Source organism: Bacillus sp. EB106-02-03-XG38, assembly GCF_058792175.1.
In genome coordinates this window covers 59836-115761 of record NZ_JBYTED010000009.1, presented here as the reverse complement: position 1 = coordinate 115761, position 55926 = coordinate 59836, and the positions used below count along the sequence as shown (strand labels likewise).

General features: G+C 36.7%; 67 protein-coding genes, 2 pseudogenes, 1 riboswitch and 1 other annotated feature (1 of these 71 only partly in view). Of the genes and pseudogenes, 53 read left to right on the top strand and 16 right to left on the bottom strand.

What is annotated here, in order from left to right; all coding sequences use genetic code 11:
* A protein-coding gene (locus AC3WTI_RS26785) for a YitT family protein (protein ID WP_087959376.1) crosses the window boundary here: on the bottom strand, positions 1 to 498 show its 5' portion. It extends 396 nt beyond the left edge of the window; only the first 498 of its 894 coding nucleotides appear in the window; the start codon lies at positions 496 to 498; its stop codon lies off the left edge, out of view.
* 277 nt (positions 499 to 775) lie between these two features.
* Here AC3WTI_RS26785 and AC3WTI_RS26780 point away from each other — a divergent pair, with 277 nt between their 5' ends.
* From AC3WTI_RS26780 to AC3WTI_RS26750, 7 genes are all read left to right on the top strand, one after another.
* Positions 776 to 1060 carry a hypothetical protein gene (locus AC3WTI_RS26780; protein WP_087959377.1) on the top strand — a complete coding sequence of 95 codons (285 nt, stop codon included), beginning with the start codon at positions 776 to 778 and terminating at the stop codon, positions 1058 to 1060.
* A 28-nt stretch (positions 1061 to 1088) separates the two neighbouring features.
* Positions 1089 to 1871 (top strand): membrane protein insertase YidC, encoded by a 783-nt coding sequence (gene yidC, locus AC3WTI_RS26775; RefSeq protein ID WP_087959378.1) that lies wholly within the window; start codon positions 1089 to 1091, stop codon positions 1869 to 1871.
* A gap of 128 nt (positions 1872 to 1999) precedes the next feature.
* Positions 2000 to 2947, top strand: coding sequence for a hypothetical protein (locus AC3WTI_RS26770; protein WP_097841496.1), 948 nt, complete (start codon positions 2000 to 2002; stop codon positions 2945 to 2947).
* Between the two features lie 331 nt (positions 2948 to 3278).
* Positions 3279 to 3515: a binding site (T-box leader), on the top strand.
* A gap of 65 nt (positions 3516 to 3580) precedes the next feature.
* The gene (locus tag AC3WTI_RS26765; protein WP_087959380.1) at positions 3581 to 4894 is read left to right on the top strand and encodes an APC family permease; all 1314 of its coding nucleotides are present in this window, start codon (positions 3581 to 3583) and stop codon (positions 4892 to 4894) included.
* A gap of 109 nt (positions 4895 to 5003) precedes the next feature.
* On the top strand, positions 5004 to 6188 hold the full coding sequence (locus AC3WTI_RS26760; protein ID WP_142286729.1) for an MFS transporter: 1185 nt from the start codon (positions 5004 to 5006) through the stop codon (positions 6186 to 6188).
* 76 nt (positions 6189 to 6264) lie between these two features.
* Positions 6265 to 6435, top strand: coding sequence for a hypothetical protein (locus AC3WTI_RS26755; protein ID WP_087959382.1), 171 nt, complete (start codon positions 6265 to 6267; stop codon positions 6433 to 6435).
* A gap of 268 nt (positions 6436 to 6703) precedes the next feature.
* Positions 6704 to 8860 carry a SpaA isopeptide-forming pilin-related protein gene (locus AC3WTI_RS26750; protein ID WP_144488525.1) on the top strand — a complete coding sequence of 719 codons (2157 nt, stop codon included), beginning with the start codon at positions 6704 to 6706 and terminating at the stop codon, positions 8858 to 8860.
* Positions 8861 to 8890: 30 nt separating this feature from the next.
* Here AC3WTI_RS26750 and AC3WTI_RS26745 read toward each other — a convergent pair whose 3' ends face one another.
* Positions 8891 to 9649, bottom strand: coding sequence for a TrmB family transcriptional regulator (locus AC3WTI_RS26745; RefSeq protein WP_087959384.1), 759 nt, complete (start codon positions 9647 to 9649; stop codon positions 8891 to 8893).
* Positions 9650 to 9837: 188 nt separating this feature from the next.
* Between AC3WTI_RS26745 and AC3WTI_RS26740 the strand changes: the two are divergent.
* From AC3WTI_RS26740 to AC3WTI_RS26725, 4 genes and pseudogenes are all read left to right on the top strand, one after another.
* A pseudogene (locus AC3WTI_RS26740) lies at positions 9838 to 10842 on the top strand (cache domain-containing protein); the annotation flags it as partial.
* A complete protein-coding gene (locus tag AC3WTI_RS26735) occupies positions 10831 to 11838 on the top strand; it encodes a methyl-accepting chemotaxis protein (protein WP_370452655.1) in 1008 nt (335 codons plus the stop codon). The pseudogene AC3WTI_RS26740 and the gene AC3WTI_RS26735, both read left to right, overlap by 12 nt.
* 77 nt (positions 11839 to 11915) lie before the next feature.
* Entirely contained in the window at positions 11916 to 12218 is a 303-nt protein-coding gene (locus tag AC3WTI_RS26730; RefSeq protein ID WP_097841499.1) for an MTH1187 family thiamine-binding protein, read from the top strand.
* Positions 12219 to 12266: 48 nt separating this feature from the next.
* A complete protein-coding gene (locus AC3WTI_RS26725; protein WP_087959386.1) occupies positions 12267 to 12512 on the top strand; it encodes a YusU family protein in 246 nt (81 codons plus the stop codon).
* Positions 12513 to 12665: 153 nt separating this feature from the next.
* Here AC3WTI_RS26725 and AC3WTI_RS26720 read toward each other — a convergent pair whose 3' ends face one another.
* Positions 12666 to 13037, bottom strand: a complete 372-nt coding sequence (locus AC3WTI_RS26720; protein ID WP_097841500.1) for a DUF1433 domain-containing protein — start codon at positions 13035 to 13037, stop codon at positions 12666 to 12668.
* A 136-nt stretch (positions 13038 to 13173) separates the two neighbouring features.
* On the opposite strand from AC3WTI_RS26720, the gene AC3WTI_RS26715 reads away from it, so the two are divergent.
* The gene (locus AC3WTI_RS26715) at positions 13174 to 13473 is read left to right on the top strand and encodes a hypothetical protein (RefSeq protein ID WP_087959387.1); all 300 of its coding nucleotides are present in this window, start codon (positions 13174 to 13176) and stop codon (positions 13471 to 13473) included.
* 440 nt (positions 13474 to 13913) lie between these two features.
* Positions 13914 to 14831 carry a proline dehydrogenase family protein gene (locus AC3WTI_RS26710; protein ID WP_048528283.1) on the top strand — a complete coding sequence of 306 codons (918 nt, stop codon included), beginning with the start codon at positions 13914 to 13916 and terminating at the stop codon, positions 14829 to 14831.
* Positions 14832 to 14853: 22 nt separating this feature from the next.
* Here AC3WTI_RS26710 and AC3WTI_RS26705 read toward each other — a convergent pair whose 3' ends face one another.
* Positions 14854 to 15693, bottom strand: coding sequence for a D-alanyl-D-alanine carboxypeptidase family protein (locus AC3WTI_RS26705; RefSeq protein ID WP_097841501.1), 840 nt, complete (start codon positions 15691 to 15693; stop codon positions 14854 to 14856).
* Between the two features lie 87 nt (positions 15694 to 15780).
* Positions 15781 to 15927: a YuzL family protein gene (locus tag AC3WTI_RS26700; protein WP_001096344.1), complete on the bottom strand. Its 147-nt coding sequence runs from the start codon at positions 15925 to 15927 to the stop codon at positions 15781 to 15783.
* A gap of 237 nt (positions 15928 to 16164) precedes the next feature.
* On the opposite strand from AC3WTI_RS26700, the gene AC3WTI_RS26695 reads away from it, so the two are divergent.
* From AC3WTI_RS26695 to AC3WTI_RS26665, 7 genes and pseudogenes are all read left to right on the top strand, one after another.
* A complete protein-coding gene (locus AC3WTI_RS26695) occupies positions 16165 to 18546 on the top strand; it encodes a 3-hydroxyacyl-CoA dehydrogenase/enoyl-CoA hydratase family protein (RefSeq protein WP_097841502.1) in 2382 nt (793 codons plus the stop codon).
* Positions 18547 to 18567: 21 nt separating this feature from the next.
* Positions 18568 to 19740, top strand: a complete 1173-nt coding sequence (locus AC3WTI_RS26690) for an acetyl-CoA C-acetyltransferase (RefSeq protein ID WP_001206342.1) — start codon at positions 18568 to 18570, stop codon at positions 19738 to 19740.
* Complete coding sequence (locus tag AC3WTI_RS26685) at positions 19727 to 19945, top strand: hypothetical protein (RefSeq protein WP_087959390.1); 219 nt, start codon at positions 19727 to 19729, stop codon at positions 19943 to 19945. The genes AC3WTI_RS26690 and AC3WTI_RS26685 overlap by 14 nt, the downstream gene beginning before the upstream one ends.
* Positions 19946 to 19959: 14 nt before the next feature.
* Entirely contained in the window at positions 19960 to 21744 is a 1785-nt protein-coding gene (locus tag AC3WTI_RS26680) for an acyl-CoA dehydrogenase FadE (protein WP_087959391.1), read from the top strand.
* Positions 21745 to 21883: 139 nt separating this feature from the next.
* Positions 21884 to 22606 (top strand): MBL fold metallo-hydrolase, encoded by a 723-nt coding sequence (locus tag AC3WTI_RS26675; protein WP_087959392.1) that lies wholly within the window; start codon positions 21884 to 21886, stop codon positions 22604 to 22606.
* A gap of 3 nt (positions 22607 to 22609) precedes the next feature.
* A complete protein-coding gene (locus tag AC3WTI_RS26670) occupies positions 22610 to 23158 on the top strand; it encodes a TetR/AcrR family transcriptional regulator (protein ID WP_087959393.1) in 549 nt (182 codons plus the stop codon).
* A 32-nt stretch (positions 23159 to 23190) separates the two neighbouring features.
* Positions 23191 to 23325 (top strand): annotated as a pseudogene (locus AC3WTI_RS26665) (DUF2178 domain-containing protein); the annotation flags it as partial.
* A gap of 49 nt (positions 23326 to 23374) precedes the next feature.
* On the opposite strand, the gene AC3WTI_RS26660 reads toward AC3WTI_RS26665, so the two are convergent.
* Positions 23375 to 23503: a hypothetical protein gene (locus AC3WTI_RS26660; protein WP_000848032.1), complete on the bottom strand. Its 129-nt coding sequence runs from the start codon at positions 23501 to 23503 to the stop codon at positions 23375 to 23377.
* 458 nt (positions 23504 to 23961) lie between these two features.
* Between AC3WTI_RS26660 and AC3WTI_RS26655 the strand changes: the two genes are divergently transcribed.
* From AC3WTI_RS26655 to AC3WTI_RS26640, 4 genes are all read left to right on the top strand, one after another.
* Positions 23962 to 24147: a hypothetical protein gene (locus AC3WTI_RS26655; protein ID WP_001180555.1), complete on the top strand. Its 186-nt coding sequence runs from the start codon at positions 23962 to 23964 to the stop codon at positions 24145 to 24147.
* Positions 24148 to 24160: 13 nt separating this feature from the next.
* Positions 24161 to 24409 carry a spore coat protein gene (locus AC3WTI_RS26650; RefSeq protein ID WP_001002987.1) on the top strand — a complete coding sequence of 83 codons (249 nt, stop codon included), beginning with the start codon at positions 24161 to 24163 and terminating at the stop codon, positions 24407 to 24409.
* A gap of 245 nt (positions 24410 to 24654) precedes the next feature.
* The gene (locus AC3WTI_RS26645) at positions 24655 to 25605 is read left to right on the top strand and encodes an L-lactate dehydrogenase (RefSeq protein WP_097841503.1); all 951 of its coding nucleotides are present in this window, start codon (positions 24655 to 24657) and stop codon (positions 25603 to 25605) included.
* A 22-nt stretch (positions 25606 to 25627) separates the two neighbouring features.
* Positions 25628 to 26641, top strand: coding sequence for a PTS sugar transporter subunit IIC (locus AC3WTI_RS26640; RefSeq protein ID WP_000666176.1), 1014 nt, complete (start codon positions 25628 to 25630; stop codon positions 26639 to 26641).
* Positions 26642 to 26696: 55 nt separating this feature from the next.
* Here the strand turns inward: AC3WTI_RS26640 and AC3WTI_RS26635 are convergent, their stop codons facing one another.
* The gene (locus AC3WTI_RS26635; protein WP_087959396.1) at positions 26697 to 27344 is read right to left on the bottom strand and encodes a phosphatase PAP2 family protein; all 648 of its coding nucleotides are present in this window, start codon (positions 27342 to 27344) and stop codon (positions 26697 to 26699) included.
* A 143-nt stretch (positions 27345 to 27487) separates the two neighbouring features.
* Between AC3WTI_RS26635 and AC3WTI_RS26630 the strand changes: the two genes are divergently transcribed.
* From AC3WTI_RS26630 to sufB, 16 genes are all read left to right on the top strand, one after another.
* The gene (locus AC3WTI_RS26630; RefSeq protein ID WP_087959397.1) at positions 27488 to 28015 is read left to right on the top strand and encodes a hypothetical protein; all 528 of its coding nucleotides are present in this window, start codon (positions 27488 to 27490) and stop codon (positions 28013 to 28015) included.
* 240 nt (positions 28016 to 28255) lie between these two features.
* A complete protein-coding gene (locus AC3WTI_RS26625; RefSeq protein ID WP_141439224.1) occupies positions 28256 to 28495 on the top strand; it encodes a DUF3937 family protein in 240 nt (79 codons plus the stop codon).
* 611 nt (positions 28496 to 29106) lie between these two features.
* Positions 29107 to 29472 carry an arsenate reductase family protein gene (locus tag AC3WTI_RS26620; protein ID WP_000218967.1) on the top strand — a complete coding sequence of 122 codons (366 nt, stop codon included), beginning with the start codon at positions 29107 to 29109 and terminating at the stop codon, positions 29470 to 29472.
* A gap of 41 nt (positions 29473 to 29513) precedes the next feature.
* Entirely contained in the window at positions 29514 to 29897 is a 384-nt protein-coding gene (gene gcvH / locus AC3WTI_RS26615; protein WP_000026896.1) for a glycine cleavage system protein GcvH, read from the top strand.
* A 256-nt stretch (positions 29898 to 30153) separates the two neighbouring features.
* Complete coding sequence (locus AC3WTI_RS26610) at positions 30154 to 30498, top strand: toprim domain-containing protein (protein ID WP_000640869.1); 345 nt, start codon at positions 30154 to 30156, stop codon at positions 30496 to 30498.
* 3 nt (positions 30499 to 30501) lie between these two features.
* Entirely contained in the window at positions 30502 to 30810 is a 309-nt protein-coding gene (locus AC3WTI_RS26605; RefSeq protein WP_002008881.1) for a thioredoxin family protein, read from the top strand.
* Positions 30811 to 30964: 154 nt separating this feature from the next.
* On the top strand, positions 30965 to 31309 hold the full coding sequence (locus tag AC3WTI_RS26600) for a hypothetical protein (RefSeq protein ID WP_000781217.1): 345 nt from the start codon (positions 30965 to 30967) through the stop codon (positions 31307 to 31309).
* A gap of 125 nt (positions 31310 to 31434) precedes the next feature.
* Positions 31435 to 31542: riboswitch (SAM riboswitch) on the top strand.
* 178 nt (positions 31543 to 31720) lie between these two features.
* Positions 31721 to 32746 (top strand): methionine ABC transporter ATP-binding protein, encoded by a 1026-nt coding sequence (locus tag AC3WTI_RS26595; RefSeq protein WP_097841504.1) that lies wholly within the window; start codon positions 31721 to 31723, stop codon positions 32744 to 32746.
* Positions 32739 to 33404 carry a methionine ABC transporter permease gene (locus tag AC3WTI_RS26590; RefSeq protein WP_048528311.1) on the top strand — a complete coding sequence of 222 codons (666 nt, stop codon included), beginning with the start codon at positions 32739 to 32741 and terminating at the stop codon, positions 33402 to 33404. Before AC3WTI_RS26595 ends, AC3WTI_RS26590 begins: the two co-directional genes overlap by 8 nt.
* Positions 33405 to 33427: 23 nt before the next feature.
* The gene (gene metQ, locus AC3WTI_RS26585; protein WP_087959400.1) at positions 33428 to 34240 is read left to right on the top strand and encodes a methionine ABC transporter substrate-binding lipoprotein MetQ; all 813 of its coding nucleotides are present in this window, start codon (positions 33428 to 33430) and stop codon (positions 34238 to 34240) included.
* Between the two features lie 72 nt (positions 34241 to 34312).
* Positions 34313 to 35119: a methionine ABC transporter substrate-binding lipoprotein MetQ gene (gene metQ, locus AC3WTI_RS26580; protein WP_000722406.1), complete on the top strand. Its 807-nt coding sequence runs from the start codon at positions 34313 to 34315 to the stop codon at positions 35117 to 35119.
* 239 nt (positions 35120 to 35358) lie between these two features.
* On the top strand, positions 35359 to 36144 hold the full coding sequence (sufC, locus tag AC3WTI_RS26575; protein WP_000929163.1) for a Fe-S cluster assembly ATPase SufC: 786 nt from the start codon (positions 35359 to 35361) through the stop codon (positions 36142 to 36144).
* Between the two features lie 15 nt (positions 36145 to 36159).
* Entirely contained in the window at positions 36160 to 37452 is a 1293-nt protein-coding gene (gene sufD / locus AC3WTI_RS26570) for a Fe-S cluster assembly protein SufD (RefSeq protein WP_000152177.1), read from the top strand.
* Positions 37452 to 38672: a cysteine desulfurase SufS gene (sufS, locus tag AC3WTI_RS26565; protein ID WP_001020767.1), complete on the top strand. Its 1221-nt coding sequence runs from the start codon at positions 37452 to 37454 to the stop codon at positions 38670 to 38672. The genes sufD and sufS overlap by 1 nt, the downstream gene beginning before the upstream one ends.
* A complete protein-coding gene (gene sufU / locus AC3WTI_RS26560; RefSeq protein WP_000009525.1) occupies positions 38662 to 39093 on the top strand; it encodes a Fe-S cluster assembly sulfur transfer protein SufU in 432 nt (143 codons plus the stop codon). The genes sufS and sufU overlap by 11 nt, the downstream gene beginning before the upstream one ends.
* A gap of 48 nt (positions 39094 to 39141) precedes the next feature.
* Positions 39142 to 40539: a Fe-S cluster assembly protein SufB gene (gene sufB / locus AC3WTI_RS26555; RefSeq protein WP_001118827.1), complete on the top strand. Its 1398-nt coding sequence runs from the start codon at positions 39142 to 39144 to the stop codon at positions 40537 to 40539.
* Positions 40540 to 40883: 344 nt separating this feature from the next.
* On the opposite strand, the gene AC3WTI_RS26550 is transcribed toward sufB, so the two are convergent.
* On the bottom strand, positions 40884 to 41114 hold the full coding sequence (locus AC3WTI_RS26550; protein ID WP_142286731.1) for a hypothetical protein: 231 nt from the start codon (positions 41112 to 41114) through the stop codon (positions 40884 to 40886).
* 205 nt (positions 41115 to 41319) lie between these two features.
* On the opposite strand from AC3WTI_RS26550, the gene AC3WTI_RS26545 reads away from it, so the two are divergent.
* The 3 genes from AC3WTI_RS26545 to yunB all read left to right on the top strand — a co-directional run bounded on the left by AC3WTI_RS26545 (position 41320) and on the right by yunB (position 43889).
* Positions 41320 to 42735 (top strand): bifunctional metallophosphatase/5'-nucleotidase, encoded by a 1416-nt coding sequence (locus AC3WTI_RS26545; RefSeq protein ID WP_301290784.1) that lies wholly within the window; start codon positions 41320 to 41322, stop codon positions 42733 to 42735.
* A 65-nt stretch (positions 42736 to 42800) separates the two neighbouring features.
* Entirely contained in the window at positions 42801 to 43103 is a 303-nt protein-coding gene (locus AC3WTI_RS26540; RefSeq protein ID WP_048528325.1) for a YunC family protein, read from the top strand.
* A gap of 54 nt (positions 43104 to 43157) precedes the next feature.
* Complete coding sequence (gene yunB / locus AC3WTI_RS26535; protein WP_097841506.1) at positions 43158 to 43889, top strand: sporulation protein YunB; 732 nt, start codon at positions 43158 to 43160, stop codon at positions 43887 to 43889.
* Between the two features lie 36 nt (positions 43890 to 43925).
* On the opposite strand, the gene AC3WTI_RS26530 is transcribed toward yunB, so the two are convergent.
* Positions 43926 to 44909: a M23 family metallopeptidase gene (locus tag AC3WTI_RS26530; RefSeq protein WP_087959404.1), complete on the bottom strand. Its 984-nt coding sequence runs from the start codon at positions 44907 to 44909 to the stop codon at positions 43926 to 43928.
* Positions 44910 to 45098: 189 nt separating this feature from the next.
* On the opposite strand from AC3WTI_RS26530, the gene lipA reads away from it, so the two are divergent.
* Complete coding sequence (gene lipA / locus AC3WTI_RS26525; protein WP_000166375.1) at positions 45099 to 45995, top strand: lipoyl synthase; 897 nt, start codon at positions 45099 to 45101, stop codon at positions 45993 to 45995.
* 17 nt (positions 45996 to 46012) lie between these two features.
* On the opposite strand, the gene AC3WTI_RS26520 is transcribed toward lipA, so the two are convergent.
* Positions 46013 to 46495 carry a YbaK/EbsC family protein gene (locus AC3WTI_RS26520; protein ID WP_087959406.1) on the bottom strand — a complete coding sequence of 161 codons (483 nt, stop codon included), beginning with the start codon at positions 46493 to 46495 and terminating at the stop codon, positions 46013 to 46015.
* Positions 46496 to 46569: 74 nt separating this feature from the next.
* The gene (locus AC3WTI_RS26515; protein WP_097841507.1) at positions 46570 to 47124 is read right to left on the bottom strand and encodes a histidine phosphatase family protein; all 555 of its coding nucleotides are present in this window, start codon (positions 47122 to 47124) and stop codon (positions 46570 to 46572) included.
* A gap of 133 nt (positions 47125 to 47257) precedes the next feature.
* Between AC3WTI_RS26515 and AC3WTI_RS26510 the strand changes: the two genes are divergently transcribed.
* Positions 47258 to 47680, top strand: coding sequence for a hypothetical protein (locus tag AC3WTI_RS26510; protein ID WP_097841508.1), 423 nt, complete (start codon positions 47258 to 47260; stop codon positions 47678 to 47680).
* A gap of 44 nt (positions 47681 to 47724) precedes the next feature.
* Here AC3WTI_RS26510 and AC3WTI_RS26505 read toward each other — a convergent pair whose 3' ends face one another.
* The gene (locus tag AC3WTI_RS26505; RefSeq protein ID WP_142286744.1) at positions 47725 to 48540 is read right to left on the bottom strand and encodes a YhfC family intramembrane metalloprotease; all 816 of its coding nucleotides are present in this window, start codon (positions 48538 to 48540) and stop codon (positions 47725 to 47727) included.
* Between the two features lie 99 nt (positions 48541 to 48639).
* Between AC3WTI_RS26505 and AC3WTI_RS26500 the strand changes: the two genes are divergently transcribed.
* Positions 48640 to 49371 carry a MerR family transcriptional regulator gene (locus AC3WTI_RS26500; protein ID WP_087959410.1) on the top strand — a complete coding sequence of 244 codons (732 nt, stop codon included), beginning with the start codon at positions 48640 to 48642 and terminating at the stop codon, positions 49369 to 49371.
* Between the two features lie 37 nt (positions 49372 to 49408).
* On the opposite strand, the gene AC3WTI_RS26495 is transcribed toward AC3WTI_RS26500, so the two are convergent.
* Complete coding sequence (locus AC3WTI_RS26495; protein WP_087959411.1) at positions 49409 to 49987, bottom strand: YhcN/YlaJ family sporulation lipoprotein; 579 nt, start codon at positions 49985 to 49987, stop codon at positions 49409 to 49411.
* A 115-nt stretch (positions 49988 to 50102) separates the two neighbouring features.
* On the opposite strand from AC3WTI_RS26495, the gene AC3WTI_RS26490 reads away from it, so the two are divergent.
* Complete coding sequence (locus AC3WTI_RS26490) at positions 50103 to 50414, top strand: YutD family protein (RefSeq protein ID WP_002008894.1); 312 nt, start codon at positions 50103 to 50105, stop codon at positions 50412 to 50414.
* A 90-nt stretch (positions 50415 to 50504) separates the two neighbouring features.
* Here the strand turns inward: AC3WTI_RS26490 and AC3WTI_RS26485 are convergent, their stop codons facing one another.
* Positions 50505 to 50771, bottom strand: a complete 267-nt coding sequence (locus AC3WTI_RS26485) for a DUF3055 domain-containing protein (RefSeq protein ID WP_000392615.1) — start codon at positions 50769 to 50771, stop codon at positions 50505 to 50507.
* Positions 50772 to 50787: 16 nt separating this feature from the next.
* Positions 50788 to 51759, bottom strand: coding sequence for a class II fructose-bisphosphatase (gene glpX, locus AC3WTI_RS26480; protein WP_000439090.1), 972 nt, complete (start codon positions 51757 to 51759; stop codon positions 50788 to 50790).
* A gap of 147 nt (positions 51760 to 51906) precedes the next feature.
* Between glpX and AC3WTI_RS26475 the strand changes: the two genes are divergently transcribed.
* The 4 genes from AC3WTI_RS26475 to AC3WTI_RS26460 all read left to right on the top strand — a co-directional run bounded on the left by AC3WTI_RS26475 (position 51907) and on the right by AC3WTI_RS26460 (position 54569).
* On the top strand, positions 51907 to 52347 hold the full coding sequence (locus tag AC3WTI_RS26475; RefSeq protein WP_087959412.1) for a DUF86 domain-containing protein: 441 nt from the start codon (positions 51907 to 51909) through the stop codon (positions 52345 to 52347).
* A gap of 70 nt (positions 52348 to 52417) precedes the next feature.
* On the top strand, positions 52418 to 53050 hold the full coding sequence (locus tag AC3WTI_RS26470; protein WP_048528350.1) for a helix-turn-helix transcriptional regulator: 633 nt from the start codon (positions 52418 to 52420) through the stop codon (positions 53048 to 53050).
* Between the two features lie 108 nt (positions 53051 to 53158).
* Positions 53159 to 53923 (top strand): TIGR01457 family HAD-type hydrolase, encoded by a 765-nt coding sequence (locus AC3WTI_RS26465; protein ID WP_000276467.1) that lies wholly within the window; start codon positions 53159 to 53161, stop codon positions 53921 to 53923.
* A 115-nt stretch (positions 53924 to 54038) separates the two neighbouring features.
* Entirely contained in the window at positions 54039 to 54569 is a 531-nt protein-coding gene (locus AC3WTI_RS26460) for a DUF5673 domain-containing protein (RefSeq protein ID WP_087959414.1), read from the top strand.
* A gap of 34 nt (positions 54570 to 54603) precedes the next feature.
* Here the strand turns inward: AC3WTI_RS26460 and AC3WTI_RS26455 are convergent, their stop codons facing one another.
* On the bottom strand, positions 54604 to 55185 hold the full coding sequence (locus AC3WTI_RS26455; protein WP_016135941.1) for an NAD(P)H-dependent oxidoreductase: 582 nt from the start codon (positions 55183 to 55185) through the stop codon (positions 54604 to 54606).
* Positions 55186 to 55531: 346 nt separating this feature from the next.
* On the opposite strand from AC3WTI_RS26455, the gene AC3WTI_RS26450 reads away from it, so the two are divergent.
* A complete protein-coding gene (locus AC3WTI_RS26450; protein ID WP_166669203.1) occupies positions 55532 to 55699 on the top strand; it encodes a hypothetical protein in 168 nt (55 codons plus the stop codon).
* Positions 55700 to 55753: 54 nt separating this feature from the next.
* Complete coding sequence (locus AC3WTI_RS26445) at positions 55754 to 55921, top strand: hypothetical protein (protein WP_166669203.1); 168 nt, start codon at positions 55754 to 55756, stop codon at positions 55919 to 55921.
* Positions 55922 to 55926: the final 5 nt, after the last annotated feature.

The window sequence follows — 55926 nt, the reverse complement described above, 5'->3', positions numbered from 1 at the left end:
AACATCGCGATATTTCGCTACAATTAATCCAACAACATCAAATCCACCTGTTGAAGAAGCAAATCGGAATATGATTCCTGAGGCTGCTCCGCAGATTACACCGCCGAATACAGAGGACAGTAAAATATCGTCTGAAACTTGGTGTACAGGGATAATGTTCATCGCTAACGATGATACAGCTACAAAGTACGCTGTTAAAAAGGTTGTCTTCTTGCCTAAGTAAAAGTGACTTAAAATAAGAAGAGGAATGTTTAGTAAAAAGATAAGTGCACCGATATTGTAGTGCATTAAATAACCGATAATCATCCCTACACCAGCGAATCCACCGCTAATCATGTTATGCGGGATAAAGAACATATTCATAGAAATTGCATACAAAATAGAAGCTATGAAAATAACAACCAACTGTATGATAAATTCTAAGTGAAATGTTTTAGCTGCTGGGAAGGATAAAAAGGCGGTGTCGGGAACGTAATCGGCGTCTCCTAGTTGACCCATAGTATGTTTCATCTCCATATTCATTTTTGATTACAAGAAGAGAATAAAGGTTTTTTCAAAAACTGGCAATAGTTTTATTATAATGCAAAAATTTTATAAATTTCTAATAAATCAAGCCTATTCATTGATGTGTGTGAATATACTAAAGAAAGCGAATACAATGTTTCTTAATTATTGTTTTCTTGAGAAAATATGCAAAATACTTTTTTTGACGATAAAAGGAAATAGAGAATGTTTACCGAATGTGCTAAAATGACCTTATTAAGGATGTGAAGCGATGGAATTTTTATTGCAGGATGCAATTCTATATATATCGTTTGTAACGACAGCACTTTGTTTATTAGAAGTTTTCTTCCTTGCTAACGTTTCTCGCTTTGTGCGTCAGCAAGCATCGAGCGGTAGACAAAGAGCTTTTGCATTAGTTGATACGTGTGAAGATAGTGTGGGGAATGTATCGCTATTTTCGATTTTTTATAAATATGGAATGATTCGTTCTGTACGCAGACAAGAATCAAGTGAAGAGAATGACGAGGTCGGTCCGTATACACCAATGTTTCGCTAAATAATTACGAAACATTGGAGGAATGAACATGTTAAAATCATACCGAGCTGTGCTCGTTAGTTTATCATTATTACTTGTTTTTGTTTTATCTGGTTGCAGTAATGCGGCCCCAATTGATGCACATAGTACGGGAATTTGGGATCACTATTTCGTATATCCAATCTCGTATATGATTCAATTTGTTGCTCATCATATACCGGGAGCTAGCTTCGGGATTGCTATCATTATTATTACGCTCGTTATTCGTTCAGCAATGATTCCATTAGCTGTTTCGCAATATCGTAGCCAAGCGAAAATGAAAAAAATGCAACCTGAATTACAGAAGCTAAAGAAAAAACACGGTGATGTAAGTAAAGATCTAGAAAAACAAAAGCAGTATCAAAAAGAAATGTCAGAACTAATGAAGTCAGGCGGTTGGAATCCACTTGCTGGTTGCTGGCCATTATTAATACAAATGCCGATTTTCTCTGCTTTGTATTATGCGATTAGCCGAACAGAAGAGATTCGCACATCTTCATTTTTATGGGTGAACTTAGGACATGCAGATCCTTATCATATATTACCGATTATCGCAGCGTTAACGACATTTATTCAGATGAAAGTTTTCCAATCTAACGTTACACCTGGAGAACAAGTACAGATGATGAAAATGCAACAAATTATGATGCCAGCAATGATTCTATTTATGGGATTTGCGGCGCCATCAGGACTTGTGTTGTACTGGATAACAGGTAATTTATTTACAATGACACAAACAATTGTATTAAGAAGAATAATGGAACGTGAAGAATTACAATTACAAAAAGCATAGAGAAACACCGCTCATCACGAGCGGTGTTTCTTGTTAAGTCGTTAAGGAAATGTTAAGAAACCGACATTACTATAGGCATTGTATACGAAAGTGTACAGGCTTTAGAAATATGAAGGAGGAAATTTCCTATGAAGAAGAAAACAGTTGGGTATTTAGCGATTGCAGGTGCTTTATCATTCGGAATCATTGGAGGAGTCGGTATTCCGGCATTCGCGGCAACGAATACTCCAGCACCTGAGCAAGCGACAAAAACGGCGAAAAAAGATTTAGATGATGCTACAAAACAAAAAGTAAAAACGATTATGGACGATACAAAGAAACAGTTGACGGAGCTAGGTGTAAAGCTTCCAGAGAAGGAAAAACGTAAAGACATGTTTGCTAATTTAGATGAAGCAACAAAAGAAAAAGCGAAGTCGATTTTAGAGCAGGAGAAATCCGGAAAATTAACACGTGAACAAGCGCAAGAGGAATTAACAAAGTTAGGGGTGAAAATGCCAGAGAAGGGTAAGCATGGAGACATGTTTGCAGGGTTAGACGAAGTAACAAAAGAAAAAGCGAAATCAATTGTAGAGCAAGAGAAATCCGGGAAACTCACACGTGAACAAGCAAAAGAGGAATTAACAAAGTTAGGCGTGAAAATGCCGGAGGGTAAGCGTAAAGATATGCTCGCTGACTTAGATGAAGCAACGAAAGAAAAAGTGAAGCCAATTTTAGAGCAAGAGAAATCCGGCAAACTCACACATGAACAAGCAAAAGAGGAATTAACAAAGTTAGGCGTGAAGTTCCCGGAAAAGGGTAAGCATGGGGATATGTTTGCTAATTTAGATGAAGCGACAAAGGAAAAAGCAAAGTCTATTTTTGAACAAGAAAAGTCCGGAAAGTTAACGCATGAACAAGCAAAAGAAGAATTAACAAAGCTAGGTGTGAAATTTCCAAAGAAAGAGAAACATGAAGACATCTTTACGGGATTAGATGAGGCAACAAAAACAAAAGCAAAAGCGATTTTAGAGAATGAAAAGAAACAATTAGAGGAATTGAATGTGGATCTTCCGCATCACAAGTTTTTAAATAATTAAATGAAGTCGTATCTTTCGTGTGGGCAACCGGAAGGTATGTATGTGAGGGGACTTTTTTTAGAAAGTCTCCTTTTACTTATTGTCGTTTTTTGTTGGTAAATCGATATATTTCGAAAATCGCTGATATAATTTGAGTTGTGGTCGATATATTTGAAAAATCGCTCATATAATTTTTTACCACTACACTGTTCCAAAGATACTAGGGAATTAGAGAAGTGCTGTAACTTCTGTTATAATATAAGAAGAGGAATATTTCATATGTTATATAAAAAAATGTATTGATTTTTTCTAACAATTCAATATAATGAACAATAACTACAAAATTCGACATCAAGAAGTGATGATGAGGATATGATCAATTTTTTACGATTCTCAGAGAGGGAGGCCTTTGGCTGTGAGCTTCCTAATACGGAAAAATGGATTACCACCTCTGAACTGCAGCAGTGAACGGATACCTAGTAATTGCTTGCCGGCAAAAACCGTTATTTAGACTTGAGAAATTGGTGAAGTGTGTTACTTTACGAATTGAAACAAGGGTGGAACCACGAATATAACACTCGTCCCTTTTTTAGGGAGGAGTGTTTTTTTATTTCATTTTTGCATCACACTAGGATTGGAAGGAGGATACGCAGCATGCATCATGATGAGAAGAACAAAATTGGTTTAACGGTAGCACTTTCTATCGTAGTAGGAACGATTATTGGATCTGGTGTGTTTATGAAACCAGGGAGCGTATTAGATTACTCGGGGAGTTCTAATATGGCCATTCTTGCTTGGGTAATTGGTGGTCTGTTGACGCTAGCAAGTGGTTTAACAGTAGCTGAAATTGGAGCGCAAATCCCGAAAAATGGTGGGTTGTATACGTATTTAGAGGAGATTTACGGAAGTTTTTGGGGATATTTATCAGGCTGGATGCAAACAATTGTTTATGGACCAGCTATTATTGGAACATTAGGGTTGTACTTTAGTTCTTTAATGATTAACTTCTTCTATTTAGATAAAGTATGGAATTTACCAATCGCAATTGGAACAGTTGTGTTCCTTGGCGTTGTAAATAGTATGGGAACAAAATACGGAGGTATCGTCCAAACAGTTACGACAATCGGGAAAATGATTCCGATTGTATTAATTGTCGTGCTAGGTTTTTGGAAAGGAAATAGCGATATCTTTAACGTAGTTGTGCCGATATCAGAAAATCAAAGTATCGGGATGGCAATTTTAGCAACGTTATTTGCTTATGATGGCTGGATTTTGCTTGCTTCGATTGGCGGAGAAATGAAGAATCCAACAAAGTTATTACCGAAAGCGATGACAGTTGGGATTTTAATTGTAACAGCTGCTTATGTATTAATTAACTTGGCATTATTAAATGTATTACCAGCAGCAAAAATTGTAGACCTTGGAGAAAATGCAACAGCAACAGCTGCAGGCATGCTACTTGGAGAATATGGCGGGAAAATTATTAGTATCGGTATTATCGTTTCTATTTTCGGTTGTTTAAATGGAAAGATTTTAACGTTCCCACGTATTCCGATGTCGATGGCAGAACGTGGACAACTTCCATTTGCTAAGTTTATTGCAAAGGAAAGCCCAAGATTTAAAACACCAGCAAATGCGATTACTGTTGAAATCATTTTAGGAATTATTTTAATGATTATTAGTGATCCGAATAAGCTATCTGAGATTTCCGTATTCATTATTTATATTTTTTACGTAATGACGTTTATTGGTGTCTTCATTTTAAGAAAACGTAATAAGAATAAAGAGCGTGCATACAGTGTACCGTTATTCCCAATCGTACCAATCGTTGCGATTCTCGGTTCACTCTTTGTAATCGGTAGTGCAATTATCAATGATCCGGTAAGTTGTTTCTTATCAATTGGAATTGTTTTTACTGGGCTTCCGGTATATTGGTATTTAAATAAGAAGAACAAAACTATTGTTTAATAATTAGAAAACAGGCGTATCATACGCCTGTTTTTTTATTGTAAAAAAATTGTACTTGTGTTCAATTTCTATTTTGGTTACTATAGTCGTAGTAACCAAAATAGAAAGCGTGGGGAAAGACTTGAATTTTCGTGTGTATATTTTAGCTATCGCGGCTTTTGTAGTCGGAACGGTTGAGCTAATTATAGGAGGAACGCTCGATCTAGTTGCCAACGATTTAGGAGTATCTATTAGTGCAGCTGGTCAGCTTATAACAATATTTTCAGTAGTATTTGCTTTATCAGGTCCGGTTTTATTAGCGTTAACAGGGAAGTTTGAAAGAAAGAAATTGTATATTGGAGCATTATCAATTTTCTTAATCGGAAATATTATTTCGGCATGTAGTGTGAATTACGGGATGCTAATGTTCTCAAGGGTTGTGTGCGCGGGGAGTGGTTCGCTTATTATTGCACTGTCAGTAACACTTGCTTCTAGCGTAGTAGAACCACATTTTCGTGCGCGTGCAATTGGAATCATTTTTATGGGGATTAGTGGGTCACTTGTACTGGGAGTACCGCTTGGCCTCGTACTAGGAAATGCATATGGATGGCGTGCACCATTTGTACTCATTTCAATCTTAACAGTTATAGCAATTGCTTGTATTTCATTATTCTTAACGAAAGTACCACCGACATCGGTATTATCAATAAGAGAACAAATTGCTACGTTAAAAGATAAAAAAATTGTCAGTGCACAGTTAACATCATTTTTATTTTTAACGGGTCATTTAACACTATATGCATATTTAACACCATTTTTAAAAGATGTGATGCATGTGGAAGCGAATTGGATTAGTGTATTTTACTTCATTTTCGGAATTGCAGCGGTACTTGGAGGCGGCCTTGGGGGCTTGCTTGCTGATAAATGGGGATCGAAGAAAAGTATTATTTCTATCATTATCGTATTTGCATGTGCAATCTTTATGTTGCCAATGATGACATTCTCATTCCCGCTCTTCATTATTATGATGGGACTTTGGAGTATGCTGAGCTGGGCTATTTCGCCAGCACAACAAAATTATTTAATTGAAATTGCACCAGAATCAGCTGGTATTCAGCAAAGTTTAAATAACTCTGCACTTCACTTAGGAATTGCGCTCGGTTCAACAGTAGGCGGAGTTGTTATTGAGAAATCATCTGTTATATATAATGCTTGGGTAGGCGGTGGCTTTATTATATTAGCGCTGCTTTGTGCGATTTTCTCTATTACGAGAGGACGTTCTGCTCAGTTAGCAAAGGAAGAATCTATCGTTTGATAGGTTCTTTTTATTTGTAAAAAATGGAAGGTTTTAGTAGGGGAATGGAGAATTTGTATGTAGCGAGGTGATGTATATGTATACGAATTTTTCGATTATTGGTTTTCTAATTTCAATGCTCCCGTTGTTCCTTATTATTCTTGCACTTAGATGGGTTCGTTTCATCTATCAAAATTCCGAGAAACAAGTGGAGCAAAATGAGAAAATTATTGAGCTGTTGATAGAGATAAAAGAAAAAGATAAGTAACATGTATTCGTTTGAAATTTGTTTCTGGTAAGTAAAAAGGCACTTATAAAGTGCCTTTTTATTATTTTTAAAAATTTTAAATATGTAACATTCATTTGTCAATAGTAGCAGGAGAACAAACAATTGTAATGTTGCTTATTACTTTGAAACTTTCTCAACAATTCGACAAGATACTACAAAAAAACCACCTATTCTCTTTTTTTCACTATAAGTACAATGAAACAGTAAGATTGCTTCATGTAGAAATTTATATATGGTGGTGGAGAGAATGAAACGAAAGATGGTAGGGAAATGGTTTAGTTTTTTAAGTGCTCTTATTATTTTATTAGGAATTGCAATGCCACAAGTAAAGGCAGAAGTAATGAACAGAGAAACATATAAAATGGATTGGAGTTATAGTAATTCGAAACATCGTGAAATAAAGACAGAAATAATTAAAACGGCTTCGGGTAATATTGCGTATTGTTTAACACCTGATTTGCGTTCTCCAAATGGAGATGATTTGCCTGAAATGGGGAAAACATCTGATGCCGTATATCGTGTTTTATTAAATGGATATCCTCAAAAAAGTCCATCTGAATTAGGTGTAGCGACAACGGAAGAAGCGCATTATGCTACACAATTAGCGGTATGGATTGCAGCAAATGAATTAACGGTAGAAGATTTAGTTGCAAAGAATGAACGAGTACATAATCTTATGAAGCGTTTAGTAGAGGATTCAAAAAAAGAAACTGGATCACAAGATGTATTCTTTAAAGTTAATCCTGTAAATCCACAAACTGCTACACAAAAAGGTGATTATTTAGAAACAGGATTTTATGCAGTGCAAACAAATGCGGTTTCTGGCTCTTATACAATTCTTCCTGAAAACGCTCCTAAAGGGCTTCGAATTGTAAATGAAAATGGAGAAGAGAAAAGTACATTATCAATTGATGAAAAATTCAAAATTTTAATCCCGAAAGATACGAGTAGTGGTAATTTTAAAATGAAAGTGAAGTCTACTTTAACAAATTTACAAGCAATAGCTTTTAAAGGATCGGAAAAAGTTCAAAATACAACAGTATTGTTACAAAGAAATAGTGAGAAAATCAGTACAGATTTAGTTGTAAATTGGGAATCAGTAGGCTCTTTAAAGATTATGAAATTAGGAGAAAAAAAGGAATTATTAAAAGGGGCTGTGTTTGAAGTTTCTAATGAAACCTTTAAACAAAATGTTACTACTAATGATAAAGGGATTGCGGAGCTAGGGAATCTTTCAATCGGTATATATAGTGTCAAAGAAATTCAAGCGCCAGCTGGATATGTGTTAGACGGAAGTGTTAAAAAAATTGAAGTGAAAACTGGTGAAACTGCTCTATTGGAGTGGGAAAATGAAAATATAAAAGGTGAATTAGAAATAACGAAAGTAGATATAGCGGATGGGAATACGAAACTGCCAAATGCAGAGTTTACAATCTACAACGAACAAGGGAAAGAAGTAGTAAAAGGGAAAACGGATGAAAAAGGTGTAGCGAAATTTAAACTACCATACGGAAAGTACACGTATAAAGAAACGATAGCGCCGAAGGGCTATGTAATAAATGAAGAGACATTCGCATTTGAAATCAAAGAGGATGGAGAAATTATTAAACATATCGTTCAAGATAAGAAAGTAGAAGGTGAATTAGAAATAACGAAAGTAGATATAGCGGATGGAAATATGAAACTGCCAAATGCAGAGTTTACAATCTACAACGAACAAGGGAAAGAGGTAGTAAAAGGGAAAACGGATGAAAAAGGTGTAGCGAAATTTAAACTACCATACGGAAAGTACACGTATAAAGAAACAATAGCGCCGAAGGGCTATGTAATAAATGAAGAGACATTCGCATTTGAAATCAAAGAGGATGGAGAAATTATTAAACATATCGTTCAAGATAAGAAAGTAGAAGGTGAATTAGAAATAACGAAAGTAGATATAGCGGATGGAAATACGAAACTACCAAATGCAGAGTTTACAATCTACAACGAACAAGGGAAAGAGGTAGTAAAAGGGAAAACGGATGAAAAAGGTGTAGCGAAATTTAAACTACTATACGGAAAGTACACGTATAAAGAAACAATAGCGCCGAAGGGCTATGTAATAAATGAAGAGACATTCGCATTTGAAATCAAAGAGGATGGAGAAATTATTAAACATATTGTGAAAAATAAGAAAGAAGAAAAGACATCACTTCCTTCTAAGCCAAATAAGCCAACACCGAGTGGAGAAGTGAAACCCTCCGCTGATGTGAAGACAATGCAACAACCTAATACTCATAATGAAGTGCGTTTACCAGCTACTGGCGGCGTTGGCAATGAATTTACGGTTTTATTCGTTTTAGGAATTGGTTTTATTATTGCTGGTGCTTATGTGTTAAGGATGAAAAATAGAAAAGAAATGTAGAAAAAAACGCCTTGTAATAGAGGCGTTTTTTTAGTATCTCAATTTCCTCAACAAACTCTTAATTTCCTCATCTTGCATAAAGAGATCCAGATGCTTTTCTGTAATTTTTGCAAGTGCAACGTCGTGATAGAAAAATTCTGTAAAGAACTTTACGAAAGGTTGCGACATTGTTTTCATTGCTTGCCAGGAATCTTGCTCTACTCCAGCAAATAAAATTTCACGGTCGTCAACGATGAGCAACAAGTAGCGTTCTAATGCGTTAGGCTCTTCAGTTGGGATTAGAAAATGCATGTTTTCTAAATCTGTTTCTACTTTTCCAACTATAAGGGACTCGAGTTTGACGCCTTGTTTTGCTTTTTCTTCTAGTGAAGGGAGGTATTCTAACAGAGTATCATTCCAAGCTGAAATGCGAATTGATTCTTTTGCACTTTCGATGAGTTCTTTACTTTGAACTCGAATAGAAGATTGCATTTTTAAGCTCCATACACGGTCATCTGTAAATGATTTTTTCGATATATTTGTTTCTAATTCTTTAATATTTGATTGAAATTCTGTCGTTAATTTTTCAATTGCTAGCTTGAGTGGTAATGCTGTATACAGCTTTTTCTTTTCTGAAACAGAATCCATTACCATTCCTTTATCGATTAGGCGTGCTAGCACTTCATATATTTTTGCTTTTGGAACACCAGAGTGCTTCACAATCGTTGTAGCATCTAGTGGTTCGTTGCTTGATACGACAACTTCATAAGCTTGGCTTTCATATTGTGAGAAACCGAATTTTTGTAACATAGTTACCTCCGAACGAATGAGATTATATATTTTAAGGATAATGAACTATTTGTTTTTACACAAGTGGTAGTAGGTTTTCTAATGCGATTGAGTTGAGAATTAATTTCAATTTTTTAATTTTATCCATTATACTTAATATATTGATTAATGTGATTGTGATACAACGAGAAGGAGATGTTTTGGGGAAGATGTTGAGAAGTTTACGTTTAAAAATTGCGGTAGTATTTTCGGTGCTTATTTCTATGATGTTCGTAATATTAGGTACAGCTATGTATCAATTACAGAAAGAGAAGGAAGTGCGCTCCTTAGACCAGTATTCTCAAAATACGATGGATCTTGTGACAGAGCAGTTAACTGCATTTATGCAGCGAATTGAAGAAGATATGGGTCATTATGGAAGTCATGATGATATTCAAAACATGTTACAAGATGGAGTGACTCCGGAAGAGGAAAGTTTTATTTTAAAAGAATTTTTAAGATTTAAAAATAATCATCCGGATATTTTAGATGTATACATTGGAACGAAAGATAAAAAAACGTTGAGTGCAAATCTCGCTGACGGAGGGAAATTACCGGAAGGGTATGATCCAACAAGTCGTCAGTGGTATAAAGCATCAGAATCTGATACAAAATCTATTATTTGGGGACAACCCCAATATGAAATCGCGACAGGTAAGTTAAGTATTGGAGTTTCAAAAGCTATTGTCGGACAGGATGGTTCTGTATTAGGGGTAGTAGCAATGGATGTATCACTAGGAACAATCCAAAAGCTACTCCATAATATTCAATATAATAATGGCGGAGAAATGTTTATCGTAAATGATAAAAATATTGCTATTGTATATCCAGGGCAAGTAGGAAAAGATGTTTCAAAAGAATCACTTGTAAAAAGTTTAAATAAAGATGAAACAAAATTTGCAGTGACGACATTAGGGGGGAACGATGTAGTAGCCTATAGTCAACTGTTTGATAAGATGAAATGGAAAATTGGGATTGTTTATCCGAAGGACACGATTGATGGACTATTAAATAGTACAAGAAATACAGTCCTTATAATGGCATGTATTAGCTTATTAGTTGGAATTGTAGCCTCATACTTGTTCTCAAGAAGATTAGCAAGACCATTGCAACTATTAACGAATCACGTTCAAAAAGTGGCAGAAGGTGATTTAACGTTGCAAATGAAAGTGACAAGTAAGGATGAAGTTGGAGAGCTGACGAACCATTTTAATCATATGGTTGAGCAAATGAATGAAATGGTAAGCAAAATTAAAAATAGTGTATCAACAGTGCAACAATCAACGAATAATCTACATTATTTAACGAATGAAACTGTAGCCGCTAGTAGAGAAGTGTCAGGTGCAATGGATGATGTGAGTGGAGGGGCGTCTACTCTTGCTAATAGTGTAGATGAAGTTTCAGAGCAGCTCGAGAATATGGCGCAGTCAGTGGAACAAATGAATCACTCCGTTGGTGAAATAAAAGGAGTGGCTGGCAAAGCTGAAGAGGCATCTAAGCAAGGATTAAATACGATGCGTAATTTAGTTCGGACAAGGGGCCAATCATCTTCGATTGTTGTTCATACAGAAGAAGCATCCGGAAAGTTAGAGCAAAGAGTTGGATCGATTCAAAATGTTGTAGAGCTTATAAAAAGTATTTCGGATCAAACGAACTTACTTGCTTTAAATGCTTCAATTGAGGCAGCGCGTGCAGGTGAACAAGGTAAAGGTTTTGCTGTTGTCGCTGAAGAAGTTCGAAAATTAGCGGAACAATCAAAAGATGCAACAGTAGAAATTGCAACGATGATCGGTGATGTACAAGTAGAGGTAAGACGAGTTGTAGAAGTTGTAAGTCAATTGAAAGATATTGCGGATATACAAAATAAAGTTACGACAGAGGCAGAAACAGAATTCCGCACAATTATGTCAGTTGTAAATACGATTAGTACGTCAGTGGAACAAATTGTAGCAGAGGTACATAACATCGGTTACGAGCAAGGAGAAATTACAGCGGTCATGCATACAATTGCTAGTACGAGTCAAGAAAGCGCAGCTGTTTCGGAAGAGGTAAATGCCGCAACCGAATCTCAAGTGAATCATTTAGAAAAGGTAGCTCATACGATGGAAAGTTTGACGGAGCATATGAGGGACTTAGAAAGATTAGTTGAGCAGTTTAAAATAGGGGAATAACAAATTAGTAAAATGATGAGTATTTCGGTAAAATAGACAATGGATATATAAGAAGCAATTATAGGAGGAAGACTACTATGGCAATTGTTGACGTATCGATTATTCCAGTAGGAACAGGTAATCCAAGTGTGAGTGAATATGTAGCAGAAGTACAAAAGGTGCTAGAGAAAAATGCAGATCGCGTGAAATATCAATTAACACCAATGAATACAATTATTGAAGGAGATCTTCCTGTCATTCTAGAAGTAATTCAACAAATGCATGAAGTTCCATATACGAAAGGTGCGCAGCGCGTTGCGACAACAATTCGTATCGATGATCGTCGTGATAAAGTAAGCACAATGGAGAAGAAATTACACTCTGTTCGATCAAAATTATAAAGAAAAGCAGCGATTTTCGCTGCTTTTTTCATATAGGAGGTAGATAAGATGAGTGAAAAGTTTAACGAACAATTTGATGGGTTGTTAGAGAAATACACGGAACTATTACTTGGAGAAAGCAATGAAGAGAGAAAAGAACAGGTGCAGAAGTGGGCATTGTATTCTTACATAGCAAAGACGATGCCGGCTTTAGTGAAGCATTGGAATGAGACGTATCCTGATGCGAAAGAAGAGATGGTACAGTTAATTACAGATATTAAAAAGCTGAATGAAGAGAAGAGAAATGAAGGATAAAAAGAATAAAATGCACAACTTTTTCTCAATACAATATTGAGAAAGGTTGTGCATTTTTTGATCGATTCCTCATTATAAAATTAAATGCATTCTTCAATTTTTAAATCAGCTATTTCGTATGTTCTTGGAAGAATGCTGATTTGAATTCATGCTCTATCTTTTTTCTTCTTTTTCTATTTCGGATACAGATTTTTCAGGATCTTTTATAAGTTTTCCCAGTTCTCCAGAACGTGTAAGCTGTTCCTCAAAATCTTTTGTAGTACTGACGCTAGCTATAAACCATAATTTGTAATCTTGGTTTATATATCCATTTATATGTGGAATGCCCATAGGGGTTATTTCCCTTTTTGTAAATGTAATAGATTTCACATCCTTTACATTATAACGAATGTACTTTTCCACTCGTGCTTCTTGTTTCTTCCAAAACAGCTCTTCTTGTTTTTTCTTCTCTACATATTTCATCGCAATATATCCTCCTGCTATAATACAAATAATGGTTAATGTAATTACCAATTTCTTTTTCATTTGGAATCTCCTTGCATTAAAATATAATTAAAATATATCATGAATGGAATCTCTACGTTCCACATCAGATTTTATTTATCAAAAGGCAAATGAATTTGAACGAGTGGATAATGAAAGGTAAATAGGGGGAATTAATATGAAAAACTATGATGTTATTCAACATTCTTTAGATGTACAAGGGGCAACTAATCAATTAGCTAGGTGTTTATCAGATTTAGAAAATCATAAAGTTAAACTATACTCTATCAAAACATTATTAGCTCATAATTGGAAAGGGAATACAGCAAATGAAATTGAAAGAAGATTAAATGAAATTGAAGATAAATTAATGTATGTACTTAATCAATTTCAAAATATAGAAGGTGATTTAGAAAGATATAAAAGAAGTGTAGACAGTTTTGCCAATCAGTTTATGATGATGGGGCCAAAATACTAATCAATATCCTCTATATGCAAAATATAAAATGAATCTTAATCTACATAGAAGTTTAGTTTTAATGTAAAGGGTATATTTAATTGTAAGAGCTAGTCATTACACTATTTTTAAGGAGATATTCAAAGTCACGATGATTGGTGAATGTGAAGCGTATATTGTTTTTTACATTAATATCCTCATATAATTTACATGGAATATAAAGGATTTTATAAGCATGTCGAATATTTTCGACATGCCTATTTTGTGCCTAGTAAACTCCATTTTTCTAAATGTCGAAAAATATTTCAGGCATATTTATAAGCGAGAATATGGGGTTTTAAATGTTTTTATAGTATTTTATAAATTATCTAAATAATTATTTGTATCCAATAATTTTAAACAATGATATAATTTTGAAGAGGGGTAAAAAACAGATAAATCAAGTCATAGGGGTGAATTACATGGAACAATTAATGCGAAATTCGTTTCTTTTCTTATCTAAAAATAAAGCGCTAACAAAACTGGCTAAAAAGTACGGTTTACGCTTTGGTGCAGGTCGCTTTGTCGCAGGGGAGACGATTGAATTAGCGACAGCAGCTATTAAACAATTGAACAAGCAAGGACTTTGTGTAACAATCGATTATTTAGGGGAATTCGTTGATAATGAAGCGGAAGCAAATGAAATGGCTAACCAATCGATTGAAGCGATCCGTGCTATTGGAAGAGAAGGTCTTGATTCGCAACTTTCTTTAAAAATGACTTCTATGGGATTAGATATCTCTGATGAAATCGTAATGAACAATATGCGCCGTATTTTGGAAGCTGCAAAAGAAAATGGTGTGTTTGTTACTATTGATATGGAAGACTATACACGCTGCGGAAAGACAATTGATATCTTTAAACAGTTAAAATCTGAGTACGATAATATTGGTACAGTTATTCAAGCTTACTTATATCGTACAGAAAAAGATATGGAAGAATTAAATGCTTATAGTCCTAATTTACGTCTTGTAAAAGGAGCTTATAAAGAACCTGAAGAGGTGGCGTTCCCGGATAAGAAAGATGTAGATGATAACTATAAAAAAATTATTAAAATGCACTTATTAAATGGAAATTATACTGCAATTGCTTCACATGACGAAGCAATTATTGAATATACGAAAAAACTTGCCGAAGAACACAACATTCCAAGAGACCAATTTGAATTCCAGATGTTATATGGTATTCGTAATGAGCGTCAACTTGAGCTAGTAAAAGAAGGTTACAAAATGCGTGTTTATGTACCTTATGGAAACGACTGGTATGGCTACTTCATGCGTCGTCTAGCAGAGCGTCCAGCAAACGTTGCGTTCGTATTAAAAGGTATGGTTAAAAAATAACCAAGGAGAAAATACTCCTTGGTTATTTTAATTGCTGAAATGCGTAATGTGCCATTTTCTTCGTATCAGGATATAGTTGCGTGCGAGTAGAAGATAATACAACATTAATGACGCGTTTACCGTCTTTCTCATCCACTGTTACGACCGTATATTTTCCGAGTGCTGACAGACCACTTTTACTTCCAATTGCATATGGATCGTCATATAGTTCTTCTCGTCCATAATTTGCGATGTTTGGAGAGCGTTCTGAAGTATGTAGAGTTGTACGTGTTGAATTCATATATTCTAAAACAACTGGGTACTTTAATGCTTCTTTCGTAATCATAGCAATGTCATATGGTGATACTTTATTTCCAAGTGCATCAGCACCACTTGCGTTTTTAAAAGTCGCATGCTTTGTACCAAGTTCCTTCGCTCTAGCATTCATCATTTTTACAAATTCATTTTTTGATCCTGTGATGTGTTCTGCGATAGATTCAGCTATTGGATCTGCACTAATGATAAGCATCAGTTTTAATGCCTCATCCCGTTTTAACTTTTCCCCAGCACGAAGTTTAATCTTCTTACTTTGACTTTCCGTTTTAATTGCATTCTCTGTAACCGTAATGTCTTCGTCTTCTTTTACATTCTCTAGTAAGAGAAGAGTTGTCATCATTTTGGCTATACTAGCCGGATAAGAGCGTTCATCTTCACGTTTTCCATACAAAATTTCACCTGTGTCTGCATCAATTGTAATGGCGTATTTCCCGGTGATACTAGGTTGATCGGCTCTTACAGCTTGTTGCCTTTGGGCATAAGAGAAGAAAATCATCCCTGTAAATAGTGTAGCAATCATTACAATCATAACTATTGTTCGTTTCATCATTGTTCCCTCATTTGTTACAAATAAATTGGGCAGAAAAAGCAGCCATTACCCATTATGCCACGTTTTCTGCCCAAAAATATACCGTTATTTTTCGCCCATATTATGCTTCTTATATTGTTGGTTATTACCTTGACGGCCCTTTTCCACACCGTGATTATGCGGACCTGCATTTCCAGTTACACTTGCTGCGCTAATTCCAGCTTTTGAAGGGTTCTTCTTAAGTTTTGCCATATATATTCCTCCAGTTTCGTCAGATTATAAAAAGGAAAAGTGTATTTCAGTGAAGAAAATACATACATATAGCATGGGCAAATAAAAGAAATATATTTATTTCAGAAAATTTTATCAATAAATATATTGCGAAAATTCAAACTGTATCATATATTTATTAGTAGAGGCTCACTCATTGATTGCGACTTATGTCGAAAAATTGAATGAGCATTCATTCAAGAATAGGGGGAGAATTGGATGTTCCAAATTAAAAAGGCTGCTGTTCTAGGTTCAGGCGTAATGGGTTCAGGGATTGCGGCACACTTAGCTAATATTGGTATTCCTACATTATTGCTTGATATTGTACCACCTGCGCTAACAAAAGAAGAGGAAGCGAAGGGACTTACATTAGAACATAAAAGTGTGAGAAATCGTTTTAGTACTACGGCTGTGCAAAAACTATTAAAGCAAAAACCAGCTCCTCTGACAGTGAAAGGAAATCTAGCACTGATTGAAGCGGGTAACTTAGAAGATGATCTTGAGCGTCTAGCTGATGTAGATTGGATTATTGAAGTAGTAGTTGAAAATTTAGATATTAAAAAGAAACTATTTGAAAAAGTAGATGCTGTTCGTAAACCGGGTTCTATTGTAAGCTCGAATACGTCAGGCATTTCAGTTGAAAAAATGGCAGAAGGTCGTTCAGACGACTTCCAGAAACACTTCTTAGGCACACACTTTTTTAACCCACCACGATATTTAAAACTTCTAGAGGTAATACCGACGAAAGAAACAGATCCACAAGTATTAAGCTTCATGAAACTATTTGGCGAAGACGTTCTTGGAAAAGGCGTTGTTATCGCAAAAGACACACCAAACTTTATTGGAAACCGCATCGGTACGTACGGTTTATTAGTAACTCTTCAAGAGATGATAAAACGCGGCTATAGCATTGGAGAAGTTGATTCTGTAACAGGCCCGCTTATCGGTCGTCCGAAGAGCGCAACGTTCCGTACATTAGATGTTGTTGGTTTAGATACATTCGTACACGTTGCAAATAACGTATATGAAAACGTACAAGAAGAAGAGCGTGATGTATTTAAAGTACCAGCTTTCATGCATGACATGCTTGATAAAAAATGGCTTGGAAGCAAAACAGGTCAAGGTTTCTTCTTAAAACAAGGAAAAGAAATTTTAGAACTAAATCCTGAAACGATGGAGTACGAAGCTCGCAAAAAATTAAAAGCTGCATCTATCGAGTTAAGTAAACAAGAAAAAGGTTTATCGAATAAATTGAAAGCGCTTGTATACGCGAAAGACCGCGCAGGGGAGTTGTTATGGAACATCATTACACCAACTCTTTTATACTCTGCAAAACTTCATAAAGAAATTGCTGACGATATCGTTGCAATTGACCAAGCGATGAAGTGGGGCTTCGGGTGGGAGCAAGGACCGTTTGAAGTTTGGGATGCAATCGGCGTTGAAAAGTCCGTTCAAAAGATGGAAGAAAAAGGCGTAGTTGTTCCGACTTGGGTGAAAGAAATGTTAGAGAAAGGTTTCACTACTTTCTACAAACATGATAACGGAGATAGCTACTATTACGATAATGGCGAATATAAGCTAATTGAGCGTAATAAAAAGGCAATTTCTCTTAAACAATTAAAAGCGAAAAATGGTGTATTAAAGAAAAATAGTGGAGCGAGCTTAATCGATTTAGGCGACGGTATCCTTTGCTTAGAATTCCATTCAAAGAGCAATGCAATCGGTATGGATATTACGCAAATGATTAACTACGCTGTTGATGAAGTAGAAAAGAATTACAAAGGTCTTGTTATCGGTAACCAATCGAAGAACTTCTGCGTTGGTGCGAACTTAGCAATGATCTTAATGGAAGCACAAGATGACAACTACTTTGAAATTGAGTTAGTTGTGAAAAACTTCCAAGATGCAATGACGAAAATTAAATACTCTTCTAAGCCAGTTGTAGCAGCACCATACGGTATGACGCTTGGCGGAGGTACAGAAGTTTGCTTACCAGCAGCGAGCATTCAAGCTTCTAGCGAAACGTATATGGGCTTAGTAGAAGTTGGTGTTGGCCTAATCCCTGGTGGAGGCGGTAATAAAGAGCTATACATTAAACACTTAAATAAAATGCCAAACGGTGTAGAGTTTGATCTGCAAAAAGTTGCGAATAAAGTATTCGAATCTGTAGCGATGGCGAAAGTTTCTACATCAGCACAAGAAGCTGTATCAAACAACTTCTTAGGCGATAAAGACGGTATTAGTGTGAATGGTGATCACTTACTATATGATGCGAAACAAAAAGCACTTTCTTTATATGAAGCAGGTTATAAAGCGCCGATTCGCAAAAAGATACCAGTTGTTGGTGAAACAGGCTATGCAACGCTTGTACTTGGTGCAGAAGCAATGCATTTATCAGGTTACATTTCTGAACATGATCTTCACATTGCGAAGAAACTTGCATATGTCATTGCGGGCGGAAAAGTGCCGTACGGAACAGAAGTTGATGAGCAGTATTTATTAGATGTAGAACGTGAAGCATTTATTAGCTTAGTAAGTGAGATGAAATCACAAGCAAGAATGCAGCACATGCTTGTAAAAGGAAAGCCATTACGTAACTAATAACGAGGGGAGATATCGTTCATGAGAGAAGCTGTCATTGTTGCGGGAGCAAGAACACCAATTGGAAAAGCAAAGAGGGGTTCATTAAAAACAGTTCGTCCTGACGATCTAGGGGCGTTAGTAGTAAAAGAAACGTTAAAGCGTGCGAATTATGAAGGACCAATCGATGATTTAATTTTCGGTTGTGCGATGCCAGAAGCAGAGCAAGGTTTAAATATGGCTCGTAATATCGGTGGATTAGCAGGACTTTCTTACGATGTTCCAGCTATTACAATTAACCGTTACTGTTCTTCAGGGTTACAAAGTATCGCTTACGGAGCAGAGCGCATTATGCTTGGTCACTCGGAAGCTGTATTATCAGGCGGAGCGGAATCAATGAGTTTAGTTCCGATGATGGGACACGTTGTTCGTCCGAATAGTCGCCTTGTAGAAGCGGCTCCAGAATATTATATGGGAATGGGACATACAGCAGAGCAAGTTGCTGTGAAATATGGAATTTCTCGTGAAGAGCAAGATGCATTTGCAGTAAGAAGTCATCAACGTGCTGCGAAAGCATTAGCTGCAGGGAACTTCGCTGATGAAACAGTATCTGTAGATGTAACGTTACGTACTGTTGGATCAAACAACAAACTGCAAGAAGAAACAATCATTTTCGCACAAGACGAAGGTGTAAGAGCAGAAACGACGCTAGACATTTTAGGTAAATTACGTCCAGCATTTAACGTTCGCGGTTCTGTAACAGCTGGTAACTCTTCACAAATGAGTGACGGTGCAGCATCTGTACTATTAATGGATCGTGAAAAAGCAGTGAGCGACGGCATGAAACCACTTGCGAAATTCCGTTCATTTGCAGTAGCTGGCGTACCACCAGAAGTAATGGGAATCGGCCCAATTGCAGCAATTCCGAAAGCGTTAAAGCTAGCTGGTTTAGAACTATCTGATATTGGCTTATTCGAACTAAATGAAGCATTCGCTTCACAATCAATCCAAGTTATTCGTGAACTTGGTTTAGATGAAGAAAAAGTAAACGTAAACGGCGGTGCAATCGCACTTGGACACCCACTTGGCTGTACAGGAGCAAAACTAACACTATCTCTTATTCACGAAATGAAACGCCGCAACGAACAATTCGGTATCGTAACAATGTGTATCGGTGGCGGAATGGGAGCAGCGGGAGTGTTTGAATTACTATAAAAAAGTGGAAGCGGCTCGCTTAGAATGTGAGGGGGATGAAACGACCGAACATTCTAGCCACTGGAACTGGATTATAAAAAGTGGAAGTGGCTTGCTCATAACGAGACGTCACCAATACAAAGAATGGAAGCAACCAAGGTTTATAAAAAATAAAATTGAGAGCCAGCTTCTTTCAAAACGGAAGAAGCGGCTTATGAAAATATGAAGGAGGAAATTTTCATGGAAAAAACAGTAGGAAGTGCGGTTAAAGGCGGTAGCTTTTTAGTTGATGAGATTACAATTGATCAAGTGTTTACGCCAGAAGATTTTTCATCTGAGCATAAAATGATTGCAAAAACGACAGAGGACTTTATCGTAAATGAAGTTCTACCAGAGCTTGAATATTTAGAGCAACATGAGTTTGATCGCTCTGTTCGTCTTTTAAAAGAAGCTGGGGAACTTGGTTTATTAGGCGCTGACGTACCAGAAGAGTACGGCGGAATTGGCCTTGATAAAGTAAGCTCAGCGTTAATCGCAGAGAAATTCTCTCGCGCTGGTGGTTTTGCAATTACTCACGGTGCTCACGTAGGTATCGGATCATTACCAATCGTATTATTTGGTAACGAAGAGCAAAAGAAAAAATATTTACCATTACTTGCAACTGGTGAAAAATTAGCTGCATACGCATTAACAGAGCCAGGTTCAGGATCTGATGCATTAGGTGCAAAAACAACTGCACGTTTAAATGCAGAAGGTACACATTACGTATTAAATGGTGAAAAACAATGGATTACAAACTCTGCATTTGCTGACGTGTTTATCGTATACGCAAAAATTGATGGAGAGCACTTCTCAGCATTTATCGTAGAGAAAGAATATGCTGGCGTATCTACAAGCCCAGAAGAGAAGAAAATGGGTATTAAATGTTCTTCAACTCGTACGTTAATTTTAGAAGATGCATTAGTGCCGAAAGAAAACTTACTTGGTGAAGTCGGTAAAGGTCATATTATCGCATTCAACATTTTAAATATCGGCCGTTACAAATTAGGTGTTGGTACAGTTGGATCTGCGAAACGTGCAGTAGAAATTTCAGCACAATATGCAAACCAACGTCAACAGTTCAAACAACCGATCGCTCGCTTCCCATTAATTCAAGAGAAGCTTGCGAATATGGCAGCGAAAACATATGCAGCTGAAAGCTCTGTATACCGTACAGTAGGTTTATTCGAAAGCCGCATGAGCACATTATCTGAAGAAGAAGTAAAAGATGGTAAAGCAGTAGCAGCTTCTATCGCTGAATATGCAATCGAGTGCTCTTTAAACAAAGTATTCGGTTCTGAAGTATTAGATTATACAGTAGATGAAGGTGTTCAAATTCACGGTGGTTACGGATTTATGGCAGAGTACGAGATTGAAAGAATGTACCGTGATTCTCGTATTAACCGTATTTTCGAAGGAACGAACGAAATTAACCGCCTAATCGTACCAGGTACGTTCTTACGTAAAGCGATGAAAGGTGAATTACCACTTCTTCAAAAAGCACAAAAATTACAAGAAGAGTTAATGATGATGATGCCAGAAGAAGTAGGCGATGAGCCATTAGCACTTCAAAAATATTTAGTAACTAACGCGAAGAAAATCGGCTTAATGGTAGCTGGATTAGCTGCTCAAAAATACGGTAAAGCATTAGATAAAGAGCAAGAAATTCTTGTGAATATTGCTGACATCGTAAGCAACCTATATGCAATGGAGTCAGCTGTTCTTCGTACAGAGAAAGCGATTAAAACAACTGGTCTTGAAAAGAATAAACAAAAAGTGTTATACACTGAAGTATTCTGCCAAGAAGCATTCAACGAAATCGAAGCAGATGCGAAAGAAACACTTATCGCAGTTGAAAACGGCGACATGCTGCGCATGATGTTATCATCATTACGTAAATTAACTCGCCACACACCACTTAATGTAATTCCGAAGAAACGTGAAATCGCTGCGAAAATTTTAGAAGATGAGCGTTACACAGTTTAATAGCTGTACAGAAAAGTAGTCGTATAAACGGCTACTTTTCTTTTTTTTTGTAAAAATGAAATTTTTAGTGACATAAAACTAATACCATTAGTATAATAAAACTAATGGTATTAGTTTTCGTGAAAAGGGAGATGGAAATATGAGAATGATACATGAAAAAACGGTATATCAATTGTCATTTTTGCCAAGAGTGTTTCCTGTAAATTGTTACTTTGTGGAGGAAGAAGATGGTTTAACTTTAATTGATGCGGCTTTGCCATATAGTGCAAAAGGTATTTTACAGGCGGCTGAGAAAATAGGAAAACCAATTACTAAGATTGTATTAACACATGCGCATGATGATCACATCGGTGCATTAGACGCATTAAAGGAAGTACTTCCTAACGTTCCAGTCTATATTTCTAAGCGGGACGCAAAGCTGTTAGAAGGAGATACGACGTTACAAGAGGATGAACCGAATATACCGATAAAAGGCGGGGTACCTAAAAAAGTAAAAACGGTACCTGATGTGTTATTGGAAGATGGCGACCGAGTTGGATCGCTTCTTGCAATTATGACACCGGGACATACGCCAGGCTCCATGTCGTTTCTTGATGTACGGAATAAAGTCCTTATTGTCGGGGATGCATTCCAAACGAGAGGCGGTATGGCTGTTTCGGGACAGATGAAATTTTGGTTTCCATTTCCTGCGATGGCAACGTGGAGTAAAGAAATATCAGTACAAAGTGCAGAGAAGCTAAGCGAATATGCTCCGTCCTTACTTGCGGCAGGACATGGGAAAATGATAAAGAATCCAGGCACTGTCATAGAGCTTGCTATTAAGGAAGCGAAGCGGAATATAGAAAGTAGAAAAGAGGATTAATTTATGTCACCGAGAATCGGACTTACATTACAGAAAATTATAGAAACAGCAGCAGAAATTGCAGATACAAATGGAATACAAGAAGTAACGTTAGCTTCATTAGCGCAAACATTAGGAGTACGTTCGCCCTCGCTATACAATCATGTAAAAGGTTTACAAGATGTACGGAAAAATCTTGGTATTTACGGAATCAAACAGCTGCATAACAGGCTAGAAGAAGCTGCTGAGGGGAAATGTACGGACGAAGCAATTCATGCTTTAGGAGAAGCGTATGTAGCATTCGTACGCAAACATCCTGGACTGTATGAAGCAACTTTTTTACGAGATGAAGAAGTAAGAAAAGCAGGTGACGGAATTGTAAAACTTTGTCTTCAGGTTTTACAACAGTACGAATTAGAAGGAGAGAATGCACTTCATGCGACACGTGGATTCAGAAGTATTTGTCACGGGTTTGCATCGATTGAACAGCAAGGTGGATTTGGTCTGCCATTAGATTTAGATAAAAGTTTACATGTATTATTGGAAACGTTTATTAAAGGATTACATGAATAAGAAGCAAGGCAAACAAAAACCTTAGAAGCGATTTTTTAGTTATCTTTTTAATTGGGAATGTATATTCGTTAACGGGCGAACAGTATAAATTAGCAAATGCATGTTTATTAGCTGGAGTACTTTGTTCTTATGCTTTAACTATCGTAGTTTTGAAAAGAAGATATTAGATGAGAAAGAGCCTCTAGTGGTTTAGAGGCTCTTTCTTGTTAAATGATATTATTTTGCAGGTTTGAAAAATGTATATATGGCGACAGAAAGGCAAACGAAAATAAATGCAATAGGATCTTGATATGGACTAGGCTCAGAGCCCTTCTGGATTTCTGTAAGGAAGTCGTGTGTTTTCATATTTATTGCTCCTTTATATAAGAATACGTTTAATGAAGCTAATACTTACTAATAGAGTTGCACTAATAAACAATAGGAAAAATGTAGTGTTACGATTTTTATAATTGTTAAGTGATATAAATAGAAAGCAAAGGAGAAATAACATATGTAAAGCTATAGAAGTGAATAATGGCTTTAAAGTTAATATATCAATCAACAATTTTATATACAGAATTGCATAAACCATTAAGAAGATAATTTTAAAATATTTTTGCATAAGCACACCTATCTACTATGGTTTGTTTTGAGATACTATCGTTAGTATAAGGTGACCTTTTGAAAATTTGTATTTTTCTGTAATTATAACATTTTTTTGTATTTATAAATAGATGTGAAATGTAAGAAAGCTTTTTCATGAATACGATTTAAAAAGAACAGAATACTAAAGGAGAATGAAAGAAGAAAGGTAGGAGTATCCTATGCAAAACTTAACAGAGCTTGAAGTAGAAAACTTACGTCATTTGATCGGTGGACACGCAACAATTATTAACAAGTTGGAGCAGTATGCACAGACGTGTACAGATCCACAATTGAAACAAATGTTACAAAAGGATGCGCAAGATGCACGAAATACGAAGCAACAATTAATGACTTTCCTAGGATAGGAGGAAGCGGAACATGAATGAAAAAGATATGGTAAATGATTATTTAGCAGGATTAAATGCAAGTTTAACAAGTTATGCAAATTATATTGCTCAGTCTGATAATGAACAATTACACCAAACGTTAATCCAAATTCGTAATCAAGATGAAATGCGCCAACGTAATATGTATGAGTACGCAAAGCAAAAGAGTTACTACAAACCGGCAGCACCTGCAAATCCAATGATTGTCCAGCAATTAAAAAGCCAATTAAGTGCGGAATAATGGGATGAAGAAACGAGCGAATGAAGTCGCTCGTTTCTTTCTTTTGTGTATGTCAATAAATACATAATAAATATTTTTCCGGATGTAACAAATATGACGAAAATGGAATATAACAATTCACAAAAAGGACAAAAGTTTGTTCAATATTTCACAAAGTATCCATGGTTTATATCGTGGGAATCTCTATAATTAGGAGTGTAAAGAACAAAAGAAATAGATTATATGATCAATTAGGAGAGATTGCTATGAAAAGAAATACAAGAAAAATTGCAATTATCGGTACTGGATTAGTTGGATCAAGTTGTGCATATTCCATTGTGAATCAAGGCATTTGCGAAGAACTATTATTAATTGATATAAATCATGAACGTGCAGTTGGGGAAGCGATGGATTTATCACACTGCATTAACTTTACAAATACAAGAACAAAAGTATATGCAGGAAGCTATGAAGACTGCAATGATATGGACATCGTTATTATTACAGCAGGACCAGCACCAAAGCCTGGGCAAAGTCGCTTAGATACTTTAGGAGCGAGTGCGAAGATTATGGAGAGTGTTGTTGGCGGCGTAATGGAAAGTGGATTTGATGGTATTTTCTTACTTGCATCGAACCCAGTTGATATTATTACATATCAAGTGTGGAAATTATCTGGATTACCTAGAAATCGTGTAATCGGTACTGGTACATCACTAGATTCTTCTCGCTTAAAAACAATTTTATCTGAAATGTTACATGTAGATCCTCGTAGTATCCATGGGTATTCATTAGGAGAACATGGTGATTCGCAAATGGTTGCTTGGTCACACGTAACTGTTGGTGGAAAGCCAATTCTACAAATTTTAGAAGAACAAAAAGAACGATTTGGTGAAATAGATTTAGATGAAATCGTTGAGAAGACTGCAAAAGCCGGGTGGGAAATTTATAAACGAAAAGGTACTACTTATTACGGAATCGGAAACTCTCTAGCATATATTGCAAACTCAATCTTTAACGATGATCATCGTGTCATTGCTGTATCAGCTATTTTAGATGGTGAGTATGGTGAATATGATATTTGTACAGGAGTACCAGCTATTATTACTAGAGATGGTATAAGAGAAATTGTAGAACTAAATTTAACAGAGGATGAAGAATCTCGATTCGCAAAATCAAACGATATTTTACGTGATTATATGAAAACAATTGGTTACTAACTTATAGGAGAAGGTGAAACAAATGAAGGAATATATAATGTCTCGTGTATTTAAAGCATCAGCTGGAATCGCACAAGGTATTTTCGTATCCCTTGGAATTGGTTTACTAATCGAAAATATAGGAAGAATTGTTGATATTCCATTGCTTATTACAATCGGAGTTGTTGCAAAATCACTTATGGCACCAGCCATTGGTGCCGGAATTGCTTTTATGCTCGGTGCAAATGGTCTTGTAATCTTCTCGGCTATGGTAGCTGGAGCGATCGGTGCCGGATCCATTTCAATTACTGAAGCAGGTCTAATTATTAAAACAGGTGAGCCGATCGGTGCATTACTAACAGCAACTTTAGCTGTATATATTGGTAAACGTTTAAGTGGAAAAACTGCGTTAGATATGATGCTCGTTCCATTTGCGGCCATATTAGGTTCTGGTTTAGTCGGTATTTGGTTATCTCATAATATTACTCCTGTGTTAAATACAGTTGGAGCATTTATTAAAGATAGCTCAGCTGGTAGCCCGTTTATCGCTTCTATCGTCATTGCAGTCGTTTGGGGACTATTACTTATCTCTCCAGCTTCATCAGCTGCGTTAGCGATCGCACTTAGCTTAGATGGTGTTGCGGGTGGTGCTGCTCTCGCAGGCTGTGTTGCTCAGTTTATCGGATTCTCTGTTATCTCAGCGAAAGAAAATAATCTAGGCGGTATATTAGCTCAAGCACTTTGTACTCCGAAAGTACAGTTGCCAAATATCACTAAAAATCCAATGATTCTCGTCCCAACTGTCGTCGCCAGTGCTATAGTTGGTCCAGTATCCGCACTAATTTTCCAACTGGAAGCAGGAAAAGAAATTGCAGGTCTTGGATTAAGTTCTCTTATCGCACCTATTAATTTAATTTCTAGCGAAGGATGGGAAGTTGTCCCAGCGATGGTAATCACTTATATCATCATTCCGGTAGCTGTTTCTTATATACTTTACATTGCTCTTAAAAAAGCAGGTCGTATTCACTCTGGTGATATGACTGTACCGCAATCTTAACTTGAAAATCTCCGTTTATATAGAGAAAAGCAGACTGGAAGTCACAGTCTGCTTTTTATATTTTATGATTTTGTTTTACTGGAACACGTACTGTTTCTTTTGCTAATAACAGCTGAACGCCGAAGTACAGTATGCTTGCAAGCGTCATTCCAGAAATGGCGTCTACAAATGCGTGTTGCTTCGTAAATAGCGTTGATAAAATAATGAGCGTACCGAAGAACATAAGGATGTAATATTCAAAAGCATGTTGTTCTCTACGTTTAAAGGCAGCTAACATAATGATAAATGTAGTAAGAACGTGAATGCTAGGGAAACAGTTTACCGGTTGATCGATACTATAAATATAGCGGACTAGTTCGGAAAATACGTCCGATCCAACGACTGTTGGACGTGGTACAGTTGTCTGCCAAAAATAATAAATAGAAAAACAAGCAAGTTTTCCAAGAATGATACTACTTAAAGTGACATAATATTGTTTTCGATCCGCAAAGCAGTAATAAATAAGTGCGCCGTATAAGTAAGGAAACCAAAGTAAATAAGGAATAATAAATGCTTTTACAAATGGAATCCAATCATCTACTACAGTTGTGACATCTACTGCGTGAACAGTAGATTTATTTAATACATCGTAAAGGGGACTTACGAGTACGAGTAGAAGTATATAACTTAACGGAAGAAAAGATGAAAGTTTAAATTTCTTCATGATAATCTCCTATGTTTAGTAATGTAAGTAAATTCAATTGATTATAATATAGAAACGCAATTTGGGCTATCGATTTTACTTACATTTTCTTGAATTAACCTTACGTTTTTGTCACTTGACTGAAAAGAAGGGGAGGGTGCTATATGAAGCGTTTATCGTATTTCTTATTTTTTATATTGATATGCCTAGTGGGTGCTGGGTGTGCAAAGGATAAAGAAGGAGAGAAATTAGAATATAACGGAAGAGCACTCGTAATTGGAGTTGTTGGAGAAAAACCGAAAGATACGTTTAGGAATATAAAGTTTGAGGAAATAAAGTTAGAGGAACTGGAAAAGAAATCTAAGGAAGTGGATGGTTTTCTAATAATGAAAGATCACTTTCAAGAAGCCTCAACAGAGCAGTATAAAAGTGTATTTTCATCGCTAAAGAAACCAGTGTTTTTTATCGGCTTGCAAGATAAATCATATTCCACGTTTATTACAAAAGGGATAGAGTATAACAGTGCACGAAAAGATGTAAATGCTATGTATACGCAAGGGTTTGCAAATATCGGAAGTGGTGAAGGACAACAATGGGCAGTTGGTTTATCAAATGGTGGAAATACTGAAGAAAGTATTCATAATATGTATATCGTCGTATTTCAAACAATTGCAGATTATTTGAATAGATGATGAAGGAGTCTGTAAACGAGGCTTCTCCTTTATTTCGCATGCAGGAATCGATTACGTAATGTTCCAAATGATTTTATTGTTATGAGGTTACTAGTCGAAATTATGGAATACTGTCAATACAATATGCAAATATGCATATTGTATTTATTTGGAATTTTTATATGTTAAAATTAAATATAGAGATTTTTATATGTAATGAACTAAAATTAGAAATATCCAATGAATTTTGAGAGGTGTTACATGTTTAAAAACAAGAAATTAATTCGATTCGGTCTAACATTACTTGTATGTTTATTTGTAATTGATTTTACAATCAGTTATTTTCAAGCATATCTTGAATCAGCAGGTATTAAATGGGTAGTATCAGAAACTTGGAGAACTATTTTGTTAGATGCCCCTGAAAGTATATTGGTTATTTTAGGCGCAATTGCTTTATATGATTTCACAAAAGAAACATCGCCAAAAGACGCATCTATTTAAATGCGTCTTTTTTCTTTGCAGTAATTTCTTTAACATCATGAAATAATCTCATTATTACGGCCAAAATCGTTAGTTTCTTTTATCTGTACATCTTTGTCATGTAAAGTGTTTCCAGGTTTTGTGACTATAGGGTGAAATGGTTAAATAAGCGTTTGTTTAAGATATATGTTCGGTAGGAAGAAAGTGATATAGCTCGAGGGTTAACAAAGAAAAATGGGGAATTAATCAAACGTTTGTTTAAGATGTATGTTCGGTAGGAAGAAATCGATGGAGCTCAGGGGGGTGAACAAAGAAAAATAGTGAGTTAATCAAACGTTTGTTTAAGGGATATGTTCGGTAGGGAGAAATTGTTGCAGCTCAAGGGTGAACAAAGAAAAATAGTGAGTTAATCAAACGTTTGTTTAAGATATATGTTCGGCGAGGAATTGGGAAAGGATCTAAAAAATTTATATATTTATTTTTTCTTAACAAATGGCGGAAAAATAAGAAAAATTCGCAGGATTATTAAAAATTATCACGAAATAAGTAAAAGTTTAGCGAATAATGGTTTGAAATAATAAAACGTTTTCTATATGATAAAGGTAAAGGTTAGTAAAAAAGTAGGTGAATTTATGACAGTAACATTTTATTCATATCCAAAGTGTGGCACATGTCAAAAAGCAAAGAAATGGTTTGAGGCAAACGATGTAGCATATGAGATGATTCATATTGTTGAAAATCCACCATCAAAAGAAGATTTACGTAATTTACATGAAAAAAGTGAATTACCATTAAAAAAATTCTTTAATACAAGTGGAATGCGTTACCGTGAACTTGGTCTGAAAGATAAGTTGAAAGATGCAAGCGAAGACGAAATGTACGAGCTTTTAGCATCTGATGGCATGTTGATTAAACGTCCAATTGTAACAGATGGAACGAAGGTAACACTTGGTTTTAACGAAGAGCAGTTTGAAAGTGTGTGGAAAAAGTACCAATAAGGTATTTTTACATAATTAATACATTCACTGGAGGTACAGTCATGAGCATTCCAAATAATTTACGTTACTCTGAAGAACACGAATGGGTAAAAACTGAAGGTAATGAAGTTGTTATCGGTATTACTCACTTTGCACAAGGTGAGCTAGGCGATATCGTATTCGTTGAACTTCCTGAAGTAGGTGCAACAATCGAAGCTGACGAGCCATTCGGAAGCGTAGAATCTGTTAAAACAGTTTCTGAGTTATACGCACCTGTAAGCGGTAAAGTTGTAGCAGTAAACGAAGAATTAAGTGACCAACCAGAACTTGTTAACGAATCTCCATACGAGGGTGCATGGATGGTTAAAGTTGAACTTTCTGATGCAAGCCAAGTTGAAAAGTTATTAACTGCTGAAAAATATGCAGAAATGACAAACCAAGACTAATTATAGTCGACTGAAGGACAGCCTTTGTGCTGTCCTTTTTTATTTTGTGTTACATAATGCATTTAAAAACGAGCGCAAATGAATAAGCTATTATGGGAATGAATGTTTTTCGATAAGGTTTCATGGGGCTTTGTAATCTGAACGAGCCGCTTGCACTTTTCTTTTGCAAAAATAAACAGGAAACAACATGAAAATAACGAATATACTATATACTAAGTTAAAGGTTGTATAGTATATGGTGATCGGGTGATGACATATGATTTATGTAGAAAAAGTCATTATTGTAGAAGGTACATCAGATAGAAGAAAGATTGAATCTATTATTCGGGAACCGGTGGAAATTGTTTGTACAAATGGTACAATTGGTTTGTCGAAAATGGATGAGCTCGTTGATCAGTTTTTTGATAAGGAAGTGTATGTGCTAGTGGATGCTGATGATGCTGGAGAAAAATTAAGGAAACAATTTCGCAAAGAATTTCCGCAAGCAGAGCATATTTATATTGATCGCTCGTACCGAGAAGTGGCAACTGCGCCATCTTCACACTTAGCAAATGTATTATGGGGAGCTGACATTGACGTTTATACAGAATATTTACGGTAAGGAATGATAGAAGTGATTGACTGGACAGGAGCCGAAGCTACAGCCCTAATAGAGAACGAAGAAAAAACAGTGTTATATGTATATACTCCAATGTGTGGAACATGCCAATTAGCAAAAAAGATGTTAACTGTCGTTGAGATGACAATTGAAGACCTCAAAATTGGAATGTTAGATTTAAATTATGCTCCGCATTTAGCGAAAGAGTATGGAATCGAAAGTGTACCGTGTTTACTTGTTTTTGAAAATGGGACACTCATGAAGAAGATATATGCATTTCATTCGGTTGAATATTTATATACGGAATTAAAGTAGGCGGCAAAGTTTTTGCCGCCTCGACATATTTCTCGGGAAATATGTCGAGATGCAGTGTGGTTACAGTATTTGTCGAGCGAAAATAACAGGATTGCTCTTGAGTGAAAGGGAATGGTATGTGTAATAGAAAGTGATATGAAGGATGTGATTTAGGGTGAAATTATATTCTTTGCTGCAATCATTTGTAAATTACGCTAATGGTCAATATCATTTAGAGCCGCTTTTAAGACAAGGAGAAAAAACTGTTAATTTTCGCTTTGGAGATGAAAGTTGTTCGTTACAAATTTCAAGAGATTATATAGAGCTGCTACATGAGGAAAGAGGAACGGAGCAAATCGTTTGTGTAGATGAAGAAGATGTAAAACAATTGGTGAACGGCAACGTACGATTGCAAATGTTAATGAATGATGGACGTGTACAATATTCGGGAACGTATCGAACGATGCTATTAGTTGAATCGATGTTTCACATATGTAAGCCGATGTCAGTAGGCGCTTAAAATTCTGAAGTTTCATTTTTTACGAAAATTTCTGTTGACATGGTGTGTGGATGTTGATACAATTCAATTCATAAAATATAGACAATTTCATAAATTACAAATCAGACGAAAATGTAATCTGATTTCTCTTATCAAGAGAGGTGGAGGGACTGTGCCCTGTGAAGCCCGGCAACCGTCAACTTATGTTGAAATGGTGCCAATTCCTGCAAAGCAAATGCTTTGAGAGATGAGAGAGAGGGATAATGTTGTTATATACGCATATAAACCTTTCTGCTTCTCTAAAGCGGAAAGGTTTTTTTATTGTTTGAATGTGGAGGACATTCAAATAATAAAAGTAGTGATAACGGTGGACTACACGCATTAAAACATAAAAAATTGCGGAGTCGATCTAAACAAAAAGGGGTGAACATCATGATTTTATTAGAAAATGTAAAAAAAATATATAAAGCAAAAAGCGGTGATGTCACTGCTGTAGATAACGCTAATTTAAAAATAGACAAAGGTGAAATCTTTGGTGTTATCGGATATAGTGGCGCTGGGAAAAGTTCGTTAATCAGATTATTCAATCAGTTAGAGAAGCCAACTTCAGGTCAAATTACAATTGCAAATCGCGTGATTTCAGCAATTACAGGAAGTGAACTTCGTAAGGCAAGGCAAGAAATCGGAATGATTTTTCAGCACTTCAACTTACTTTGGTCACGAACTGTACGAGAAAATATCGAGTTCCCACTTGAGATTGCAGGTGTTGATAAGGCGAAGAGAAGAAAACGTGTAGATGAGTTAATTCATCTTGTTGGATTAGAAGGAAGAGGAGATGCATATCCATCTCAGCTGAGCGGAGGACAAAAGCAACGCGTCGGTATTGCAAGAGCATTAGCTAACAATCCACAAGTGCTTTTATGTGATGAAGCAACATCAGCTCTTGATCCAGAAACAACCGATCAAATTTTAGATTTATTATTAGATATTAATAAGCGTCTCGGTTTAACAATTGTACTTATTACACATGAGATGCACGTGATTCGAAAGATTTGTAATCGAGTGGCGGTAATGGAGAAAGGAAAGATTGTAGAAACAGGTCCAGTACTTGATGTATTCCGTAATCCACAGAAAGACATTACGAAACGATTTGTACAGCAGTTAACGGATTCTGAAGATACAAATGAAACGATTGAAAATTTAATTGAAAAATATCCAGATGGTAAAGTCGTTCGTTTGCAGTTTATCGGTGAGGCTGTAGAAAGACCAGTACTTCAACGATTAATGCAGCGCAGTGATATAGAAGTTAGCATTTTGCAAGGAAATATCGCACAAACGAATAACGGTTCTTACGGTAGTTTAGTTGTTCATTTAAATGGTGAGGAAACAGCAATTCAGCAAGCAATAGAGGGAATACATCAAGATCAAGTAGAGCTGGAGGTGATTGCACATGGATAAGTTACTCACAAATGTTGATTGGAATCAAATGTTAGAAGCAACTGGTGAAACGTTATATATGACGGCAATCGCAGCTCTTGCTACATTTGTTTTAGGACTAATTTTAGGACTGTTACTCTTTATGACAGCGAAAGATAATTTATGGGAAAATAAGACGGTTAACACGGCGATTGGAGCGTTCGTAAACATTTTTCGTTCGATACCGTTCATCATTTTAATTATTTTATTAATCCCATTCACAAAGATTTTACTTGGAACAATTCTTGGAGCAAGCGCAGCACTTCCGGCTCTAATTATTGGAGCGGCACCATTTTACGCAAGAATGGTTGAAATTGCGCTTCGTGAAATTGATAAAGGTGTAATTGAAGCTTCAAAAGCAATGGGAGCAAAAACAAGCACAATTATTTTAAAAGTATTGATTCCAGAATCGTTACCAGCATTAGTGTCTGGTATTACGGTTACGACAATTGCTTTAGTAGGCTATACAGCAATGGCAGGAGTTGTTGGTGCTGGTGGTCTTGGAACACTTGCTTATTTAGAAGGATTCCAACGTGGAAATAACGATGTAACAATCGTTGCGACAATTTGTGTATTACTAGTTGTATTTTTCATTCAGTGGATTGGTGATCGTGTAACGACTCGAATAGATAAACGATAATAAAAAACGGGAGGATGTTTCAAATGAAAAAATTATTACTTACAGCACTTATTTCAACTTCAATTTTTGGGTTAGCTGCTTGTGGCGGGAAAGATAAAGATGAAAAGAAGCTTGTTGTTGGAGCTTCTAACGTACCGCACGCTGAAATTTTAGAAAAGGCAAAACCGTTACTTGAGAAAAAAGGAATTGAATTAGAAGTGAAAAAGTTCCAAGATTACGTGTTGCCAAATAAATCGTTAGCGGATAAGGATTTGGATGCAAACTACTTTCAGCACATTCCGTATTTAGAGAAAGAAATTAAAGATAAAAAATATGATTTTGAAGTAGCAGGAAAAATTCATTTAGAACCGATTGGTGTATATTCTCAAAAATATAAGAGCTTAAAAGAGCTTCCAGACGGTGCAACAATTATTATGAGTAATTCTGTTGCTGACCATGGACGTGGCTTAGCGATTTTACAAAAAGAGGGCATTTTAAAAATTAAAGACGGAGTAGATCCAGTCAAAGCAACTCCAAAAGATATTGCAGATAATCCGAAAAACTTAAAGTTCAAAACGGATATCGAGCCTGGTTTATTGCCACAAGTGTATAACAATAAAGAAGGCGACGCTGTTCTAATTAACTCGAACTATGCAATTGATGCGAAGTTAAACCCAGAAAAAGATGCAATTGCAATTGAAGGCGATGATTCTCCATACGCAAACGTAGTAGCTGTCCGTAAAGGTGATAAAGATAAAAAAGCGATTAAAGAGCTTGTAGAAGTATTGCACTCTAAAGAAATCGAAGACTTTATTAATAAAGAATATAAAGGAGCGGTTGTTCCTGTAAAAGAATAATTGCTGAAAAGGGCTGGTGTATGCCGGCCCTTTTTTCTAACTACATAACTTTAAGGGAGAAGGGGACATCATATGAAAAAGATTCTATTGTCAGTTGTTACAGCGCTGTCTGTATTTACATTAGCTGCTTGCGGGGGGAAAGAGGAGAATAAGCTTGTTGTTGGAGCTTCTAACGTACCGCACGCTGTTATTTTAGAAAAAGCACAGCCGATATTAGAGAAAAAGGGTATCAAATTAGAAATTAAAAAATTCCAAGATTATGTGCTGCCGAATAAAGCGTTAGCAGATAAGGAAATTGATGCGAACTACTTCCAGCACATTCCTTACCTAGATAAAGAAATTCAAGAAAAAGGATATAAAATTGTAAACGCAGGAAAAATCCATTTGGAGCCAATGGGCATTTATTCTAAGAAATATAAAAGTTTGAAAGAACTTCCAGATGGCGGGACAGTTATTATGAGTAATAACGTAGCGGAGCGTGGCCGTATGCTCGCATTGTTACAAAAAGGCGGCGTTATTAAATTAAAAGACGGTGTAGATGTTGTTAAAGCAACAGTAAAAGATGTAGTAGAAAATCCGAAAAACTTAAAGTTTAAAACAGATGTAGAGCCTGGATTGTCACCAAAGCTGTATGAAAATAATGAAGGCGATGCTTTATTCATTAATTCAAACTACGCAATTGATGCGAAACTAAATCCAACAAAGGATGCAATTGCGATTGAAGGATCAGATTCTCCGTATGCAAATATTATTGCAGTTCGTAAAGGTGACGAGAAGAAAAAAGAAATTAAAGAATTAGTAGAAGTACTGCATTCAAAAGAAATTCAAGACTTTATTAATAAAGAATATAAAGGTGCTGTGCTTCCAGTAAGTGAATAAATATTAAGGAAAGGACTGGAAAATTTCTAGTCCTTTTTTCTTTATATAAATAAGAAGAAAGGTGTATCATATAAGGGGGCAAGGGAAATACTTATATACATTTGTGAAAAAATTGTTACTTTTTTTCGTGGTTTGCGATATCATTTTATTTGATATAAGATTAGAATGAGAATAAAATGAGAATATGAACGTTTTAGGAATTTTTAAAATGTATATATAGGATTAATGGAGGTATTGAGATGGCTGGTTCTACATTAACGGTTAAAGACTTACACGTATCAATTGATGGCAAAGAAATTTTAAAAGGTGTAAACCTTGAAGTAAAGGGTGGAGAAATCCACGCAATTATGGGACCTAACGGAACAGGTAAATCAACTTTATCTTCTGCGATTATGGGTCACCCAAAGTATGAAGTAACAGAAGGTAGCATCATCATCGACGGTGAAGATGTATTAGAAATGGAAGTAGACGAGCGCGCACAAGCAGGTCTATTCCTAGCAATGCAATATCCAAGTGAAATTAGCGGAGTAACAAACGCTGACTTCTTACGTTCTGCAATTAACGCACGTCGTGAAGAAGGCGATGAAATTTCTCTTATGAAATTTATCCGTACATTAGATAAAAACATGGAATTCCTTGAAATGGATCCAGAAATGGCACAACGTTACTTAAATGAAGGTTTCTCTGGTGGAGAGAAAAAACGTAACGAAATTCTTCAATTAATGATGATTGAGCCAAAAATCGCAATCTTAGACGAAATCGACTCTGGTCTTGATATCGATGCATTAAAAGTTGTATCTAAAGGTATTAACCAAATGCGCGGCGAAGAGTTCGGTTGCCTAATGATTACGCATTACCAACGTTTATTAAACTACATCACTCCAGACTTCGTTCACGTTATGATGAATGGTCGTATCGTTAAATCTGGTGGCCCTGAGCTTGCACAACGTCTAGAAGCTGAAGGTTATGACTGGATTAAAAAAGAATTAGGTATTGAAGACGAAACAACAGAGCAAGAAGCGTAAGAGAGGAGCATAAACATGACAATCGGTACATTACCTTTCGATCAAGAAACAATCCGTCAACGCGCAAGCGAAGTAAACGAAGCTGCTTGGTTGACTGAGTTCCGCTTACAAGCTCTTGCACAAGCAACTGAACTTCCAATGCCAACGCCTGATAAAACGAAAATTGAAAAATGGGACTTTATCGGAAAAGGCGACGCTGCTAAGCAAGAGCCTGTAAGTTCTTTAACAGAGCTTCCAGAAGCAGTGAAAAACTTAATCGATGAAAATAACAGCGTATTAGTGCAACGTACTGGTACAACTGCATTCGTTTCTTTAGCAGACGAAGCAAAAGAAAAAGGTGTTATTTTTACAGATATCGTAACAGCTGCAACAGAGCATGCTGAACTATTACAAAAGTATTTAATGAAAGACGGCGTGAAGGTAGACGAGCATCGTTTAACTGCACTTCATGCTGCATTAATCAACGGCGGTGCATTCGTATATGTTCCGAAAAACGTTGTTCTTGAAACTCCACTTCAAGCTGTATTCTTAGTAGATGGCGAAGAAGCTAACGTATATAACCACGTATTATTCGTAGCTGATGCGAACAGTACTGCAACTTATGTAGAAAACTACGTTGCAAATGAAAATGCTAAAGGTATTGCAAATATCGTAGCAGAAGTAATCGTGGAACAAGGCGCACAAGTGAAATTCGGTGCGGTTGATCTATTAGCAAAAGACGTAACAACTTACGTTAACCGCCGCGGTGTTGTAGGACGCGACGGCCGCATTGATTGGGCTCTAGGCCTTATGAATGACGGAAACACAATTTCAGAGAACGTTACAAACTTAATGGGCGACGGTTCATATGCTGATACGAAAACAGTAACAATTGGCCGTGGTAACCAAACGCAAAACTTTACAACTAAAGTTGTTCACTTCGGTAAACACTCTGAAGGTTGGATTTTAAAACACGGTGTACAAAAAGATAGTGCAACATCTATCTTTAACGGAATTGGTAAAATTGAACACGGTGCATCTAAATCAAATGCACAACAATCTTCTCGCGTTCTTATGTTAGATGAGAAAGCACGTGGGGATGCAAACCCAATTCTGTTAATCGACGAAGATGATGTAATGGCAGGTCACGCAGCTTCAGTAGGCCGCGTAGATCCGTACCAATTATACTACTTGATGAGCCGTGGTATTCCAAAACGCGAAGCAGAACGTTTAGTCATCCATGGATTCTTAGCACCTGTAGTAAATGAGCTTCCAATTGAAGGAGTAAAAGCACAGCTTGTTGAGGTAATTGAAAGGAAAGTTCGCTAATGAATATTCATGAAATACGCAAACAGTTTCCAATTCTTGATCAAAAAGTGAACGGCAAACAACTTGTATATTTCGATAGTGCAGCAACTTCTCAAAAACCAATTCAAGTTATTGAAACGCTAGAACGTTACTATAAAGAATATAATTCTAACGTGCATCGCGGTGTTCATACGCTCGGTACGAAAGCTACCGACGCGTATGAAGGTGCACGCGAGAAAGTTCGCAAGTTTATTAATGCGAAATCAATGGAAGAGATTATTTTCACGCGCGGAACGACAACTGCATTAAATACAGTAGCGGCTAGCTATGGTCTTGAAAATGTAAAAGAAGGCGATGAAATCGTTATTTCTTACATGGAGCACCATAGTAACATCATTCCGTGGCAACAAGTTGCGAAGAAAACTGGTGCAACTTTAAAATACCTTCCGCTTCAACCAGACGGTACAATTTCTTTAGAAGATGTTCGTCAAACAGTTACACCGAATACAAAAATCGTTTCTATTATGCAAGTTTCAAACGTGCTTGGAACGATTAACCCTGTAAAAGAAATCGGAGCAATTGCACACGAAAATGGCGCAATTATGGTCGTTGACGGTGCACAAAGTACACCTCATATGAAAGTAGATGTACAAGATTTAAACTGTGATTTCTACGCATTATCTGCTCATAAGATGTGCGGACCTACAGGCATCGGCGTATTATATGGTAAAAAAGAATTGCTAAACAATATGGAGCCAATTGAATTTGGTGGTGAAATGATTGATTTCGTAGATTTACAAGAATCTACGTGGAAAGAGCTTCCGTGGAAGTTCGAAGCAGGTACACCGATTATCGGTAATGCAATTGGACTTGGTGCGGCAATTGATTTCCTAGAAGAAATCGGTCTTGATAATATTGAAAAGCATGAACATGAATTAGCGCAATATGCTTTAGAAAGACTATCAGAAGTAGATGGCGTTACAATTTATGGTCCAAAGCATCGCGCTGGTCTTGTTACATTTAATATTGAAGACGTACATCCTCACGATGTAGCGACAGTATTAGATGTAGAAGGTATTGCGGTTCGCGCAGGACACCACTGTGCACAACCGCTTATGAAGTGGCTGAAAGCTTCTTCAACAGCACGTGCGAGCTTCTATTTATATAATACAAAAGAAGAAATTGATACATTTGTTGAATCGCTAATTAAGACAAAGGAGTATTTCACAAATGTCATTTAATAATTTAGATACGTTATATCGTCAAGTTATTATGGATCATTATAAGAATCCTCGTAACAATGGCGTGCTAGAAGATAGTGTTACAGTAAACTTGAACAATCCAACTTGCGGCGATCGTATTCAACTTACGATGAAAGTAGAAGAAGGTATTGTGCAAGAAGCGAAGTTTGAAGGAGAAGGATGTTCTATCTCAATGTCTTCAGCTTCAATGATGACACAAGCAGTAAAAGGTAAGAAAATTGAAGAAGCACTTCAGCTTTCGAAAATTTTCTCTGACATGATGCTAGGAAAAGAGTACGATGACAGCATCGATTTAGGAGATATTGAAGCATTACAAGGCGTATGCAAGTTCCCTGCACGTATTAAATGTGCAACATTAGCGTGGAAAGCGTTAGAAAAGGGCTTAAACGAAGATAAGTAATGTTAAAGGTTCCTAAAAACGAGGTTATCTAAGGAGGGACACACCAACATGGCGAAGCAACTGCCAGATATCGGCGATTACAAATATGGTTTCAAAGACAAAGACGTTTCGATTTTCCGTGCTGGACGCGGTTTAACAAAAGAGATCGTTGAAGAGATTTCACGTATGAAAGAAGAACCACAGTGGATGTTAGACTTCCGTTTAAAATCACTGGATAAGTTCTATGAAATGCCAATGCCACAATGGGGCGGCGACTTAAACGACTTAGATTTCGATGAAATTACGTACTACGTAAAACCATCTGAGAAATCTGAGAAGTCTTGGGATGAAGTACCTGATGAAATTAAAGCAACATTTGATAAATTAGGTATTCCAGAAGCTGAGCAAAAATATTTAGCTGGTGTATCTGCACAGTACGAATCTGAAGTTGTATACCACAACATGAAAGAAGACCTAGAAGCTCTAGGAATCGTCTTCAAAGATACAGATAGCGCGTTAAAAGAGAACGAAGATATTTTCCGTGAGCATTTCGGAAAAGTAATCCCACCAACAGACAACAAATTCTCTGCATTAAACTCTGCAGTTTGGTCTGGTGGATCATTCATCTACGTTCCAAAAGGTGTTAAAGTTGATACACCACTTCAAGCGTATTTCCGTATTAACTCTGAAAATATGGGACAATTCGAGCGTACGCTTATCATCGTAGACGAAGGCGCACACGTACACTACGTAGAAGGTTGTACAGCACCTGTTTACACGACTAACTCACTTCACAGTGCGGTAGTAGAAATCATCATTAAAAAAGATGCGTATTGCCGTTATACAACAATCCAAAACTGGGCGAACAACGTATACAACCTAGTTACAAAACGTGCGGTTTGTGAAGAAAACGCAACGATGGAATGGATTGACGGTAACATCGGATCTAAATTAACGATGAAATACCCAGCAGTTATCTTAAAAGGCGAAGGCGCTCGTGGTTTAACATTATCTATCGCGATTGCTGGTAAAGGCCAACACCAAGATGCTGGTGCGAAAATGATTCACTTAGCACCAAACACGTCTTCAACAATCGTTTCTAAATCGATTGCGAAGCATGGTGGTAAAGTAACTTACCGTGGTATCGTACACTTCGGACCAAAAGCGAAAAACTCTCGCTCTAACATCGAGTGTGACACGTTAATCATGGATAACCAATCTACATCTGATACAATTCCTTATAACGAAATCAAAAACGATTACGTTTCACTTGAGCACGAAGCGAAAGTATCGAAAGTATCAGAAGAACAATTATTCTACCTAATGAGCCGCGGTATTTCTGAGCAAGAAGCTACAGAAATGATCGTAATGGGCTTCATCGAGCCATTCACTCGCGAACTTCCAATGGAATACGCAGTTGAAATGAACCGCCTAATCAAGTTTGAGATGGAAGGTTCTATTGGTTAATATTTAAAGTGGAAGCGGCTCGTCCAGAATGTGAGGGGGATGGAGCTTCTGACATAGAGGCGCTTTTTGCCTCATAGGAAGAAGTGAAGCCACCGAGCATTCTAGCCGCTGGAACTGGATAATAGATAAAGTGGAAGCGCCCTGCTGTGCAGGGCGCTTTTTTATGTTGTTCTTGTTTGAGGGCAGGTTGGTGGGGATACCCAGGTGGGTTTCTAGTCAGATATATCAACGATTTTTCAAATATATCGACGATTCGACAAGGGATATCGACTTATCGACAAAGTGAGTGGGGGTCTTACTGCCCGTTAAATGCGGGATAAAAATAGAGCTAGCGATAACTAGCTCTAAAATCCGAATCCTACAAATATAAAAGGAATACCTATTAATACAAAGAGAATTAGTAGAAGTAAGATAAAGATACCGGCAAATCTCAATTTGCTAGCTTCGTTTTTAGATATTGCAATCATGCTAAACATGAAGCCGAGAATAACGAGAGGGAAGCTAATAAATAGATATAGATTCGGTAAGTAAAGTACCGAAGCGATAAATAAAATGCTTCCTATTAATGAAAACACGAGTGAGAGTAAGCTATAAAGTTTAATAAGAACACCTCCTATATAGATGATAATGCAGAAAAATTTATATGGAAAGGGCAATCTTTTGCTTTTTCTCACAATGCGAGTACAATGTAAAATAGCAAGAAAAGACGAAAAGTATTTACAGGATTATTGCGTACGCATAGCGTAAATGGCAGTAAGGAACTGAGAGGAGGTTTTTTCTCTGAATATAAATAAAGAAACAATCATCCACCTTTATCATACAAACGATATACATAGTCATTTTGAAAATTGGCCGCAAATTTCTCGGTTTGTACAAGGAGAGAAAAAGCGAAGACAGGAAGCGGGAGAGACCGTTTTGACGGTTGATATTGGCGATCATGTGGATCGTTTTCATAGTATTTCGGAAGCGACGAATGGACTTGGCAATACGAAGCTTTTGAATGAGGCGTTATATGATTATGTAACGATCGGAAATAATGAAGGAATTACGTTAGCGAAGGAGCACCTGAATCGTCTATATGATGATGCTGGGTTTGAGGTGCTCGTTGCAAATTTATTTGAAAAAGAAGGTGTACGTCCAGCATGGGCAAAGCCTTATAAATTACATACAACGACAGATGGGATTACAATTGCTTTTATCGGGTTAACGGTTGCGTATCCAGATTTTTATCAAATGTTAGATTGGCATATTGAAGATCCAATCGAGCATTTAGAGTCTATTTTAGAAGAAGTGCGAGATGAGGCTCATATTACGGTTGTCCTTTCTCATCTTGGTAAAAGCATGGATGAATATATGGCGGAGCATTATGATATAGAAGTTATTTTAGGAGCACATACGCACCATTTATTTGAGCGTGGCGTTCTTATGAATAATACGCTACTTTGCTGTTGTGAAAAGTGGGGACGTTACGTTGGACACGTTCAGCTTACTGTGGATAAAGAGACGAAGAAGTTATTGAAAAAGGACGGTAGAGCGATTAAGACAGAACGTTTAGGTGCTTACAGCAAGCCGTTATCCACAATTGAATTGCTGCAAGAAGAAAGTAAAGAGATTATGGCAGAGCCTGTCGTTCATTTAAAGGAATCATTACCAGTTGATTGGTTTCATGAGAGAGCATTTTCGCACATGTTAGCGAATGCGCTGAAAACATGGTGCGGTGCAGAGATTGGCATGGTGAACGCTGGTGTACTTCTTGAAGGATTAGACGAGGGTGTTGTGACGCGCGGAGATATTCATAGCATTTGTCCACATCCAATTAACCCATGTTTATTAAAAGTGCCGGGGAAAACGCTAAGAGAAGTTATTTTGAAAGCACGTCACCCGAATATGGAGAACCTTGAGGTGAAAGGATTCGGATTTCGCGGGAAAGTGATGGGGAAAATGATTTACGCTGGTGTCGAAGTCATTCCAGATACGATTCCTGGGAATAAAATTTTACTAGAAGATGTATTGATTAACGGGGAATCGCTGGAATTAGATCGTATATATACAGTAGGAACGATTGATATGTTTACATTCGGCTACTTATACCCAGAGCTATCCACACTTTCTGACAAACAATATTATATGCCAGAACTACTTAGAGATGTGTTAACAGACATGTTAATAACTCATACATCTTCCGTCAAACTATAGGCTAGTTAACTTGTAACACTCATTTTTCTCTTGTCATACAGATAAGAAAGAGAGGAGTGTGAACTATGGTTAATGTGGAGCCAATTATAATCGATAATTATACGTTTATTGCGGTTAGCGTCAAACTTCCAAAGACAAATTTGCTAGCTGTAATGAGCGATAAAGGATATATTATGTGCGGTGCATTAGATGTAGGTCTTTTAAATGAGAAGTTAGGGGATCGAGGAATTATTGCTGGCCGCGCGGTTGGTGTAAGAACGATTGAACAACTTCTTGAAGCACCACTAGAATCAGTAACGATTGAAGCCGAAACTTTAGGTATCACGGCTGGCACAATCGGAAAAGAAGCATTATTAAAAATGAGATAAGCATATATCGTCCCTCCTTCTTGCATAGAAATGATATAAGAAGGAGGTTTTTTTATGAGTATATTTCGTTCGAAAAATTCGCGGTTTCGAAGGGGACCTATTTCCTTTCGGCACATACTGCTTATGTCGTTTATTCTTTTTGTCATATTACTCGTGCAAGGATTATGGATTGTAAATAGTAGCATTCAGCCGACATTAATTAAATATGGAGAAGTAGAGACGCATAAAATGGCGACAGCGGTTATGACGAAGGCGGTAAAGGACAGAATTAATGAAGGGTTCGATGTCGATTCATTAATGAAAGTGCAAAATGATAAAAACGGGAAAGTATCCACAATTAATTTAAATACGAAGCAAGTAAATGAAATCGTAACGTCAACGACCATATACATAGAAAAATATTTACAGCAAGTAGAACAAGGTGATTTGAAAGGGTTAGGTATTTCTGAAAAAAATGGAGCAACAATGGCAGTTCCTTTTGGTCGCGTAACGGATAATGCGCTTCTTGGAAATATAGGACCCGACATTCCAATTGATTTCACGACAATTGGTCATGTAAATACAGATATTAAACAAAAAATTGAACCGCACGGAATCAATACGACAGCCATTCAAATTATTATGGAGATGGAAGTCACGTTGCAAGTGATTATTCCATTTCATACGAAAGAAATAAAAGTGAAGCAAGATGTTCCAATTGCAACGCGCATTGTGCAAGGGGAAGTGCCTACGTATTATGGAAGCGGAAGTGTTGTTGTACCTGATAAAAAGAAAACGGATAGTTAGCTATAAATAAAAAATAACCGTAGCATATTGCTACGGTTATCGTTTTGTATTCGCGCGTTCTTTTCGCTCCCAAAGACTTAAATGCATGTATGGATCGAAAGCCCATTCTGTATATCCATTGTCTTTATACATACCGAAATGTAAGTGGGGCGGGAATTTTCCAGCTGTGCCGGGAGGGCCGTAACCGGTGCTACCAACAAATCCGATTACTTTTCCGGGCTCAACAATTTGTCCAAGTTGTATTTCTTTTGAGAATCCGCCTAAATGAGCGTAATAATGATAATTATTATGAAGGTCGCGAATACCGATGCGCCATCCACCAAGGCGGTTCCAACCTTTTGTTTCAATAATGCCATAGCAAGTAGACCTTACTGGTACGCCATAGCCTGCAAAAATATCGGTTCCTTCATGAACCCTCCTTCCCCCAAAACTTCTTCCAGCACCGAAAGTACTACGGTAGCTATGGTCACTACGAATTGGAAGAGGGAACGCATTTCCTTCTAAATTAATACGTCCGTAATGTTTATAAATTTGGGCGTATTCGGAAATTAATTCAACTGTTTTCGCACGTCTATAATATTCCCAAAGCATAATGTGAACACGGTCTTCGGACGTTCCTTGTTTCTTTAAAATGGTCGCTGCTGTATGCAGAAGATCACGGTCGTTATTTGCATTTGCAAATCCATCCTTGTCACCATCTAAACCCAAACCACCAAATAGAGAAATGGTATAGGGGAGAGTGTCGTTACCATTCACAGGACCAGCCCATATTTCTGGTTTGAAATAAAGGGAAATGATGGCATCTGGTTTTTTCGGAATATCTTTTCTTACGCTCCGTATATTTCTTTCATATTGATCCATTGCAGCTAAGTAATACCACGGAATGCCTGAAGATTGCTCGGTTTCTTTATATAGTGCCATGCGCTTTTCATATATACTTTGCTGATTCTCTTCACCATAAGCGATGTTTTGGTGGAGAAGAAAGCAAATCGAAAGCAAAAGAGAAATTTTTCGAAGCATGAAATAGACTCCTTTCACAACATCACTCTTTTTAGTGTGGGATATACGGAGTATTTCATTATAGGGAACGATTGGAAAAAATCTTAGAATCTTCATTTGAGCAAATCGCTTTCATACGTTAGAATAGATATGTTACATTGAAAGAAGCGAACACGGTAAACTATTTCATATTGTGCGGAGTTGATAACCATGACAAAACAAACAGAATATAAGCGCAAGCCCGAATGGTTGAAAATTAAGTTAAACACGAATGAAAACTATACAGGCTTAAAGAAAATGATGCGTTCTAAGAATCTTCATACAGTTTGTGAAGAAGCGAAATGTCCGAATATTCATGAATGCTGGGCTGTAAGAAAAACAGCAACATTTATGATTTTAGGTGCGGTTTGTACACGTGCTTGTCGTTTTTGTGCGGTTAAAACAGGCTTACCAACTGAGCTTGATTTACAAGAACCAGAACGCGTAGCAGATTCTGTAGTACAAATGGGCTTAAAGCACGTTGTTATAACAGCGGTTGCACGTGATGATTTAAAAGACGGCGGAGCAGCTGTTTTTGCTGAAACAGTACGCGCTGTACGTCGTAAAAATCCATTTACGTCAATCGAAGTATTACCATCTGATATGGGTGGAGTAGAAGAAAACTTAAAAATGTTAATGGATGCAAAACCAGATATTTTAAACCATAACATTGAAACAGTACGTCGATTATCTAACCGAGTTCGCGCTAGAGCAAAATATGACCGTTCATTAGAGTTTTTACGTCGAGCGAAAGAAATGCAGCCTGATATTCCAACTAAATCGAGCATTATGGTGGGTTTAGGTGAAACGAGAGAAGATTTAATTGAAGCAATGGATGACTTACGTGCAAACAATGTGGATATTTTAACTCTTGGACAATACCTACAACCATCTAAGAAGCATTTACCAGTTCTTAAATATTACCCACCAGCAGAATTTGCAGAGCTTAAAGAAATTGCACTTAGCAAAGGCTTTAGCCACTGTGAAGCTGGCCCACTTGTGCGTTCTTCTTACCATGCGGACGAGCAAGTTCGTTCTGCAAAAGAAAAAACAGCAGAAGCAAAATAATGAAAAAAAGAGAGCTATTATAAGCTCTCTTTTTGTTTATATTCTAAAACAGTATTTGAGCACGTTAATAAAATCTTCTTTAATTCCTCTGTGGATAATTCAATTGTAAATTCAGGTACACCAGGTGTAATTAAAATTTTTTCATAAGTATAAATTGCACAATCCACAATAATCGTTACATGTTGTGAATAACCGAAAGGAGCGACACATCCTGGCGTACAACCAGTTTTGTCTCGCATTTCATCAGGAGAACAGAGAGATAAGCGTTCTCCCGTTAGTTCTTTCATCTCTCCTCGGTTGAGCCTTGTGCCCTCTAACGTAAAAAATACGTAATAATCTCCAGACTTTGATTTTAAAAATAAGCTTTTACTTGGAGTACCGTGTAAGCCAAGCCGTTCACGTACGATACGATCTGTTTCATAATCGAGTACCGGTTCGTGCTCAAACTTTTCGTAAGAAGCATTTGTTTTATGTAGTAAAGCAAGTACATCTTCGTACATATGGAGTGATACCCCTTTCTATTGTTAGTACAGTTTCTTCTCGTGGCGTCAACTGAATGTGTTGGAAAGAGATATTACTTGGATGGTGCTTCCCATAATCGCTTTATAGTACATTGTTCATCAATTACAATTTCATAAACATCAGGATTCGTTAAAGCTTTCCATTCATTAAAGCTGATCGTATGATCAAAGTGCTTTAAAATGAGTGTAAGTAAGTTTCCATGTGTAACGAGTAGTGTTGTAGTATGGTTTAATTTTAAAACGTCTTGGATAAGCGATATAGCACGGTCTGTTGCTTGTTTTGTTGACTCTCCGCCAGAAAAGGCAATATCTATATTTGTAAAAGTAGATTCTAGTTTTTGCAACCAATCGTCCATTGGAACGTCGCTTAATATGCGTTCAGCTAATCGTTCATCTTCTTGGATAGACAAGTTAGCTTGGAGTGCATAAGGCCGAATAGAATCGATAGCTCGCACAAATGGGCTTGAAATAATACAATCTATTTGTGGTTGGTTTTCTAAGAGGAATGTAGCAAGGGTGTTTGCTTGATTTTTTCCTGCAATCGTTAATTCGGCACCACGTTCTTGGCCAGTTGCTGAACAATGTCGTATTACAATCAATTTCTTCATAATTCATCCCCATCTTTCAAGTTGACGCTATATACTTCGACAAATGTGAAAAAAATTCCTTTTTATTGGAAACGGCATATTGATTGAACTGTGTGGAAAAGTAATGTGGATAACGAATATTTGAGGTGCACTTATGAAAATAATGATATGTATTATATTCAGTTTTTGTTTTTTTCTGCACTTGTCCACAACGTATGCAGAATCGAATACAAAATTTAATTATCCAAGCAACCGAAATAAATCGTTTGTGAGTGAAGATATGTTTTATGAACAGTTAGATGAAAAGGTGTATAAAGAATATAAAAATGCAGCATATAGTGTTAGGAAAAAGATCTTATTTAAAGAAGTGCCCGATGAAGAATTTTCTTTCTGGCAAAAAACAGTCGCGGGTTGCCGGAGTAGAGTGGTGCTTCAGGATTCTTTTATTCATCCTGATCGCCAAGTTTATTTTTTCGCTTCCTTTTCTCAAAATGAAGCAGAAGAGCTTCATAAGTATATTGTTATAGATGCAGAAACGAAGAGGGAGTTGCAAGAGGGAAAAAGCTATCGTCATTAGGATAATCTATATAAAAAATAACCCACCAACAGGTGGGTTATTTTTTACTCCGGCACACTCATTAACTTTTCTTTCATTTTACGAATAAGAATGACAGCACCAATTGTGAAGAGAAGGGTAATTCCTTCTGCAACAAAGATGTTGATTGTTTTTGTTTGGTAAAGTGCTGCGAAAAAGTCTACAAATGCGTGGAATAATATAGCGTAAACAAGGAAGATATATTTCTTCTGTTTTACTGCGTATAAGACAAGCATCGTAAAGGCAATTTGCAACACAAGAGCCATAATTCTTTCCAAGCTGCCAAGGAAGTATAAATAAGCAGGCTGCTCTATTAACATATCCTTTACAACATTTAACTGTGGTAGTTTTTCTGCCATTTGAGCGAAGCTACCGTTGTTAATAGCATTTGCGAATATAAGTGTCTGCAATGCGGAGAATCCGCCAACTAAAATGGATTCAATCCCGCCGTGACCTATTCCGTAAGCAAAACCATCTTTATATTCTTGGTATTTTTTTAGTAAGAAGAAGAAGGCAACGAAACGTCCTAATTCTTCAAAAATACCAGCGGTTAGTCCGCCATAAAGTGCAAAGACAAATGGATTTTCTAAAATTGGAGCGATTGCCGGATTTCCGCGCATAAATAGGTGGAACGGTGTCTCGAGAATTTGGGTAAACCCAATAAAAATAAGAGCACCAACACCGACTACTTTCCAATTAATATGATATTTTTTACGAAAATAAACAAACGCAATAATGGGTACCAGAATCGAAAGCACAAGTTGAATTGTGATACTGGCAATTACCGTATTTGAAACCATACTTTCACCGCTTTCTAATATATGTACATATCTATTATGCATGAAATATAGTGGAGATGAAACTTTTAACAAAAAATGAATTTACTTATTGACTCTAACGTTGCGTCATACTTTATCGTATGTATTAAGGGGGAGATACACATGACAATGAAGGTAAAAGAAGTAGCTAATTTAGTTGGGATTAGTGTGCGCACACTGCATCATTATGATGAAATTGGGTTGTTAACCCCAGACGAGACGACAGAGTCTGGATATCGTCTGTATTCCAATGAAAATTTAGAGACATTGCAGCAAATTTTATTTTTTAAAGAACTAGGCTTCCCTTTGAAGAAAATTAAAGAAATTATCATGAGTCCATCATTTGACCGAGAAGAAGCACTGCAGCTTCATAAAAAAATGCTTCTTGAAAAGCGTGCTAGGTTAGATAAAGTGATTGCGACGATTGATAAAACAATTCAACATACAAAAGGAGAGATTGAAATGACGAACAAAGAGAAATTTGAAGGCTTCGATTTCAGCCATAATCCGTACGAAGAAGAAGCGCGTGAAAGATGGGGAGACGCAGCTGTAGATAAAGCGAATGAATATGCGAAGGGTATGTCAAAAGATAATCAAGAAGAGTTTAATACGATTTACAGAAATTTAGCGGCGCTTAGACACGGTGCACCAGATTCTAAAGAGGCACAAGAAGCAATTGGAGTATGGTACGATTACTTGCAAAACTTCGGTGAATATTCATTAGATGCTTTTAGAGGACTCGGCCAAATGTACGTCGCTGATGAGCGCTTCACGAAAAATATCGATAAGTTCGGCGAAGGGTTAGCGCAGTTTATGTGTGATGCGATGGCGGTTTATGCGGATCGTAAGAAATAGTCAAAAATAAAGAAGGTGGAGGTTTTCTCCACCTTCTTTATTTTTTTATCATATCATTCAAAGTCTGATCCCCCGTATTGTTCAAATGAGGATTTTTGCTCATTTCTCGTTTTAGCATATCAAGGCTCTGTGTATATTCTGTATCATTTAAAGCGCCAGATTGAAGGCCTTGAATTTGAGAAATCAACTTTTGGTCTGTTGATACATATGCTTTATAATAGCGAGGAACGATGGACAAAGCAGCTCTATATACTTGATCTGCTACGAGTTTTGGATCCGTTGTGTTTGCACGGTATACAACAAATACTTCATCGTCGGTAACGAGCGTAGCAGCGTTTGTAACGTCAGGAAGTTTGACTGTCATGCTTGTAATCATTTCAGCGACTTTCTCACGGTTAATGGCTCCTACTTGTTTGTTAGATACTTCATGTTTTTGTTTAGATGAATAACCGACTCTCGTTAATCGTGTATTTGTATTTTCCGTATGATACATGTCGTTTTTGTTGGAAACAAGAACACGGCTTCCTTCTTCACGTTCCATTTCGGCTTTATTATTTGTTTGACAGCCTGCAAATAAGGAAAGAGTGAGGAGAGAGAGTATAATTTGTTTTTTCACGATGTATCACCTCCTTCTCCATAGCATGCACTAATTTTCAATTTTTTGTATTTGAAATTGTTGGTTGGTATGCTTTGTGATACGATAAAAAGAAGAATGCTTAGAGAGGAAGTTAATGATGGAGCAAAAGCAAGAGCAAGAGATGCATGCTACGGTGAGCATTAATAATGTTCAGTACGAAGTAATTAAAAACTTTCGTGATGGTTTTAGTGAAGAAGCATTTAAAGAGCGTTATGCAGAAATTTTAAATAAATATGATTATATCGTTGGAGACTGGGGTTATGAGCAACTTAGATTGCGCGGTTTCTTTGATGATAGTAATCAACGTTCGACGTATGATACAAAAATTAGTACGTTAACGGAGTATTTATACGAGTACTGTAACTTCGGTTGTGCACACTTCGTATTACGAAAAGTGAAGAAATAAAAAAATCCTCTTACGATTGTAAGAGGATTTTTTATAGCAATTATACCAATACTAAAAAACACCAGCTAAATAGCTGGTGCCTACGATAAATTATATAAGTTCAAATAAAAATGAGCGTAGTTCTTCTGCAATTTCTTCAGTCATAGAAAATGCATGCTCTAAGTAGCCTGGTTCGTTTAAATCGTCAGGACCGATGATTGCAAATTTATTGCGCTGCATATCAAGGACAATTGTTTTACCGTAATGACGATCGGAGTATAAAAGCGCTAAATCATGACGCTCATTTTCTCCCATAAAGCTAACGAAACGAGTTCTTGTAGCGACTGTATCGTCGTACAGAAAGAAACGTTCTTCCATACACATGGCTCCTTTATTAAATATCTAAGTTTAAGTGTGGTTTATGATCTAAATGGTGATGCGTTTTAATGAATCGTACCGTTCTTGTTTTGTAGCGCATAACGATAGAGTATGTTTCAGCTAAATCTCCGCCAAGGAATTTCACACCGTCTAATAACTCACCAGCAGATACACCAGTTGCTGAGAAGATTGCATCATCTCCAGATACTAAGTCATCTAACATAAGAAGTTGACGAGGATCTTCTAATCCCATTTCACGACAACGAGCTTCTTCTTCTTCGTTCATTGGAACTAAGCGTGCTTGCATTTCACCTTCAAGGCATTTTAATGCTGCTGCAGAAATAACACCTTCTGGAGCTCCGCCAATACCTACGAATAAGTCAATACCTGTCCCAGGTAGTGCTGTTGCGATTGACGCACCAACATCACCATCACCAAATAATTTTACGCGTGCACCTTTTGCACGAACACGGTCAATAATATCTTGATGACGTTCACGTTCTTGAACGATAACTGTTAGATCGCGAATCTTTTTATTGTTAGCTTCTGCTACAATTTCAATTGTTTTTTCAATTGGATCATCTAAGCTAATTTTACCAGCTGCTTTTGGACCAACCGCGATTTTTTCCATGTACATATCAGGAGCATGAAGAAGGTTTCCTTTATCTGCGATTGCGATAACTGCCATTGCATTTGCAAGACCTTTTGCAACGATGTTTGTACCTTCTAATGGGTCAACGGCGATGTCTACTTCTGGACCGTTACCTGTTCCTAGTTCTTCACCAATATACAACATCGGTGCTTCATCAAGTTCTCCTTCACCAATTACAACTGTACCTGCCATGTTTACTGAATCAAACATATCACGCATTGCTGTAGTTGCTGCATCATCTGCTTCGTTCTTCTTTCCGCGGCCCATCCACTGTGCGGATGCTAATGCTGCTGCTTCTGTTACACGGACAATTTCTAGTGCGAGTTCACGTTCCAAGGTTCCATTCCTCCAATTTCAAAAATCATACAAATATAACTATAACAAATAACGGAGAAAAGGTGAATTCGAAAAATTGTCGATTTTTTCAGAAGAAAGCGTTACAATTAAAATGTAAATGCTTTAATTTCCAGGTAGGTGACATTCATGTATTTTGTAGACAGAAAGAAAATAGAACAAATGCTAGTATGTTTAGAACGAGCAACAAGTACATTTCAAGAGAAAAAGATATATGAAACCGAGTTTGAATTTTACGCATTAGAACGCATAGCTCATCTAATTATTGATACTGTATTAGATGTAGGGAATGCGATGATTGATGGATTTATTATGCGCGATCCAGGAAGTTATGAAGATATTATCGACATTTTGATGGACGAGCGAGTGATAAGTGCAGAAGAAGGACAAGGCATGAAAGAAGTAATTGTTCTTCGAAAAATGCTTACGCAAGATTATATTCAAATGAATCATGATGAATTATATAAGACGATTCAAAAACATATTGCAGTGGTAGAGAAATACCCAACAAATATTCGCAGTTATTTAGAGAAGGAATTAGGACCTGTATCTGCATTTGTACCAGAATAATTATGCTTATAAGATCCCCAAGGTACCTTTTTGGGGGTCTTATATTGTATGTGAGGGAGAAGATTGAAACATGGGGGAAGCACGTACGACGAAAGACGAAATTGTACAATTATTGAAAGTAAAGGGAGAACACACGGTAGCAGAATTAGCTGACGTTTTAGAGATTACCGAAATGGCGATCCGAAGACATCTAAGTAATCTTGAGAAAGACGGTTTCATTTATTCTAAGATGGTAAGGCAACATGTCGGAAGACCAACTTATTTGTATGGATTAAGTGAAAAGGGAGAAGATACATTCCCGAAGGAGTATAAGCAATTTGCGATTGATATGCTAGAAGATTTAGCTCGAATGGGTGATGAAAAAATACTTCGTTACGTTTTAAAAGAGAGAACGAAGCGAATGGAAGAACAGTTGCAAAAGCGAGTGAGTAATCAAAAGAATTTAGCATATAAAGTGCAAGAGATAGCGGCTATGCAAGAGAAAAATGGTTATATGGTTCAAATAAAGAGAGATGGAGAAAACTCTTTCGTAATTGAAAAACAAAACTGTCCGTTAAAGGAAATTGCAGAGAGATTCCCGCAAGTATGTGAAGATGAAAAAGAGATGTATAATCGTTTATTTGCAGGAGCAGATGTGAAGACGTTAGCAAACATGTGTGAGGGCGATTGTAGTTGTTCTTACCAAGTAAAAGAGAAAAAATGAACGTTATGGGGCGCTTTAAGGTAAAGCGTTTTTTTCTTTGGAAAAAGCGGGTAATATAAGAGTGGTATGATAGGTGAGAACGTTAGCATAGAAGGAGAGACATAATCGATGTATAAAGGTTACTTAATTGACTTAGACGGTACAATGTATCGCGGAGAAGAACAAATTGAAGAAGCGAGCGACTTCGTAAAAGCGTTAGGAGAGCGCGGCATTCCTTATTTATTCGTTACGAACAACTCAACGCGTAAACCAGAACAAGTGGCAGAAAAACTTGTTCGTTTCGATATTCCAGCGAAAGCAGAGCAAGTATTCACAACGAGTATGGCGACAGCGAACTTTATTTATGAACGTAAACAAGACGCAACTGTATATATGATTGGTGAAGAAGGCTTACATGATGCACTTGTGGAAAAAGGTTTTGAACTTGTGGATGAAAATCCTGATTTCGTTGTTGTTGGTTTAGATCGTGACATCACATATGAAAAATTAGCAAAAGCTTGTCTCGCTGTACGTAACGGCGCAACATTTATTTCTACAAATGGAGACATTGCTATTCCGACTGAGCGCGGATTATTACCAGGTAACGGTTCATTAACATCAGTTGTAGCAGTATCAACAGGTGTGGATCCAATCTTTATCGGAAAACCAGAATCAATCATTATGGAACAAGCTTTAAAAGTGCTTGGCATAGAAAAAAATGAAGCATTAATGGTTGGGGATAACTACGATACAGACATTTTAGCAGGAATAAATGCTGGTATGCATACGCTTCTTGTCCACACTGGAGTAACAACTGTGGAGAAGTTAACAGAATATGAAGTACAACCAACGCAAGTTGTGCATAACTTGACGGAGTGGATTGAGAAGATGTAATGAAATGCAGGTAGCCGGAGAGGTTACCTGTTTTTTTTATGCATAATTGCATATGTGCTATTGTTATGTAAAATGTAAAATTTATATACAATGATATTGAAGGGAGGGAATCAGAGTGTACTGGATATCATGTATTATGTTTGTTTTTACATTATGTGTTTTATTTTTTGTTCTATGGAAGATATATAAAATAAATGAAATGAAAAAAAGTGCGGGAAAAATTATTGCAACATATCCACGAGTGAAGAGACGGTGGATTGCGTCACTTGGGCCGGTATATTTCATTGGGCAATGTATGTATATATATGCTCAGTACGTAAATGGCGATATTGATACAGCTCAACAGTTCCTTATTCAGTCGGGTAGTTATGTTGTAGCAAGTTGTTTTATGACTTTAATAGCTATCCATCTTATTAAAAGTGTAGAAATATATGAAAAAGGTGTAGTAGACGGATTAAACTTTTATTCATACGAAGAATTAAAAGGCTATAAAACATCGACGTGGGAAAATCCAAAAGAGAATATATTTTTATATCGCGGGCGAGAAAAAATGAATGACAATGTGAATTTACTTATTAGACAGGAAGATATGAATGAATTAGAAAGCATTCTTCAAAGATATATTCCGAAATTAATGATGAAATAAAAAAACTCCGGTTTTAACAACCGGAGTTTTTTTATTAGAATGCACGATTCACAACATCTTTAACCTCTTCAAGATATTGTTTACGCACATTATCATCCACAGAAGGAACACTCGTATAGAATGTATGCTCAATTGTTTCAATGCCTGTAAATTCAAAGATACCAACATCTGCTGTTTTCTTCATTGCATCAAACATACCGCCTGCTGTGTATGCCTCTTTCGTATTTCCCATTGTAGATAATAGTAAGCCTTTTTTACCGCTTAATAACTTCTCGATACCATTTTCACCGTAAGCATAAGCGAAGCCATGGCTAAATACACGGTCAACGTATCCTTTTAAAATAGCAGGAAGTCCCGCCCACCAAACTGGATAAATAAATGTAATGCTATCAGCCCAAGAGATATGCTCTTGTTCTTCTTTAATATCTTCTGGTGTGTTGCCTTGAGAAAATGAGATGAAATCCGAAGCGCCTAATACTGGATTGAAGTTTAATTCGTATAGATCGCGAACGCGTACTTCATGACCTTTTTCTTCTAATTCACTTTTTACCGTTTCTAAAATTGCATGGTTGAAGCTTTCTGTATTTGGGTGTGCATAAACGATTACATGTTTCATTGTTCTTCCTCCTATTTGTGGATATGTGAATAGCTTGTTCCTGATGTGTAATAACATACTGATGTAATTATTCTCGTTATGATGGGGATTAGTCAAATGATTTGCGCTGGTAGAGAGCTTCTATTGATAAAGCTGTAGGAGGTAAAGAAATATATTTCGGCCTAATTAACTAAAAATTATTAAAAAACTGAAAGTATGCCATTTTGCGAGGTGTGTTTCACTTTTTATTTATACTAAACTACAAGTGTAAAGCAGTTAAAAATATAAACGAAGGAGATGAAAAATAAATCCTACGAAAGTAATTGTAAGATGAATTAAGAAATAACCAAAAATGGAGGTAATGAAAATGAAAAAGAAATATGTAGCGCCAGAAGTAGTAGAGTTTGGGAATGCATCAGATATTGTAAAAGGCTGTGGAGGCTGGGGTTGTGAAGTATACTTACGCAACTGGTCATATAGAATGCAAGGTGGAAAATGTGTAGATATCTATAAAGGAGAAGCGGGCGACTGCTAATTTAAAGTGAAAAAGTAAAAACGAAATAAAACTAAAAAAACGGAGGTAATGAAAATGAAAAAGAAATATGTAGCACCAGAGGTAGTAGAGTTTGGGAATGCATCAGATATTGTAAAAGGCTGTGGAGGCTGGGGTTGTGAAGTATATTTACGCAACTGGTCATATAGAATGCAAGGTGGAAAATGTGTAGATATCTATAAAGGAGAAGCGGGCGACTGCTAATTGTA

Bases quoted from the DNA above. Each gene is read 5' to 3' on its own strand.
- AC3WTI_RS26780 (WP_087959377.1), top strand. From the start codon at position 776: ATGGAATTTTTATTGCAGGATGCAATTCTATATATATCGTTTGTAACG.
- yidC (WP_087959378.1), top strand. From the start codon at position 1,089: ATGTTAAAATCATACCGAGCTGTGCTCGTTAGTTTATCATTATTACTT.
- AC3WTI_RS26770 (WP_097841496.1), top strand. From the start codon at position 2,000: ATGAAGAAGAAAACAGTTGGGTATTTAGCGATTGCAGGTGCTTTATCA.
- AC3WTI_RS26765 (WP_087959380.1), top strand. From the start codon at position 3,581: ATGCATCATGATGAGAAGAACAAAATTGGTTTAACGGTAGCACTTTCT.
- AC3WTI_RS26755 (WP_087959382.1), top strand. From the start codon at position 6,265: ATGTATACGAATTTTTCGATTATTGGTTTTCTAATTTCAATGCTCCCG.
- AC3WTI_RS26750 (WP_144488525.1), top strand. From the start codon at position 6,704: ATGAAACGAAAGATGGTAGGGAAATGGTTTAGTTTTTTAAGTGCTCTT.
- AC3WTI_RS26745 (WP_087959384.1), bottom strand. From the start codon at position 9,649: ATGTTACAAAAATTCGGTTTCTCACAATATGAAAGCCAAGCTTATGAA.
- AC3WTI_RS26735 (WP_370452655.1), top strand. From the start codon at position 10,831: ATGAAAGTGACAAGTAAGGATGAAGTTGGAGAGCTGACGAACCATTTT.
- AC3WTI_RS26730 (WP_097841499.1), top strand. From the start codon at position 11,916: ATGGCAATTGTTGACGTATCGATTATTCCAGTAGGAACAGGTAATCCA.
- AC3WTI_RS26725 (WP_087959386.1), top strand. From the start codon at position 12,267: ATGAGTGAAAAGTTTAACGAACAATTTGATGGGTTGTTAGAGAAATAC.
- AC3WTI_RS26720 (WP_097841500.1), bottom strand. From the start codon at position 13,037: ATGAAAAAGAAATTGGTAATTACATTAACCATTATTTGTATTATAGCA.
- AC3WTI_RS26715 (WP_087959387.1), top strand. From the start codon at position 13,174: ATGAAAAACTATGATGTTATTCAACATTCTTTAGATGTACAAGGGGCA.
- AC3WTI_RS26710 (WP_048528283.1), top strand. From the start codon at position 13,914: ATGGAACAATTAATGCGAAATTCGTTTCTTTTCTTATCTAAAAATAAA.
- AC3WTI_RS26705 (WP_097841501.1), bottom strand. From the start codon at position 15,693: ATGAAACGAACAATAGTTATGATTGTAATGATTGCTACACTATTTACA.
- AC3WTI_RS26700 (WP_001096344.1), bottom strand. From the start codon at position 15,927: ATGGCAAAACTTAAGAAGAACCCTTCAAAAGCTGGAATTAGCGCAGCA.
- AC3WTI_RS26695 (WP_097841502.1), top strand. From the start codon at position 16,165: ATGTTCCAAATTAAAAAGGCTGCTGTTCTAGGTTCAGGCGTAATGGGT.
- AC3WTI_RS26690 (WP_001206342.1), top strand. From the start codon at position 18,568: ATGAGAGAAGCTGTCATTGTTGCGGGAGCAAGAACACCAATTGGAAAA.
- AC3WTI_RS26680 (WP_087959391.1), top strand. From the start codon at position 19,960: ATGGAAAAAACAGTAGGAAGTGCGGTTAAAGGCGGTAGCTTTTTAGTT.
- AC3WTI_RS26675 (WP_087959392.1), top strand. From the start codon at position 21,884: ATGAGAATGATACATGAAAAAACGGTATATCAATTGTCATTTTTGCCA.
- AC3WTI_RS26670 (WP_087959393.1), top strand. From the start codon at position 22,610: ATGTCACCGAGAATCGGACTTACATTACAGAAAATTATAGAAACAGCA.
- AC3WTI_RS26660 (WP_000848032.1), bottom strand. From the start codon at position 23,503: ATGAAAACACACGACTTCCTTACAGAAATCCAGAAGGGCTCTGAGCCT.
- AC3WTI_RS26655 (WP_001180555.1), top strand. From the start codon at position 23,962: ATGCAAAACTTAACAGAGCTTGAAGTAGAAAACTTACGTCATTTGATC.
- AC3WTI_RS26650 (WP_001002987.1), top strand. From the start codon at position 24,161: ATGAATGAAAAAGATATGGTAAATGATTATTTAGCAGGATTAAATGCA.
- AC3WTI_RS26645 (WP_097841503.1), top strand. From the start codon at position 24,655: ATGAAAAGAAATACAAGAAAAATTGCAATTATCGGTACTGGATTAGTT.
- AC3WTI_RS26640 (WP_000666176.1), top strand. From the start codon at position 25,628: ATGAAGGAATATATAATGTCTCGTGTATTTAAAGCATCAGCTGGAATC.
- AC3WTI_RS26635 (WP_087959396.1), bottom strand. From the start codon at position 27,344: ATGAAGAAATTTAAACTTTCATCTTTTCTTCCGTTAAGTTATATACTT.
- AC3WTI_RS26630 (WP_087959397.1), top strand. From the start codon at position 27,488: ATGAAGCGTTTATCGTATTTCTTATTTTTTATATTGATATGCCTAGTG.
- AC3WTI_RS26625 (WP_141439224.1), top strand. From the start codon at position 28,256: ATGTTTAAAAACAAGAAATTAATTCGATTCGGTCTAACATTACTTGTA.
- AC3WTI_RS26620 (WP_000218967.1), top strand. From the start codon at position 29,107: ATGACAGTAACATTTTATTCATATCCAAAGTGTGGCACATGTCAAAAA.
- gcvH (WP_000026896.1), top strand. From the start codon at position 29,514: ATGAGCATTCCAAATAATTTACGTTACTCTGAAGAACACGAATGGGTA.
- AC3WTI_RS26610 (WP_000640869.1), top strand. From the start codon at position 30,154: ATGATTTATGTAGAAAAAGTCATTATTGTAGAAGGTACATCAGATAGA.
- AC3WTI_RS26605 (WP_002008881.1), top strand. From the start codon at position 30,502: ATGATAGAAGTGATTGACTGGACAGGAGCCGAAGCTACAGCCCTAATA.
- AC3WTI_RS26595 (WP_097841504.1), top strand. From the start codon at position 31,721: ATGATTTTATTAGAAAATGTAAAAAAAATATATAAAGCAAAAAGCGGT.
- AC3WTI_RS26590 (WP_048528311.1), top strand. From the start codon at position 32,739: ATGGATAAGTTACTCACAAATGTTGATTGGAATCAAATGTTAGAAGCA.
- metQ (WP_087959400.1), top strand. From the start codon at position 33,428: ATGAAAAAATTATTACTTACAGCACTTATTTCAACTTCAATTTTTGGG.
- metQ (WP_000722406.1), top strand. From the start codon at position 34,313: ATGAAAAAGATTCTATTGTCAGTTGTTACAGCGCTGTCTGTATTTACA.
- sufC (WP_000929163.1), top strand. From the start codon at position 35,359: ATGGCTGGTTCTACATTAACGGTTAAAGACTTACACGTATCAATTGAT.
- sufD (WP_000152177.1), top strand. From the start codon at position 36,160: ATGACAATCGGTACATTACCTTTCGATCAAGAAACAATCCGTCAACGC.
- sufS (WP_001020767.1), top strand. From the start codon at position 37,452: ATGAATATTCATGAAATACGCAAACAGTTTCCAATTCTTGATCAAAAA.
- sufU (WP_000009525.1), top strand. From the start codon at position 38,662: ATGTCATTTAATAATTTAGATACGTTATATCGTCAAGTTATTATGGAT.
- sufB (WP_001118827.1), top strand. From the start codon at position 39,142: ATGGCGAAGCAACTGCCAGATATCGGCGATTACAAATATGGTTTCAAA.
- AC3WTI_RS26540 (WP_048528325.1), top strand. From the start codon at position 42,801: ATGGTTAATGTGGAGCCAATTATAATCGATAATTATACGTTTATTGCG.
- yunB (WP_097841506.1), top strand. From the start codon at position 43,158: ATGAGTATATTTCGTTCGAAAAATTCGCGGTTTCGAAGGGGACCTATT.
- AC3WTI_RS26530 (WP_087959404.1), bottom strand. From the start codon at position 44,909: ATGCTTCGAAAAATTTCTCTTTTGCTTTCGATTTGCTTTCTTCTCCAC.
- lipA (WP_000166375.1), top strand. From the start codon at position 45,099: ATGACAAAACAAACAGAATATAAGCGCAAGCCCGAATGGTTGAAAATT.
- AC3WTI_RS26520 (WP_087959406.1), bottom strand. From the start codon at position 46,495: ATGTACGAAGATGTACTTGCTTTACTACATAAAACAAATGCTTCTTAC.
- AC3WTI_RS26515 (WP_097841507.1), bottom strand. From the start codon at position 47,124: ATGAAGAAATTGATTGTAATACGACATTGTTCAGCAACTGGCCAAGAA.
- AC3WTI_RS26510 (WP_097841508.1), top strand. From the start codon at position 47,258: ATGAAAATAATGATATGTATTATATTCAGTTTTTGTTTTTTTCTGCAC.
- AC3WTI_RS26505 (WP_142286744.1), bottom strand. From the start codon at position 48,540: ATGCATAATAGATATGTACATATATTAGAAAGCGGTGAAAGTATGGTT.
- AC3WTI_RS26500 (WP_087959410.1), top strand. From the start codon at position 48,640: ATGACAATGAAGGTAAAAGAAGTAGCTAATTTAGTTGGGATTAGTGTG.
- AC3WTI_RS26490 (WP_002008894.1), top strand. From the start codon at position 50,103: ATGATGGAGCAAAAGCAAGAGCAAGAGATGCATGCTACGGTGAGCATT.
- AC3WTI_RS26485 (WP_000392615.1), bottom strand. From the start codon at position 50,771: ATGGAAGAACGTTTCTTTCTGTACGACGATACAGTCGCTACAAGAACT.
- AC3WTI_RS26475 (WP_087959412.1), top strand. From the start codon at position 51,907: ATGTATTTTGTAGACAGAAAGAAAATAGAACAAATGCTAGTATGTTTA.
- AC3WTI_RS26470 (WP_048528350.1), top strand. From the start codon at position 52,418: ATGGGGGAAGCACGTACGACGAAAGACGAAATTGTACAATTATTGAAA.
- AC3WTI_RS26465 (WP_000276467.1), top strand. From the start codon at position 53,159: ATGTATAAAGGTTACTTAATTGACTTAGACGGTACAATGTATCGCGGA.
- AC3WTI_RS26455 (WP_016135941.1), bottom strand. From the start codon at position 55,185: ATGAAACATGTAATCGTTTATGCACACCCAAATACAGAAAGCTTCAAC.
- AC3WTI_RS26450 (WP_166669203.1), top strand. From the start codon at position 55,532: ATGAAAAAGAAATATGTAGCGCCAGAAGTAGTAGAGTTTGGGAATGCA.
- AC3WTI_RS26445 (WP_166669203.1), top strand. From the start codon at position 55,754: ATGAAAAAGAAATATGTAGCACCAGAGGTAGTAGAGTTTGGGAATGCA.